The following is a 57671-nucleotide window of genomic DNA, read 5'->3' on the forward strand; positions in this document are numbered from 1 at the left end:
GGCAATATCACTCCCAGCGAGTTCGCAATGAAAATGGCTATGGAAAAACAGGCCGCATGAGGCCAGATTGAAAATCCAAGACTCTCTCGAAAACTGGAGGGAAATTGGGTCTCAGGTCAACTGCGCATTGACGCAGCCTAGCGTCTTCTACTCAACAGATACATCAAACACGGCGCGCCAAGCAGGGCAGACACCAGCCCTGCTGGAATCTGGTAGGGTGCTGCGATGGTACGACCGACGAAATCGGCGATGACCAACAGTCCGCCACCGATAAGGGCTGCCCCGATCATCTGCGGCAGTGCACGTTTAAAACCGGCTTCTCTCGCAAAATGCGGGGCCATAAGGCCGACGAAAGAGAGCGGGCCAACGGTCAGCGTTGCGGCGGCCGTCATCAGACCGGCAAGCCCAAACAACATCAATCTCGATTGCGCCAGCGGTATGCCCACCGCAGTTGAAGGTGCCGGGCCGAGCGGCAGGATATCCAGCCAACGGCGCGCGGCAAATGCGATTGCGATCAGCACCGCCGCGACGATGACTTCCACTTGGGCCGTAGTGCCATTGACCAGATAAGTCGAACCGCTCATCCAGCGCATGAGCAGGACGGCTCTCGGATCTCCGGTTGAACTGAGAACGCCGACGGCCGCGTCAACCATGGCGCTCAGTGCGATGCCGGCCAGCAGCACCCGTTCCGGGGCGAAGGTAGAGCGACGTGCAGTCAGAAGTATGACGCCGAGAACCGCAACAGCGCCAGCGACGGCGAAGACAAACTGCCCTGAAAGACCGGGGCTGACGGCAAAAAGCGCGATCGCTACGCCAAAGGTTGCGCCAGCGCTGATACCCAAGACCTCGGGGCTCGCCATCTCGTTGCCGGTCAGTTTTTGGAGAATGAGGCCAGCAACGCCAAGCATTGCCCCGGATGCAAAAGCCGCAAATACCTTCGGCGCCCGGATGGCGAGAATGTCGCCGAGGAATTCTCCGGAGACAACAACCCAGGCGCTGCCGGGACCGCGACCCACAAAGAGGCTGATGGCGAGAATCATCAGGATACCGACGACAGCAACGATGACGGGGACTTTCGAATTCCACCGGCGCAACCTTTGACGCGCCGCTGCCTGATCAACCCTGTGGCGGATCTTCAATCGCGGCAGAAGCGCCAGAAGCAGTGGCGAACCGAAGATGGCGGTGACAGCACCCGTTGGCAGGAAGTCGCCTAGACTGCCTGCAACGTTTTGCAGCACGGAGTCGGCGAGAAAGAGAAGTCCAGCACCAATCACCGGGGACCAGACGATTAGTTGCACCGGCCGGCGGGCCCCGCAAAGGCGCGCAAGCGTCGGTGCGACCAGCCCGATGAAGCCGATGACGCCAACCGCGCTGGTGACGAAGGCGGCCAGTGCGACCGCGCAGGCGACGACCACGATGCGAAGCCGAGCAAGCTTGACGCCGAGCGCTACCGAACTGCTCTCACCAAGATCCAGCAGTGAGAGTGGCCTGATCACCAGCGCCGAGATGACGGCAACGCATCCCAGCTTCCAGAGAAGCGAAAGGGGAATGACCCAGCTCTGCTGCGCCAGAGAGCCAGCACCCCAGATGAACAAGCTCGCCAGGTATCGCTGGTTCAGATAGGTCAGAATGGCAGCCAGACCGCCGCACCAGAGGCTCAATACAAGGCCCGAGAGAACCAAGGCGAATGGGGAAAAACCACGCCTGGCCCCGAGACCAATGACGATTGCAGCAGCAACGGTGCTCCCCAGCAAGGCGACCATGTCGCGCCCGACGCCAAGAAGGCCGGGCAAGAAAAGCGACACTATGACCAGTGCGAGATTGGCGCCCGCCGAAACACCGAGCGTCGTCGGATCGGCCAGCGGGTTTCGCAGAACCTGCTGGAACAGGGCACCCGACAGGGCAAGTGCTGCCCCGGCGATGAGCGCGGTGGCGAGCCGGGGTAATGTCGAATGGTAGAGCACCATACGCCCGATGTCGTAGCCCGGTGTGATCGCTTGCGAAAGCGCCGGCTCCACGAGAAACCAGGACGCGAGGCATCCGCCGCAAAGCAGCAGAAGAGAGAGCAGCGCGGGCCCGAGATTATCACGGCTAAGGACACTCATGCGTCTTGTTCCAGAAGGTCGGTCACCAGGCCTGCGAACCGCACGGCCTCGTTGACCATGCCAAACATCAGCGCCGGCGGGATAACGGACACATGGCCGGGCCGGGAGAATGGCAATGATTGCCATAACCGGCTTTCGACCAGTTTCGGCAGAACATCCGAAGGCACGGGCTCAAGCGCGATCAGCCGCGCGTCCGGGTCACTCACGGTGGAGAGATCCTCGATCCCAATCGTCTCAAAGCCCCAATAATTCGATTGCCGTGTCCAGGCGTTCCGCAGCCCAATGCGCTCGAGCGCGTTGTGAAACAGACCAGGGGCCGAGTAGATGCGCGCATGGCGGGCATCCATGAAGCTCACCAGGGCCAGTGAAGGAATGGACCGGCCGGCGAGCCGCGCGCGGCATCCGTCGAAAAATGCGTCTGACCGCTCAAGGAAAAGCTCCGCCTCGCGTTCGCGGCCAAGCTCTGCTGCCAGCTTGCGCGTGGCTGTGATCGATGACGGCAGGATGGGGCCTCCGTCGGGCGTGAAGATTTCAAGCCGCAAAACTTTCGCGATCGGTTCGAGCCTGGGCAGCAGTTCGTCCAGGTAAGGCGTCGTCAGAATGATGTCCGGCTTCAATTGGAGAAGGACCTCGAAATCGACCTCATATGAGCTGCCGATGTCGACAACCGAGTCCGGCATGCGCGGCTCGACCACCCATCGTCCCCAATCGGCAAGATCGGATATTCCAACCGGAGGCAGGCCGATCGACAGGAGTGTCGATGCCAGCCCGTAGTCGAGGCTGACGATCCGTTTCCCGTCAACACCCGCAAATAGCGGTGTCGGAATCGTTGTGGCTGTAGCTGCAGCTGCGACACAGTTCAGGAATGAGCGTCGTGAAATCCCCATCACGTGTTCCACCTCAGCAGGCATAGGCAAGCGGATGAGGGAGATGCGGAACGGAAATCACATCCATGTCGATCCCGTAAATTGCATTGAGTGTGTCCGGACGCAGGATTTCGCCCGGCTTGCCGCTGGCAACCACGCGCCCGCCTTTCAGGGCATGGATCCGATCGCAGAAGCGTGCGGCCATGTTGATGTCGTGGAGGACGATGACGACACTCCGGCCGCCTTCATGCGCCAGTCTCCGCACCAGAGACAGCACTTCGATCTGATGCGCGATATCCAATGCCGCGGTCGGTTCATCGAGCAGCAGACAGCGGGCATCCTGTGCAATCAGCATTGCAATCCAAGCGCGCTGGCGCTCGCCGCCGGATAGCGTTCCCACCACACGATCGGCAAATCTTTCGATATTTGTTGCCGATATCGCGGCGTCGACAATACCCCTGTCGGTATCAGAGAAGCGCCCGAGGGCGCCATGCCAGGGATAGCGGCCACATGCGACGAGTTCACGGATCGTCATCTCAGCACCCGTTCCCAGATCCTGGGGCAGATAGGCGACCGAACGTGCGAAGTCACGGCTGTGATAAAGATCCAGATCGCGACCGCCGTAATTGACCGATCCGACAGTCGGCATGAGCTGCCGCGCCAGGATTTTCAAAAGGCTGGATTTCCCCGAGCCATTGTGGCCTACAAGAGCCACCACTTCGCCGGCCGGAAAATCGAGGCTGACGTCCGAGAGAATGGCATTGCCTTCGATAGAAAGCCCGATGTTCTCGACCATGAATGTTTGCGTCAATTTGGGTGTCTCATTGGTGTGTTGCGCCGAGGTGATGCCGCCTTCTTTTCTTGCAGTGGCGGGGAGGGGGCGAAGCCGGGACCTGTCACCCCTTGCGCCTTACTGAGCATTTGCATGCGATTCTTCGATCTCCTGCGCAACGGCGAAGGCGATGCTCACGGCCCGATTGACCGCCGGCCCGAGCACGGACATGTGGGTCTGTCCGGTAAACAGCTCGAACTGGGTTCGAATTCCGTCATCGGAACCATCAAGGCGCTCTGCCATCTCTAACGCCAATGCAACCGTCCGTTCGGTCTTCTTCTTTTCGAGGCGAGCGGCGGCATCTTCATTGCTATGCTGGAAGGGGGCCAGATGATCGCCTTCGAACTCGCCGGCTGACAAATGCAGGAATGCCGTGTTGCCCGGGACACGTTGGCGAGCCGTCTCATTGTTCAGGATTTCACTGCCCTCCCAGTAGATGGTCGGGCTTGCAGCAATCCAGTTGGCAAACAGTCCAGGCCGCTCAAAAAGGGCGTACAGCGTGAAGAGACCACCGAACGAGTGCCCGAAAAGCGACCGCCGCCTGATGTCGAGCTTCACCATTTGGGCAAGCCGCGGCAAGAGTTGCATCTCTATGAATGCAAGCAGTTCTCCCGTCCCGCCAATGCGGACCGGAGGGCCACCTTCGAAATAGGGGGGATAGGACTTGATCGGCGGGGGGCCCAGGTCCCATGCCCGTCGTTGGGCATTGTAGGGCTCATCACCAGGATATCCGATAGCGGCGACGACACCCCAGTCGATCCCGGTTCCGCTCGGGTAGGGCGCTTGCGTCACAAGGCTGGACACGGCGAAGGGAAAGGTCGCGTTGCCATCTGTCGTCAGCAGCAGCGGCCAACCTTCGGCAGGTGGTTCTCCTTTTGGCACAAACAGGAGGATCCGGTAAGGCTCGCCGCCCGAAACTGGTGCCAGATCGAATTGGACAGTTCCGGGCAGAACGAAGGCGTTTTCAGTCATGGTCGCTCCACAGAAATGTTCAGGCGACGACGTCGTTCATTTCTTCATCCTCAGCTGCGCCTCTGTAAGCGCGGCGGGACGATTGCGAGGAGACGACCGCCCAGGCCGATGATTACCACTGGTACTTCAGCGAGCCGAGAACTGTGCGGTTCCTGCCGGTATAGCAATAACCGTCAGTGCAGACCTGTTCGAGCCGGTTGGCAAGGTTGCTGGCGCTGATGGACAGCGACAAGCCTTTGAGTTCCGGTGACGTGACGCCGAAATCATAGGATAGGGCCGCATCGAAATAGGCGGAGCCAGAGTTCTTGCTGGTATTTGCGTCGCTGGTGAAGGAATCGCTCATGGCGCGTATGCCGGCGCCGATGCTGAGACCGGCCAGGGCCGTATCATCCGGAAGCGCGTAGTTCACCCACAGGGACGCGACATGGCGCGGAACCGTGGACGGCGTGTTGCCGATAAGTGTTTGGTCGATGTTGCCGGTGATTTCGGCATGCGCGTAGGTGTAGGCGGCGATTAGGCTGATGCCGTTCTCGAACTCGGTGCGGCCTTCGAGTTCAAATCCGGTGTAAGTGTTTTCGCCCGAGTTGTGGGAGAACAAGTAGCTAGAATCGTACTGCGGTTTGCCGGTTTCGACCAGCCGATAGACGGCGCCGCTCAACGAGTAGCTTTCGCCCTCGGGCTGGTACTTCACGCCCGCTTCGATCTGGCGGCCTTCGGTTGGATCGAGAACTGAGCCGTCTGCTGAAAGCGCGGTCGAAGGCACGAAGGATGTGCCGTAGCTGAGATAGGGGGCAAGACCGTTGTCGAAGAGGTAGAGGAGACCGAGTTGACCGGAGAGGACGCCATCGTCTTTCTCGCTTGTCGAGCCACCGGGGCCCTTTACGACGGATTCCTGATGCGCCCAGTCATAGCGCAAACCGGCCACGGCACGCCAGTTTCCGAGTTCCATTTGGTCCTGGGCGTATATTCCGGTTTGGCTGAGGTCGCTGCTGGTGAAGTAGTTGAGCGCAGGGACCGGGATAGCAGAGGCGGCCGTACCGGGAGCTACGCTGTCGCTGCCCATGGCAAAGTCCGATGTGACATAGGTGTAGTCGAGGCCTGCGAGCAGCGTGTGTGAGATGCTGCCGGTATCGAACTGACCTTCAACCTGGTTGTCGATCTGGTAGGTGCGCATGTCGTCCGTCACCGCGGTCGTCGGCCAGTCGCCATTGGTGTCGAGGTTTACACGATCGAGATAATGCGCCTTCAGCTCGACATCCCCAGCTCTGGCGTTCTGGCGGAAGGTCAGGCCGTTTTCGAATTCATGCTCCAGCTGGTAGCCGAGCTGGTATTGGTCGACCTTCTGGCTGTTGAATTCCGGGTCGGTATAGAGGAAGACGTCATCCCGCTGCAGATAGCTCCAAGCGCTGGCGCCTGTCTCGCCCTTCTGTGCCAAACCGTAGACGGTGAACGTCGTACTGTCGCTCGGCTTCCAGGTGAACGACGGCTGCAGGAGATAGCGATCATCTGCGATATCGTAGCTTCCTTCACCCTCGCGGGTGAGGCCAACCACACGGTAGAACATCTCGTCATTGATGGGACCGCCAAAGTCGAAGGCGGCCTGCTTACGGCCGACGGTGCCATATTGCAGCTCGACCTCGTGATGGGCTTCCTCGAGCGGCAGCTTGGAAATACGGTTGACAATGCCGGCTGCACTCGCGGCGCCGTACATAACAGAGACCGGCCCCTTCAACACCTCGATGCGATCCAGTGTATAGACCTCGGTCGCGAAAGAGCCATAGGTCATGATCGGCTGGCGCAGTCCGTCTCGGAAGTCACCCGCAGTCGTGGTTTCTATTCCGCGGATGTAGATCTGGTCGAAACGCGGGTCGTAGCCAAAGGCACCGGTGGTAACGCCGGAACTGTAGCGGGTCGCCTGGATCATGTCGGTTGCTGCGCGTTGCTCCAGTTCCTCACGGGTAACGACAGAAATCGCACGGGGTGTCTCGACGAGTGGCGTGTCAGTCTTCAGGGCAGAAACCGAGCGTTCTGGGACGAGGGTGTCATTGTCCTCGCTGATTTTCTCGGCACCGGCTCCATTGACGATGATCGGCGCCAACTCTGTGACGCCACTGGTGGCATCCTGCGCAAATACCGTGGTCGGCATCAATGAAATAATTATCACACCAATAAGTGCGGTAGATCCGAGCAAATGGTAGCGCAAGCTCAACTCGCGATTTGAAAAAATCATTGCCCGGTCCTTTTTGGCAAGCAGAAAACTTTGGTGAAACATCCGCGAAATCACGGATCTGGAGCAGCGAGGGAGGGGCGCTGGGCGACAAGTCTCGCCGGGCCCATCTATAGAAACTGAATTTCTGGCGATCAATATAATATGAATTACATTATCAACTTTTTTTCGCGGATGCGCCCTTAAGGTTTGTCCGCATCGGCCGCTGAACCTGATGCCGGATCGGTGAGCGGAGATCCTTTGCAAGCGCGAGCAGCGTCATGTCGAATCGCAATTGCCGTTTTCGTTCGAACGCAAGCGGATCATGCTGGAGCAAACGGAGATTGCGCGGGGTCTGGTCGGTCGCTATGCCGAGACCTATGCCTATGCTGACGGTCGACTGGAGGTGCGTTGGGAAGGTTATTCTCTGCCCTACACGGTGTTCGACAAGGGGCAGCGCGTGACACATGCAGCCATCACCAAGAACAAGCGACTCGGCGACGTTTTGGCCTATGTGAAAGAGCGGCAGGCCCAGCGGGTGCCGCCGGTCGTGAAGACCAAAAGCGAGAAGAACGGCTACACGCCGCGAGGTCGCAAGTCTGGAAGGCATAGGGATTGCGTGAACGATCCGGCGGTGATTGCGCGGCGTCGGCAAGCGCTGGCGTGGCAGCAGGCTCGCAAGACATGCCTCAAAGCTAAAGCCGAAGAGGCGTGCCACACCCGCCCCGATCTGATCTTGCTAGCGGATCGGCCGCTCAGATCGGGGCTGGTCGGCGTGCCAGAAACGACGCATCGGACATTTTTCACTTTGCAAACCGGCGGATGATTCAACTTTGTCGCTACAGACAATCAACGCGCCTTAGTTGATAAAAATTTGCAGATACTAGAGGGTCGATGGGCAGGCCTCTGGTCCGTATCCCATCAAGGCGCTAGGCAACGGCAGCGCCGCGCCCCAATTCCCCCGCGGTGGGAATTTGTAGTTCTCCAAGTGAGTGATTGCGAAGGTTGACGCCTTGCACTTCTAAATTCAGACGCCGTGGCGAAGGGCAGCCATCGGTTGAACGAGAATTTTCCGAGCTTTTTGCCGATTGATGAATAGCAGTTCGCTGATGCGGACTGGGCGACGGTTGGTCATGGCAAGCTAACCATACAAGAAGCCCTCGCCCTGTGTTCCGGAGCTGCGAGTGAGCGGTGGGAGTCCCGCAGAGCGAGCATTTTACAGTCACAGGCGCAATCCGAGCGCGTTGTCGATCTGCGCCCGGGTTCTTTCGCGTGCGCAGAATCGAATTGCTGCGCTGCGGAATCAATTCAGACTTTACAAAAGAATGTGAAGCTGTGAAGTGTGCGGGATATAACTGTTGGGAATGTTGATGTTGACCAAGCCACGTTTTGCCACCCGTCTGAACTCCTTCGCTTCCGCTGCCCACATCGCGTGGCCGGGTATCAAGGGCAAGCCCACCGTCTTGCAAATGGCTGAACGTGCCTCGCGTGTTCAGGGCCTGACGGATCTTGATCTCAATTATCCCGATCATCTCGGTGAAGATCCGCGTGAACTTGCAAAGAAACTGGGCGATCTGGGCCTCTCGATCAATGGCTTTGCCATGCGCTACTACACCAACCCGGCTTTCAAGCTGGGGGCGTTCACCCACCCGGACGCTGCTGTCCGACGCGAAGCGATCGATCTCACCAAGAAGGGCATCGATGCTGCCCGGGAGGTAGGATCCAGCCTCATGACGCTTTGGCTCGGCCAAGACGGCTTTGACTACGCGTTCCAGGCGGATTACACCCGCATGTGGCAACACGAAATTGACGGAATTCGTGAAGTTTGCGATCACGACCGCGATTGCATGATCAGCATCGAGTATAAGCCGAATGAGCCACGCTCCTACAGCCTGATGCCGGATGCGGCAACAACGCTGCTGGCGATCCGGGATGTCGGAGCCGACAATCTTGGCGTCACGCTCGACTTTGCACATGTTCTCTATGCCGATGAGCAGCCGGCCTTTGCCGCAGCTTTGATTGCCCGCCACAGCAAGCTTCTCGGCGTCCATCTGAACGACGGTTACGCAAAGCGCGATGACGGTCTCATGGTCGGCGCCGTGCATACTGTGCAGACGATCGAACTGCTCCGGCAGATCCGACGCGACGGATATGACGGCGCCATCTATTTCGACACATTTCCAGACATGACCGGCTTGGATCCGGTCCACGAATGCGAGGTGAACATCACGACAGTCAAGCGGATGCTGGATGTCGTTGATCGCCTCGAGCAGGACAATCGCCTCTCCGGCGCGATTGACCGTCAGGATGCCGTTGCCGCCCAGGCCATTCTGCAGGAGCTGATGCTTGGGGCAGCCACTTAACGCAATGACCATGAAACTCGGGAGGAACCGATGAACAAACTTTTGACCCTCGCCCTGGCGGCGAGCCTCTGGGCCGGCGCAGCTTTTGCCCAGGACCTGGCGCCGCTCAATTCCGACTCTGAACCGGACCGCATGGACTGGTCCGAACTGGAAGCCAAGTTCGGCGCATTTCCGGCAATCCCGGCCGGCACCAAGGCCGGTGGCGTATCGAAAACGCTGACGAACGAATACTGGCGTTCGCTCGGCGAGGGCTACAAGGCCTTTGCGGACAAGGTTGGTGTTGAAAGCGCCTATCAGGCAGCCCAGAGTGAAGGTGACCAGCTTGGTCAGCTGACGATTGCCGAAGGCATGGTCACGCAGGGTTACAAGGTTCTTCTCCTGTCGCCGCAGACCGATGCCAATCTGCAGCCGATCATGGAGCAGGCCAAGGCTGCGGGCGTTCCGGTCGTCAACGTCAATGATGCCGTCATCCCGCAGGCCGAGCACTATGTCGGCAACGTCCAGCGCGACAATGGTGTCCGCGTTGCCAAATGGTTCATCGACAATCGTCCGGAAGGTGGCAAGGTTGCCATCGTCGAAGGGCAGGCCGGCGTCTATGCGGCCGTGCAGCGAACCGATGGTTTCAAGAAAACCATTGAGGAATCGGGCAAGTTCCAGGTCGTGGCAAGCGTGCCTGGCAACTGGGATCGCCAGATGTCCTATGATGCAGCCACCAATATTCTGCAGCAGCATCCGGATCTCGTCGGCTTCTATGCCAATAATGACGGTATGGCGCTCGGCATCGTCGAAGCGGTGAAGGCAGCCGGCCTGCTCGAGAAGGTCGCGGTATTCGGTACAGATGGTATCTCCGATGCCTATGCCTCGATCAAGGCAGGCGAACTTACCGGCACCGTCGACAGCTTCCCGGTGCTGACGGGTGAAGTTGGCATGGAAGTCGCCCTGCGTCTCGTCGCTGGCCAAGACCTGCCGCGCGTCGTTGCAACGCCACAGGCGTTGATCACCAAGGACAATCTTGCTGATTTCCAGGGCGACGGCGTCGATCTTCGTGCCGTCCTGATGAAGGCCGCCGGCAAGTAAGACCACCCAAGGCAGGCGGTCGGTCCTATACGGGCCGGCCGTCGATCCTCACGAAGGGCCACAAAGATAATGACCACTGCCAGACTGACTTTCGAAGGCATGACGAAGGTGTTTCCGGGCGTGCGTGCCCTGTCAGACGTCTCCTTCCAGATTGCGCCCGGCGAGATACACGCCCTGCTCGGTGAAAACGGTGCAGGCAAATCGACCCTGCTGCGTATTCTGTCCGGTGTCTTCAAGCCGACGAGCGGACAGCTTTTGATCGACGGCGTCGCCCAGGCCTTCAAGACACCCGACAGCGCTCGCATGGCCGGTGTCGCAATGATCCATCAGGAATTGCAGCAGGTGCCGCACCTGACCGTCGCCCAGAACATGTTTCTCGGCCATCCCATCACCTGGGCAGGCGGCTTCTTGGTCAATCGGCGCGAGCAGGAGAAGCGGGCGGCTGAAGCGCTGGCAATGATCGATCCTACGATCGATCCCGCAGCACCGATCTCCTCGCTCAAGGTGGCGCAGCGTCAGGTCGTCGAAATTGCCCGCGCGCTCCTCGACAAGGCGAAAATCATCGCCATGGACGAGCCGACCTCCAGCCTGACGCCAAGCGAATTCGAGAGCCTTGCCGAGGTCATCAAAAGGTTGGCTGCCAGCGGCGTGGCCATCATTTATGTTTCGCACAAGATGGATGAGGTCTTCGGGATCTGCGAGCGCGCCAGCGTGATGCGTGACGGCAGGCTGGTCGGTGTCGTCGACCTCAAGCAGACGCAGCCCGCCGATGTCATATCGATGATGGTCGGACGGGAGCTGCAGGCGGAAGAGCATATGTCGCATGCGACCCGCGATGTCCGTATCGAAGCGCGCAATCTCTCTTCCGCTAAGGTCCAAGGCATTTCCTTCGACTTGCATAAGGGGGAAGTGCTCGGCATTGCAGGCCTTGTCGGCTCCGGTCGCACGGAACTCCTGCGCCTGATTGCAGGCGCCGACAGAGCAACCGGCGGCACCATCAGGATCGACGGGGCGGCCATGACGCTTTCCAATCCGCGAGCCGCTATCGCGGCCGGCATTGGCCTCCTGCCGGAAGAACGAAAGCGCGAAGGCATCATTCCGGGCCGCTCCGTCACCAACAATGTCGCGCTGCCGTCGATGAAACGTTTCGCACCGGCCGGCATCATTCGCCATCGAGCCTTGAAGCGCACGGCGACTGAGCTGCTGACCCGCGTGAATCTGCGCCCGTTCCTGCTCGACCGGCCGATCCGTCTGTTCAGTGGAGGCAACCAACAGAAGGCGATCATTGCCCGCTGGCTGGCCGCGGGATCCAAGGTCCTGCTGTTCGACGAGCCGACACGCGGTATCGATGTAGGCGCCAAATCCGAAATCTACAATCTCATCGAGGAACTCGCCTCCGAAGGTCATTCCGTCGTGGTCGTGTCGTCCGAACTCCCTGAAGTCATGCGTGTATCCGACAGGGTTCTTGTCATGCGCGAGGGGACGGTCGTGGCCGAACTGGCGCGCGAAGAGCTTTCAGAGGAAGCGATTGTTTCTCATGCCGTCGGCAAGGGGCATCGTGCGCCCGCCCGGCAAAGCCAACAGGAATAAAAGTCATGTCCGATCCAACGCTCAATGCCGCTGCAACACAGTCGAAACTGCTGGGATCGCTGTCCCTCCGCGACGCAGGGACCCTGATCGGCCTGATCATCATCATCGCCATCTTCGGCCTGCTGGTGCCCGATTTCCTATCGCAGAGGAACCTCGTCAACATCCTGCAGCAATCGAGCATCAATGCGTGCCTGGCCCTCGGCATGACGCTGGTCATCATCTCCGGGGGCATAGATCTCTCGGTTGGACCGACGGCTGCCATTGCCGCCGTGATCACGGCAGCCCTTCTGGTCGCCGGAACGCCGATCCCGCTTGCCATTCTTGCTGGTCTGGGCATTGGCGTTGTATGCGGCTTGGTCAACGGGATTCTCGTTGCCTATGTCGGACTTCAGCCCTTCATCGTGACGCTTGGAACGCTTAGCACATACCGCGCCATTGCGTTGATCTACACCGGCGGCAACCCCGTCTTCGGCCTGCCCCCTGCATTCCGCTCCTTGTTCAATGGCTCCGTCGCGGGCATTCCCAATTCGGTCATTATGGTGGCGGTTGTCGCCATCTTTGCTTGGGTTCTTCTCAAGAAGACACCGCTCGGTGAATATCTGCTTGCTGTCGGCGGCAATGAAGAGGCCGCTTATGTCGCCGGCGTGCCGATCGCGATCACCAAGATCACGGCCTATGTGATCTCCGGTGCGCTGGCAGCCCTTGCCTCGATGATCCTGATCGGTCGTCTGGGCGCTGCCGAGCCAATTCTCGGCAATCTCTGGGAACTGGACGCCATCGCGGCAGCAGCCATCGGCGGCGCCTCGCTGATGGGCGGCAAGGGCAGTGTCATTGGTACGATCCTGGGGGCGATCATCCTTGGCAGCATGCGCAACGGTCTCACGTTGATGAACGTTCAGGCCTTCTATCAACTGCTGGCGACCGGCCTTATAATTCTCGTTGCGATGATGATCGATCGCGTAACGAGAGGTCGTGGATGAATTCCCTGAATGACTTGAAGGCGGTCGGCCCGCGCATTCGAATGATGATGCCTTTGCTCACCCCGCTGGAGGCGCGGGTCGTGGAAACGGTTTTCGCTTTGCGCAATTTCACCGACGAAACGGCACTGAAGGAGATCGCGGAGGAAGCCGGGGTGTCCGAGGCGATGGTGGTGAAGATTGCCAAGAAGCTCGGCTTCTCCGGCTATCGCGACTTCAGGTCCGCCGTATCGCAATACAGCCAGCTGCCGACCGCTGAAATGCATCAGGAATTGTCGATCGAGGATACGTCGCGGGAGATCATCCAAAAGGTGTTTCGGACGTCGATCAACGCGCTCGAAGAGACTCTGGCGATCATCGACATGGACGCCTTCGATCGAGCAGCCGACCTCGTCAATCAGTCCGGGCAGCGCGATTTCTACGGTGTCGGCGGATCGGCCCAGATCGCCCGCGACGTTGCCCACAAATTCCTTCGCATCGGTATTCGCGCGAATGTTCAGGACGATTCGCACATGATGCTGATGTCGGCAGCCCTACTGGGTCCGAGCGATGTGGCGATCGGCTTTTCCCATTCCGGCAACACAACGGCGGTAATCGAGGCGATCCAGCTGGCGCGCCGAAATGGCGCCCGGACGATAGCAATCACCAACTATAACTCATCCGCGCTGGCGCAGATGGCCGACATTGTTCTCTGTTCAACGGCGCAAGGTTCGCCGCTGATGGGGGAAAATGCCGCCGCCCGCATCGCCCAACTCAACATTCTCGACGCCCTATTCGTTGCCGTCGCCCAACGCAATTACGGGGTAGCGGAGAAGAACCTGCAAAAGACCATGGCTGCGGTCATGTCGAAGCGCAAAGACAAGATTGTGTAAGGAACCATGTCCCAGGTCATCGTTTTCGGAAGCCTTCACTACGACATCATCGTCCATGGCCCGGGGCGTCCGCGCAAGGGCGAGACCGTTACTGGCGAGCGTTGGCTGCCGAAATGCGGTGGAAAGGGCGGGAACCAGGCGATCTCCGCGGCCAAGACCGGCGTTCCCACGGCAATGATCGGTGCTGTGGCGAATGACGATTTCGGACGTGTTCTCGTGGCCAACCAGGCAAGCGCGCATGTTGATAGCAGGTTCATTCGCATCATCGACGGTGTCGGCAGCGGCATGAGTGTGGCGATCTTCGACCAGGACGGTGACTATGGTGCAGTCATCGTGTCCGGCAGCAACCTTGCCTTGGGGCAGGTGGATGTCGAAGCCGCGGCCGAGCTTTTTTCGAAGGGCGGTGTTCTCGTCCTCCAAAACGAGATTCCAGATGCTGCCAATGTCGCCGCTGCCCAAGCGATGAGATCTGCTGGAGGGCGCGTCATACTCAATGCGGCCCCGGCGCGCGACCTTTCTGTTGCGCTCATGGAGCTTGTCGACGTGATTGTCGTCAATCAGATAGAGGCAGAGCAACTTACCCAGGGTCCGGTCGTCGACACGCTTGATGGCGCACTGCATGCCGCGCGCCGTTTGGCGCAGACCTATCCGGTCGCAGTGGTGACAGCAGGTGGCGAAGGGGTCGCTTGCGTGACTGCCGAAGGGTCTGAACTGGCCGTCCCCGCGCTTAAGGTAAAGCTCGTCAGTACGCATGGTGCAGGTGACGAGTTTACTGGTGTGCTCGCTGCCGAACTTGCGAAGGGCAGGGGGATCACAGTTGCGATAGATGCCGCCAACAGGGCGGCCGCGACCCTCGTCAGCGCGTCGATCTGAGTCTGCGGTTTGAGACTTCGAGCCGAAAGTTATGGGACTGACTCGTTCCCTGATCGCACTCAAAGCCAGAGGCGGTGACGCGCCGCTAATGTGAGCGCGTGATGAAGCACTCAGAAACTCTGAATGGGGATCGTAGATTCCTATCCATTCAAGAGCATCAACTCATGCTGACTTTCTACCAGCGATAGAGATGGCCAGCTTTGGACCCCGCTTGTCAGCTGCAAACCGTTCCGTGCACGTTTGATCTCGCAAGCTTTAGGCGTGAGTATTCGTCCTTGAGTGCGCTAGGTCCGCAGTGCTGTCGCGTTCAGATAAACGGCATAAAGGCAACGCGTTGCCGTGATGTAGAGACGGTTGCACTCAGGCCCGCCGAAGCAGACATTGCTCAGCGTTTCAGGCATGAGGATCTTTCCGATCACGCGACCATTGTGATCCAAGCAATGCACGCCATCGCCTGCACTCGTCCAGATGTATCCAGCGGCATCCACGCGCAGACCATCATACATCCCATTACTACACTCGCTAAAGACACTGCTTGCTTGCAGACAGCCTCGATAGTCCAGTGCATATGCCATGAGACGAGCGGGCTCTACGCCGCTGTCGACGACGTACAATGTCTGTTCGTCCGGTGACAGGGCTAACCCATTAGGCTGAACCAGATCGGTCACCACGGCATCTAGGCGTCCGTCAGGGCTCAACCTGTAGACATTGCGGCTTCCGATTTCGCTTTCCGCCAGTGCCCCCTCATAAGGGGTCGAGATGCCGTAGCTTGGATCGGTGAACCAGATATTGCCTTGTCTGTCCGCGATCACGTCGTTTGGCGAGTTCAGCCGCTTGCCTTCGAAACGATCGACAAGGACTGTCAGGCTACCGTCATGTTCGCGGCGGGTCACACGTCGCGTTAGGTGTTCGCAAGCGATTACCCGCCCTTCGCGATCGAGGGTATGGCCGTTTGCAAAATTCGATGGTGCCTCGAAGGTTGCGACGGTGTCGTTGACCTCGTCATATCGCATCACTCGATTATTCGGGATGTCCGAGAACAACAAATGGCGCGCCGCCGGCACGTAGACTGGTCCCTCCAGCCAGCGTCCGCCTGTGTAGAGCAGGTCAACATGCACATTCGGCAGGATCAGCGATTTGAACGCCGGGTCAATGATCTCGAACCAATCTGTGTAACGCATAACACCCAACTCCCCGCAAGGTTAGATCTTGCTCATCCAGCCCAGCCCCTCACGGGTGCCTGCTGCCGGACGATATTCGCAGCCGACATAGCCCTGGTAGCCGATCGCATCGATCTCAGCGAAGATCCTGCGGTCGTCGAGTTCGCCAATCATGGGTTCATGACGATCGGGCACTGAGGCGATCTGGATATGGCCGATAAGCGGTCCCATCTGCCGAAGCGCCATAATCACGTCCCCATGCAGGATCTGTCGGTGATAGACGTCAAATTGGAGCTTCATATGTGCCGCATCCATTTCGGCGATGAAGTCGACCGCGCGGTTGAAGTCGTTGAGGAAATAGCCCGGCATGTCGCGACTGTTGATTGGCTCGATAACGAGACCGATGCCGGCCTCGCCTGTGGCGTCGGCGGCGCGCTTTAGGTTGTCGCGATAGGTGGCGATCGCAGCGGGATCGGTAGCCGACGCTAGGCCTGCCATCATGTGCAGCAGCGGAGTACCGATCACCTTTGCATAGGCGATTGCCGTGTCCAGTGCGGCTGCAAAATCCGCCTTGCGGCCCGGCAGAGCTGCCATGCCGCGCTCGCCTGCCGCCCAGTCGCCGGGCGGCATGTTGAACAGCGCCTGGGCAAGGCCTGCCGCCTGCAGTCGCTCGGCGACGACTTCATACGGGTGATCGTAGGGGAAGAGATATTCGACGGCCCTGAATCCGCATTCGGCTGCGGCTGCAAAACGGTCGAGGAAGGGAACCTCGTTGAACATCATCGACAGGTTGGCGGCAAATTTCGGCATCTCAGGCCTCGTCCTCCATGCCAGGCAGCTTCAGGCCGGAAATCTTTGCCAAAAGGCGCGCAACCGAGCTGTCGTCGTCGCGTCCCATGCCGGCGGCTTCAGTCATGATGAAGAGCTGCAGAGCAGCGCTTGCAATGGGTAGGGGAAATTTCGCCTGTCGCCCGATATCGGAGACGATACCGAGATCCTTGGTGAAGATCGCGACGGCACTATGCGGCGAGTAATCGCCTTCCAGCACATGCGGGATGCGGTTTTCGAACATCCAGCTGTTGCCGGCCGACTTGGTTATCACGTCGAAGACGCGTGAAATGTCAAGGTCCATGCTCTTGGCGAAGGTGATCGCCTCGCAGGCAGCGGCGATGTGGATGCCGGCCAGCAGCTGATTGACGATCTTGAAAGATGAGCCGATGCCAGGCTGGTCGCCGAGTTCGTAGACCGTGCCCGCCATGGCATCGAGCGCCGAACGCGCCGCAGCGAATGCGGCAGGCGACCCCGATGCCATGAAGGTCAGCTGGCCGGCTTCGGCCTTCTTCGAGCCGCCGCTGATCGGGCCATCAACGTAATGAAGCCCTGCCTCTTCGACACGGGCAGCGAAGCGCTTGGCTTCAGCCGGCGAGATCGTTGCGCAGGCAATGATGACGCCACCTGATTTCATGGCAGAGACGACACCGTTTTCGCCGAAGAGGACGGACTCCGTCTGTGCGGCGTTGACCACCACGATCACGGCGACATCGGCGCCGGCCACTGCGTCAGCCGGATTGTTGCCTGCGGTGCCGCCGGCAGCCTCTAGCGCATTCAGCGCATCGGAACTGATGTCAAAGCCACGCACGGCATGTCCGGCTCGGATCAGCGAGCGCGCCATGCCGAGGCCCATGGAGCCGAGGCCGACGACGGCTACGGACGGAAGGTAAGACATCAGCGAAAGCTCCTCTTGTAGCCACGGATCAAAAGCATGGCCAGAATGATGACACCGAAGACAATCTGCCTGAAAGCTTCCGGCATCTGCAGCACAGAAAGGATGGAGGACAGGAGGGTGATGAAGATGGCGCCGACGATCGTGCCGCCATAACCCCCCTGGCCTCCCATGATCGCCGTTCCCCCGATGACCACGGCGGTGATAACAGGCAGCATATATGGGTCGCCCATGCCCTGATAGGCCTGGTTGGCATAGCCGGCGAGCAGGATGGCGCCGAGGGCCGTAAAGACGCCAGCGACCACGAAGGTGAGGGTGGTAACGAGCCGCACGCGAATGCCGGAAAGGTAGACGGCCTTTTCCGAATTACCCATGGCGATCAGATATTTGCCGTAGACTGTCCGGTGCAGCAGGTAGAACATCGCCGCCATCACCACCAGCCAGAACAGGAAGGCGTTGGGGATGCCGAAACTGCGCTCGAGCGACAGCGTGACCGACAGTGGCGGGGCCAAACCGCGCGGCTTGAAGCCGCCGGTGAAGAAGACAACGGAGCCGATCAGCATCGAGTTCATCGCCAGCGTCCAGACCATGGACGGCAGGCGCAGGAAGGCAACCCCGATCCCGTTGATCAGGCCGATCAGGGCGCCGGTCAGAAGTCCGATCGGGATCGCGAGTGCGGCAAGAGTCGGATCCTGCGAGCCTGCGATCGTCGTGGTGACGATGGCGATGGCCGAAATCGCGGCTGGCACAGACAGGTCGATATGGCCGAGCAGGATGACCAGCGTGGCGCCTGCGGCAATGATGCCGAGGAAGGAGGCGATCTGCAGTTGCTGCAGCAGATAACCCGCTGTCAGAAATGTTGGCAGAATGGTTCCGCCGGCAGCCAGCAGCAGACCGCAGCCGATGGCAACGACCAGAACGGCGGGGTCGACGGGAAGGCTGGGCCTTGATGGCCCTGATATCGCGCGGTCGGTCATTGGGCGAACAACTTCAGTTTGTTGCGGACACGCAGCACGCCGACGGAGCCGAAGGCAATCGCGAGCGCCAGGATCAGCCCCTCGAAGAAGGGCTGGGCGAGGGGAGGAAGGCCGGAGAAGAACATCAGCGAGGCGACGGTCTTCAACAGCATGGCACCGACGGCGACGCCGACTGCCGTGCCGATGCCACCGGCAAGCGACACACCGCCAAGCACGATCGCTGCAATTGAGTTCAGCGTGTAGGTGGGGCCGATGCCGGCGTCACCGGTCATTGTCACCATGGAGACATAGAGCCCGGCCATGCCGGCCATCAGCCCGCCCAGCACATGAGCGGAGATGCGTATTGAGGTCGTGTTGATGCCGGTGAGCTGTGCCGAATGCTCGTTTGCTCCAAGTGCTTGCAGCGCCATGCCGAAACTCGTCCTGCGCAGCATAATGGTGATCACGAGCACAGTGACAATGATCAGCAGCAGTGAGGTCGGGATAGGACCGATCGCGTAGGTGAAGGCATCGGAGAGCTCGGAGTTGACTCCGCCGCCCGGCGTCGGTCGGAGATAAAGCGCAATGCCGGAATAGATCGCTCCGGTGGCGAGCGTCGCGACGATCGGCGGCACGTTGCCGAAGCAGACGAAGAGACCCGTGAACAGCCCGCAGGCCATGCCGACCAGCAGAACGGCAGCCACGCCGAACGCAAGCGATCCGCCATCGCCGGCGAGTACGAAAGAAGCGGTGACATTGGTCAGCGCCACGACCGCACCGACCGAGAGATCGATCCCGCGCACCAGAACGACGAAGAACTGGGCGAAGGCAGCAAACACCAGGAGCGCCGATTGGTTGGACCAGATCGTCAGCACATAGGTGGAGAGCCCCCGCGGATGGGTGGCGATGTAGAGCACGAAGAGTGCAACGAAGGCTATGGTCGGGATGATGACGCGCAGGTTGCGTCGGACGTAGAGCGCGGTCATTGCACGGTCTCCGGCGCCGGTGTGGATGTGCTGAGGCCCATGGCGGCTGAAATCAGGTTTTCAGGCGTCAATGTGTCTCCGCTGAGTTCCCGCGCGATGCGGCCACGATAGAAGACTGCGACCCGATCGCAGAGATGCACGAGCTCTTCGTAATCCGTCGACTGCATGACGATCGCGATTCCCTGTCCGGCAAGGTCGTTGAGCAGGCGATAGATCTGCGCCTTCGTCTTGACGTCGATGCCGCGGGTGGGATCGAGCAGCAGCAGGCAGCGTGGGCCGAGTGCCAGCCATTTGGCAAGCAGCACCTTCTGCTGGTTGCCGCCCGACAGGGACATGACGGGATCGGAGAGCTGGCCATAGGTCAGTTCGAGGCGTTCGAGAAGGCTGAGGCAGCGGGCGTCGAGCGCTTCGCTGTCGCCGTGAAGCCCGATACCGGCAAGCCGCATATTGTCTGATATCGACAGCGGCTGGATCATGCCCTCGGTCTTGCGATCTTCGGGAACCAGCGCGAGGCCGATCTCCGGTGACTTCGACCGATGCGGCGATCGACGCTCATAGGTCTTGCCGGAAAGCTCGATCGACCCGCTGACGCCCGAGAGTGTGCCGAAGATCGCTTCGAGAACGCGCTGCTGGCCCTGGCCTTCCAGGCCGCCAAGACCATAGATCTCGCCGGGGCGCACTGTGAAGCCAACATTGAAAAGTTCACCGGCGAAGCACAAGTCCTTGATGGAAAGAAGCGGCGCTACATTTGCGGGCAAGGCCGGGCGCGGTGGCGGGAAGAGCCGGTCCATGGTCTCGCCGATCATCAGCGACACGATGCTCTGGTTGTCGATCGTGCCTGACGGGAAGGTGCGGACATGCTGCCCCGCGCGAAAGACAGAAATCGTGTCGGCGAGCGCCTCGACCTCGTGGAAACGATGGGAAATGAACAGGATGCAGCAACCTTCGTCGCGCAGCTTGCGGATGACGGTGAAAACTTTCTCGACGGCTGAGGCGCCGAGTGCGGAGGTGGCCTCATCGAGGATGAGAAGACGCGGTTTCTGGTAAAGCGCCTTGGCGATTTCCACCCGTTGCCGATCGGCGAGCGACAGCTCTTCGACGGGGGTGTCGAGGGAAATGCTCTCGGCTCCGATCAAGTCGAGAGCCGCACGGGCTTCTTCATAGGCTTTGGCGAGCATGAAGCCGAATTGGGTCTGGGGGCGGGCAAGCGTGATGTTGTCGCCGACGGAGAGGGTGGGCAGGAGCGAGAGTTCCTGGAACATGCAGACGATACCGGCGGCCGAGGCCTGGCGCGTTCCGGAAAACCGGATGGGCCTGCCTTCAAGGCGGATCTCGCCGGTCGTCGGCTGGATGGCTCCGGAAAGCAGTTTCATCAGGGTCGACTTGCCGGCGCCGTTTTCGCCGAGTATGGCGTGCACGGAGCCCGGCCGGGCGGAAAAGTCGATCGTCTTCAGAGCCTGGATCGGCCCATAGGACTTCGAAATCCCCGAAAGCTCGATGAGCGGAGCTGTCGTCATTCTGGCATGTCCTGGTATGGGTCGGACGACGGCACCTTCAGAGGTCAGGCACCGCCGCCCAGCGGGGAGGATCAGGTATTGTCGGGGGTCTGGCCGAGCAGCTCTTCCGGGGTGAAGACCGGGAAGCAGTTCGGATAGCCTGTCGTCGTGTAGAAGGAGTCTGGCAGGTTCGGGAAGTAGTCAGTGCCTTCCTTCAGCTCTGCATTGCCCTTGTTCGGGATCGGCAGGAAGACCTTCTGTGGCAGGGCATTGCCCTCGAGCAGCGAAACAGCGGCTTCGAGTGCGACGGCCGACATGACAGGCGCCTGGGCTGCGGTCAGGCCCGGATACTTGCCTTCAGCGATCAGCTTGCGGGCGCCATTGCCGGCATCACCACCGATCGGAACGACCGGGTGACCGGCATTCTTCATGGCATTCAGTGCGCCGATCGTGCCTTCCTGGACCATCACGCCGTCGAAATTGCCATTGGTGGCGATCGCGTCGGCGGTAACCTTCTGAACTGTGCCGGCATCCCAGTTGCCCACCACCTGGACGACCTTGAGGCCCGGATGCTTGTCGAGCACGGAGCGCATGCCAAGATGGTTGTCGCGGTCGGTCGCGTTGCCCGGCAGGCCGGAAACTTCGAGTACGCTGCCCTCGACCTTGCCCTTGGCCTTTTCGATTTCACGCACGACGGCTTCCGCCTTCATTGCGCCGAGCTCGAACTGGTTTTCATTCACCTGCACGATGGCATCGGTGTCGAGCACGTTGTCGAAGGGCACGAGCACGGTGCCGGCCTGTTCGGCGCGCTTGATTACGGAGGAGAAGGCGGTCGGGTTGACGGCGATGAAGGTGATCGCATCGTAGCCGGCGGCGATGAAGTTATCGATCGCAGCGATCTGGGCAGCACTGTCATTGCCAACCGAGACGACGGTGAATTCGGATAGCTTCGCCTTGTTTTCTTCGCGGGCTGCCCAGGCCTTGGCGCCCTGGATCGCGGTCACGCGCCAGTCATTGCCGGCAAAGCCGTTGACGAAGGCAACCTTGTAGGGACCATCCCGCTTCTCGTACTTGATGACCTTGGCATTGTCGGGTGCTGCAGAGAAGCACTCCGGACGATGGGTGTCTTGGGCGCGAACGGCCGAAGTGAAACTGAAGGCGCAGAGCATCGCAGCAGACGCGACAAGCGCTGCCTTGTTAAAGGTTCTCACGGTGAACTCCTCCCGAAGTGTAATCTCCCAGAAAGCGCTAATCTCAGCGCTAACATAATTTTTTAAGCACATCCTCTAGCCAGGATCAAGCGAAATATGTTAGCGCTGAGATAAGGCTTTCGGCACGGTCCTAGGATGCGGGGTCGATGCTGTCGTATGGTAGTATTCGGGCGACATGAGTGGGGGGAAAGACTGATGCAGCCGGAGACGCCGACGCTCACTCACGTGGCTCGCCTGGCGAATGTTAGCGAGAACACCGTGTCGCGGGTCATCCGCAACAAGGGCTCGATTGCGGAGGAGACCCGCAAGCGGGTTCTCGATGCGATCGATACACTGGGCTACGTGCCCAATCGGGCCGCGGGCTCGCTTGCTTCTTCGGCCTCGTTGATTATCGGCGTGATCCTGCCGTCGCTGTCCAACATCGTTTTTCCCGAGGTTTTGCGCGGCATTCATGCCGGTCTCGCCGACACCCCTTATCAGCCGATGATCGGCGTCACCGATTATGATCTCGGCAAAGAGCAGCAGCTCGTATCCTCGTTGCTTGCCTGGCAGCCGACGGCCTTGATCACCACCGGCTTCGAGCACACCGATGCTGCACGCCGTATGCTGGAAAACAGCCGGATCCGGATCGCCGAACTGATGGATATCGACGATCGGCCGATCGATCTCGCCGTCGGCCTGTCGCATCGCCGGGCGGGTCGCGCCATAGCCGAGCATCTGGTGCGTCGTGGATATAGCCGGATCGGCTATGTCGGTCATGACTGGACGGCGGACCGTCGCGCACGGGCCCGGTATGACGGCCTTTGCGAAGCGCTCTCAGAGGCCGGTCTTTCCCTTGCCGTCGAAAAGCGCCATGACGGTCCGAGCTCGACGATTGCCGGCCGCGATACGCTGGCCGGCCTTCGTGCCGATGGCGCGCCGGCCGATGCGATCGTCTTTTCTAATGACGACATGGCAGTCGGCGGCTTCATGCATTGTCTGGGCGCCGGGATACGAGTGCCGGAGCGTCTCGCCCTCTTCGGCTTCAACGGGCTGGAGATCGGCCAAGCGCTTCCGAAGCCTCTATCCACCGTTCGTTCGAACCGCTTCAATATCGGCAAGACGGCCGTCGAAGCGCTGCTCGCGCAGGCCGAACGGCCGGGCGAGGCGCAGATCATCGACACCGGATTTGCCATCATCGATGGCGCAACGGCCTGACCAGGCGCCACTTCACCGGAGAATGCCATGCTTTTGGGCGCGATTGCCGACGACCTAACCGGAGCCACCGACCTTGCGCTGATGCTGTCGCGAGAGGGCATGCGGACCATCCAGACGATCGGTGTTCCCAAGACCGACCTTGATCTCTCGGACGTCGACGCAGTGGTGGTTGCGCTGAAGTCGCGCACCAATCCTGCAGCTGAAGCTGTCGCCATGTCGCTCGAGACGCTTTCCTTCCTGCAGACGGCGGGTTCGAAGCAGTTCTTGTTCAAATATTGCTCGACCTTCGATTCCAGTCCCGCCGGCAATATCGGTCCCGTCACTGAAGCCCTGATGCAGGCGCTCGGCACGGATCTGACCATCGTCTGCCCGGCATTTCCGGCCAATGGCCGCACCATCTACAAGGGCCACCTCTTCGTAGGTGACCAAATGCTGTCCGACAGCCCGATGCGCAACCATCCGCTGACCCCGATGACCGACAGCTCGCTCGTTCGTCTGATGACCGGCCAGTCGCAGCTGAAGGTGGGGCTTGTGACCCGCGAAACGGTCGGGCAGGGAGCTTCAGCCGTCGCGCAAGCCTTCGAAGCTGCGCGAGGCAAGGGCGAACAGGCGTTGGTCGTCGATGCGCTGACCGATGCCGATCTCCGGGTAATCGGCGAGGCCGCTGCCGGATTGACCCTGATCACCGGCGGATCTGGTATCGCGCTCGGCTTGCCGGAGAATTTCCGCCGCGCCGGGCGCTTGCGCCCTACTGGCGGCACACTCGCTTTTTCCGCGCCAGCGGGACGGGCGATGATCCTTGCCGGATCCTGTTCGGAAGCGACCCGCGGCCAGATCCGCACCGCGATCGAGGCGGGGGTCCCGACGCTCAAGCTCGACCCTATAGCGATTGCAGAAGGTCACTTCCGGGTCGATGAGGCCCTTTCCTGGGCGCTGGCCCAGTCGGCACGGGCACCACTGATCTATTCGAGTGCCGAACCGGAAGAGGTAAAGGCAGCCCAGGCTGCCCTCGGTCGCGACAGCGCCGGATCGCTGATCGAGCACTTCCTCGCCGAGACTGCGCTCGGCCTCAAGGCTGCTGGCGTCCGTCGAATGATCATCGCTGGTGGCGAGACCTCGGGTGCCGTCGTCGGTGCGCTGGCACCCGATGCCCTCTTCATCGGACCGGAGATCGATCCCGGTGTGCCCTGGACGCTGACGCTCGGACAGACGGAGCCGATGGCGCTGGCGCTGAAGTCCGGCAACTTCGGCGCGCCCGATTTTTTCCTCAAGGCCTGGGACATCCTGCCATGACAACAATTCTCTCCGAGGAAACCCGCCTGCGCGACCAAATTGCCGAGGTCGGCAAATCCCTTTTCGATCGTTGTTTCACCTTCGGCTCTACCGGTAACATCAGCGCGCGGCTCTCGAACGGCGAGATCCTGATGACGCCGACAAACGCTTCCATGGGGTCGCTCGATCCAGGCCGACTGTCGAAATTCACGGCCGAGGGCGTGCATATCGGCGGCGACAAACCGACCAAGGAAGCCTTTCTGCACCAATGCATGTATTGCGCGCGGGAAAGCTCAGGAGCCGTCGTGCACCTGCATTCCACCCATGCGGTCGCGGTCAGTCTGATCGATGGTCTCGATCCCAATGACGTTCTGCCTCCGCTGACTGCCTACTACGTGATGCGGGTAGGCCGCTTGCCCATGGCGCCCTACTTTCCGCCAGGGGATGCTGCTTTAGCGGAGGCGGTTAGAAATCGGGCTCGCGATAGCCACGCGGTTCTGCTTGCCAATCATGGCCCTGTCGTTGCCGGCAAGACGCTCCGAGAAGCGCAATATGCGACGGAAGAGCTGGAAGAGACTGCTAAGCTGTTCCTGATGCTCCGCAACGAGAAAGTAAGGCCGCTGACATTGGAGCAGGCTGAGGCGCTCCGCTCAGCCTGATGCGATTGCGTCGTTGTCCATCCAGTCCGATACGAGTTCCATGGTCCAATCTCACGCTGCATCCGGTTGGAGTAGTCATGCCCTTTTTGATCATCACGTCAGAGAAAGAATAGCATCGACTCTGCCAGATAAGGCATTCGGCATAGTTCGCCAAGCGGCGTAGACCGCGACTTGAACTAAGGCAACCCGCATAGCCAACTCAACCAGACCCTTCGAGCGCACAGCCAATGGCTTGGCTCAGGACCAATCTCAATGCACCGTGCCCTGGCGCTGCGCAGACTGAAGGTCTCAGCTTGCTCACCGTCCGCAACCATTGAAGTTCCATAGTTAGGCTACCCCGCAAAGAGCTGGTTTTAGTGCTCCCGCAGCGGGCTTTATGCAAGTCTCCGCGTAATCAGGCCCCCGCAACCAAATCAAACCATAAATACGCAAAACCGCCTCCATCCAATGGGGGCGGTTTTGCGTTTGCGCATGTCGAAAACATGAAACCAAAGAAGGGGCATTGCGCTGGCACACGAAGTGCTTGGGTTTCCGAAACTGGCGGGGAGGGGGCTCCGCCCACCTCCCACGACAAGGCCCCGTCGGGGGCCTATTTTTTTAAACGCGATCCTGATTTTGCGCCGTCTTATGAGACCGAAATCGAATGCTGTTCGTCAAACAGGGTCTTCACCGCTTCGATGGGGCTCTGCAGAACGACCACATCCGTCCAGTCGCCGCTCAGGCCCATGCTCAGTGACGTGTCCGCATCACCATTGGTGTATGTCGCAACCGTACCGCTTCCGAACTCGCTTGCTTGCTCGCCAAGAAGCGTATCGAGAAGTGCGCTCACATCGAGCGCATCGCCTTCGGACAGGCTGTGGTCGCTGATGACGTCAGCAATATCGATCGCACTGAACGCCGTCTCGTCGAAGACGAATGTATCAGCACCTGCAAGGATGGCCTCACCCATTCGGTCATACTGTATGTCCTCGCCATCCGAACCGATCGCGCTTAGACCCTCCGTCTCGGTCGAGCCGAAAATCGTGTCGAAACTGACTTCGATGAAGCTTCCGGTCGAGCCGTCGGTGAAGGTGAATTCGCCTTCGGAGAAGATGGTCTGGCCATCTTCGGCGCCGTTCGTCTGGTCAGCGGCAAGCGAAATTTCCGTCACACCGTAATCCGCGAGGGTTGCGAGTTCGCCTTCGTCGCTGATGCCGTTGCTGTTGGCGTCCACCCAGATCTTGAGGGCTGAGAAGGCGGCATCTTGAGCGTCGATCCGACCGTCGCCATTCACATCGAGCGAGGCGAGAGCCGCCACGCCGCTAGCAAAGGTCCCGCCATTGAAATCGGGCGTAAAGATCTCCGACCCGTTATCAATCGTCCCATTACCATTTACGTCATAGGCGAGAATTCCGTCTTCGCTGGTCCAGGCGATCTGATCCGCGCTGCCGTCGGCATTGATGTCAAAGGTGACGCCGTTGTTGATCGACGAGAGCGCAAAGCCGTTTTTATCGAGGTCAAGGATAACTGGGTCGACGCCCTGGATCACGGTGTTGGCGTCGTCATCCTTAAACGTGAAGGTTTGCCCCGCAGCCTTGATGATGATCGAGCTGGTCGCAGCATCACTATAGGTAAGCATGTAAGCTGGCTGCCAGTCAGCTCCATCTCCATAGATCGAGACCCAGACATAGACGTGCTCACCATCGTGCGTTACGTCTATGTAATCCTTGATTGTCTTTCCGCTTGCGATCGAGCTTATTGCCGAGTTTAGATCAATCCGATCACCGTCGGAATATGAGTAATCATCGATGTAGTCGTTGTTGTATACTTCACTCCAGAAATACGGATTGCTGACGCCGGTACCGCTAAATCTCTCGGCGCCCCACATGAATGTGTCGGCCCCGCTTCCGCCATTAAGGGTATCGGTATCCACACCCCCAAGGAGTACGTCATCGCCGCTACCTCCGCTCAGGTAGTCATAGCCACCGTTTCCGAGGATGATGTCATTTCCGCCCATGCCGTCGAGAATGCCCGTCCCTACTCCATCAATGATGATCTCAGAAGAGGACGATCCTAGTATTTGATCAAGACTCGTTTCACTGTAATCGTTATATCCAGAGCCCTCGTTTATCACTGTTACGGTTTCATTTTTAGATGATATTCCGTCAGTAGCGCTGTACGTAAACGATCCACCCAATATATTGTACGAACCGGATGGACTGCTTCCCACGTAATCTTCGAAGGAGGTCTGAGCGCCATACGGATAGTTATAGTGATAGGCCTGCCCGCTATTGCTCTCTGAGACGCCACTAATTGACAATCTGTTTCCGTCAGCATCCGTGTCGTTGTATAAAAGTGTCCAATCGGGGATGTGGACAGTCTTTTGGTTGGTTAGAACGATATCAGCTACGGTTGTGGGAGCGCTGTTCGGGTCGGTCGCCCCGTTGATGGTGACCGTCACGATCTGCTTGGTTCCGTCGATTGTCGAGACTTCGAACGTGTCCGTGAGCGTCTCGTTGCTGTTCAGCTTGTTGACCGTCGTATTGCCATTATCGAGCTCATAGCGCCACTTGCCATCGGCACCGACCGTGAACGTGCCATAACCCTTCGCCGACGACGTCTTCTCGGAAACCGCAATCCACTTGTCATTCTCATTGTCGATGTCGACCGCATCGAGATTACCGGTTGCCGTCGGCTGCCCCTCATCCTCGCTTGTCGCCTCGATGGCTCTACCGGACGTGTCGCCAGATATTTCTGCCGCATCATTGACCGATTTGACATAGACCTTGATCGGGAGTGTCGTCGCGTTGGTATCGCCATTCGAGACTTCCGTCGCAACCATGACCAGATCCAATTTCAGCTCGCCACTGAAATTGGCCGGGGGGAGGACTGAGAGGGAGTTGTGCTCCCAGCTTGTCACGTCGACTTGCGTCTTGCCCTCGGTCGCTGTGAATTCGTGGTTTTTGCCGTCGCTGATGGTCGTTCCCACGGGGATGCCGGAGATCAGCAGGCTCAGCGTCTCTGACCCATCCGCATCCATGAGTTTGCCTTCAAATCGGATCGCTGCAGCATTGTCCTCAGATGTGCCGGAAACGGTAATCAGCGAATAGGTAGCGATGTCCGCAACCGCCTCGACCTTGACCGGCAATTCGATCGTTGTTGATGCGGTGTCGCCACTCGTCTTTTCCTCGGACGTCACAGTGACGGTGAGGTTGAACGAACCCGAATAGTTATAGGCCGGCCGCAGCGCGAGCGTTGAAAGGTCCCAGCCGGTTATGTCGACGCTCGACTCGTCGTAGGCGGCGTGACCTTTTCCGTCCACCAGCATGGTTCCGTCAGGTATGTTGGAGATCGTGTAGTGCAGCGATTCCGAACCATCAGTATCTGTCAGGTGCCCCTCGATCGAGAGGGGGATCTTATCGTCCTCGGAGCCGACAGCCGGCAGGACGGTTGCGGTCGGGGTATCCGCAACACCAGTGACGGTCACCAGCCAATTGGACTTGATCAGATGGCTCGAACCGTCAAAGGCATCCCGATAACCCAGTTCAACGAAGAACACGAACTGCTTGTCCAGATTGGCGCGTGGCAGGACCTGCAGGCTGTCGAGGTCCCAGTCGCTGACGTCAACGGTGTCCTCAAGACTTTTTGAGGTGAAGCTGTTGCCTTTGTCGTCAAGAATTGTCGTGCCAACCGGAATGGTGTTCAGCGTCAGCACCAGTTTCTCCGACCCATCCCTGTCCTTGCTGAAGGAGCTGAAATCCAGCGCGATGGGCCGGTCTTCCGATCCCAAGGCGGGGTTGAGCGTGAATGTGAAACTGTCGGGTTCCGACGAAACAGTTACGGTGGCCGTGGCCGGCGTTGCGTCCTCAAGGCCGCCTGCATCGCTTGCCGCATAGGTAAACGTATCGACCCCCGCATAGTCGGCGGTCGGCTTGAAATAAACGGTCGCGCCGGTCACGATGTCACCGACTTTCAACGGTTCGCTGGAGCTCGCGGAAAGGTAAAGCTGGCCGTTGCCGGGCAGGGACTTGATGACATAACCGGCCTGATCGCCGTCAGTGTCTTTGCTGGAGAACGTTACCTCCACGAGCCCGTCTTCCTTACCGGATGCCGAGACATTCGCCGTTTCCGGTGCCTCGTTGACATTCTCCACATCGACTTCGAAGCTCTTGTCGATGAACTGACCCTGGCTGTCGGTTACCCGTATTTCGAGGTCGACGGAGGGTGTCGTTTCATAGTCGATGATTGCACCCACCGCGACGGAGATGACGCCCGTGGTCGGATCAATGACAAAGCGGCCATCCGCCGAGGTCAGAGAGGGGCTTCCATCCTTGACGAAGGCGTAGGTCAGCTGATCGATGTCGCCGTTGGGATCCACGCCTGAAACCCTGCCAACCGCGATGCCGTCAGCGCTGTTCTCCTTCACCGACAGGCTCGTCGAGGTCACGTCACTTGGAGCTTGCTCGATCAACTGCTCCGCAGCGACCGTCCCGTTGGAGAATTGAAAGTGCTCAACCCCCGTTGCCTTGATGACCGCGCCATTCGGCAGAGACAGGGAGAACTCGCCGGTCGCGACATCCTTCACCACCTTGACGTCCTGCCAGCGAAACTCGCCATTGGCATTGCCGATCACCAGACTGTCGTCACCCGCGCCGGCTTTGACCACCACCTGATGAGCGGAGGTGAGACCGGAGACATCGAAGTGTTCCGAGGCGTCGCCGCCGGAGAGGGTCACCGTGGAGGTCAGCAGGGACGTCTCAGTGAAGTCGCCGACGACGGAGTAGGTGTCCGCGCCACCATTGCCATTGATCGTGATATCCTCGATTTCGCTGACCTCGGCAACGATGCTGCCGTTGACAGTCATGAGGATTTCCGATGTTCCGGCATAGCTGGCACCATGGGCTGCGTTATAGGCATCCCTGGTCCAGATCACGTAGTTTTCTGCGGCCGCGCTGCCATCGATCCGTAGAAGGTCGCGTCCGGCAACGTCTTCGCTGCCGCCGCCGATCGTGTCGCGTCCATCACCGATGGCGTAGACGATGGTATCGTTGCCCGCGCCACCTTCAATGACGTCATCGCCGGCATTGCCGTAAAGCGTATCGTTGCCATCACCGCCAGTGATCTTGTCATCGCCGGTGCCGCCCCAAATCTGGTCACTTCCCGATCCGCCGAACAGCTTGTCATTACCGCCGAGGCCCGAGATCAGGTCGTCGTTCTCGCCGCCATCAATATCGTCTGCCTGGCCATCCGAGCCCTGAAGGATGTCGTTGCCCTTGCCGCCATCGATCTCGATGAACGCCGCATCCGATGTGGTGTAGGACTTCGGAAGGAGGATGACGTCGTCGCCGTCGGTGCCGACGAACTTCTCCACGCCGGAAAGTTCCAGGGAGGCGTTTGCGCGATCGAAGACAAAGCCCTGGCCTGCGAATGCCGATTCGAAACGGACCGTATCGATGCCGGAGCCGCCGATCAGGGCATCGCCCTCTCCTGAGCGTTCAGAGATCGATACAAGGCGCGTGCTGCCGTCGCCGGCCGTGAAGGTGCGAAGATCGTAGCCTGTGGTGTCGTCAATATCGGCGGAAACAATCAGCGTGTCCTCGCCATCGCCGCCTTCAAGTCTATCGGCGCCCTTACCGCCGATCAGGAGGTCGTTGCCATCTCCTCCCTTCAACTGATTGGCTTCATCGCCACCAACCAGGATGTCGTCCGCCTTGCTGCCTTCTGCGTTTACCAGGCCAGTAAGCTTGTCCCGTCCTACAATGTCTCCGCCGTTGTGATCCATCGCGGTGTCTGCTGAGATGGATTGGCCCTCACGGCTCGTCGCCGCAGCGCCGAGATTGACGAACACGCCGGTATCGAGCTTGGCATAGGAAACCGAAGTGCCATCGATTTGACCGGAAGCATCAATGCGGATCTTGACCGTGCCGTTGGCAAGATCACCGTCGGCATCCATCGCCTGAAGTTGCAGCGCCATATCGAGATACTGATTGCCAGATGTCGGGGCGCTGTGATCGAGCGGGCGATAAAGCTCGAACACATATTCGCCATTCGATGCATCGACCGACACGCTGAAGACGCTATCCGGATCCGTGGTCAAAGACGGGATCTGATCGCCGATATAACCGATCAGGATCGAACCGACGAGGGCGACGTGAACGATCTGGCCATTTGATGTCAGCGTGACGGTTGCGCCGTTCTGGTCGGTCGCTGAGACCCCGGTGCTGAGTGACAGTTCGCGAGCCAGTCCATTATCCAAGCCGAAATCGATGCCGGTTTTGGCCGTGACCGATGATGGCCCGTCTTCGCCGATCAAGGCTTCCACAACAGGGGAGAATGAAGGCTTGGAGTCCGTGATCGTGACCTGCAGCTGTTCCTTGAGGGCAAGTGTGTCGCCATCGCCATCGCGGATTATGACGGCGCTGGACAGATCCAGCGTCAGTGTGTCCGTCGGTATGCCTGCCAGATCACCTTCCACCCGCTCCGGGCTGACAAGAGCCGGGCCCAGGTCCGCGTTTCCGCTTGTTTCCGGCTCGGACAGCAGGTGATCGATCGCACCTAATTGTTTGAAGCTATACGCTCCCGTGGTTTCATCGACCGCAAAGGTGAAGATGACAGTGTCGCCGGCCTTTGCGTAGAGCGTGTTGTCGATCACCGAGAAGGACAGTGATTGGCCATTTGACGTCAGGGATGTGAGGGAAGCGGAAAGATTGGTGGTCTCCACGGTGTAGCCACCCACGCCATCGGCCCCGAAGCTGACGACGCGCGATAGCTCTCCCGATACCTGGCTGCCTTCTGCCATCGTCTGCAGCAGGACTGTTTCCGTGGCGACCGGGGCGTCATCCTTGATGTGCAGCCACATTTCACCATAGGCGGTGTCGCCATCCTTGTCGGTGACGGTGAAGCCGATGTTGATCGAGCCGCTGTCACGGCCTTCCTCATGGGCATAGGCTGCGGTCATTTCGAAGCTGTATGATCCATCGGCGTAAATCGTCAGGATCGCTGCGGTCTGATGGGACTCCACGCCCGTTGCAACGAAGGTCGTGCTGCCGTCGGAAGCGGGTTTTCCGTCGCCCCAGGTTACAGTTTCGATGCGAGCGGTGCCTTCCTCCAGCTGCCAGACAACCGAGAAGCTGCCTTTGTGGATCGACAGGCTGCCCATCCCATCGGCCCCAACTTGGAGGAGGTCTCCCGCCTCGCCGCTGACGATTCGTCCGGCTCCGTCTTCTGTGCAGAGCGCCGTCTGAGCGGCATCCTCCAGAGATTGTGATGGACCAGCTTCGATGCTGGCCGTCGGCGCATCGTCGTTTATGACGACCGAGAAGCGCCCGTCCGTGCTGTCACCATCGGAATCTGTTGCGCGGAAATCGAAGTCGAAACGAAGATCGTCCTCGACGTCAAACCCTTTGTGATCGATCGGCTTCAGCAGCGTGAAGTGATAGCTGCCCGTCGACCGGCCATTGTCGAGCGTAACCGTGAAGACCCAGTTCTGCTCAGAGGCTGGATCGTCTCCGGTGAAGCCGATCAGCGCGGACTGGCCATCGATCTCGGTGACGAAATAGAAGACTTGCTGTTCGGCAGACGTGAGCCGCACTTCGGAATTGACGTAGACCTGCCTGTATTCGAGCTGCTCGACCGGCTCTCCGCTCGTCTCGTCGATTACCGCCCGGGGGTCGTAGCCGATGAAGACGAGAGCGCCGGCCTTGCCGGAATTGTCATCCGCACCCCAGTCGATACCAAGCGAAGCCGAAACGCTTCTGCCGTCGCCATTGTTTGTTCCAGGATGACCACTGAGGTCTCCGGTGTCGTAGCTGTCGCCCGGATTGCCGATGACGGAGGTGAGGTCTTCCTCATCGAGGCTTGTCGACGGGAGTGGTTTGATGGTCGGACCGTCATCTCTCACGTCAATGCGAAAGGTTCCCGTCGCAGTGTCGCCGTCCCGGTCGGTCACGGTGTAGGTGAAGCCGAGACTCAGTATGTCTTCGAGTTTGATTTGCTCGCCATCGTAACCAGCATCCGGATGATCGAGCTTTCCAGCGAGTTCGAAGGTGAATTCGCCTGTCAGGCGATTATCGATCGTCACGGTGAAAACGGTGTGGCCTTCGCTGTCGACGGCGCGCAGCGCAACGTAATTCAGAACTGACGCATCATCGGGCGCCGGATAGGTTTCGATGGTAACCGGAAGGCCACCTGATGTCAGAGCCGAAACAGTGTCGCCACCAAGACCGCTTTCATCGAGATTGGTCACGCCCGAGAAGCCGATTGCGCTGATTGCGCCGAAATCAGACCCTGGATTGAAGCCCAGAACGCCCGAATAGCTCTGGTTCCCTTCATCGCGGTCTGCGATCACCGATTCATCGAACGGGATCGGGTCATTCATCGTGATGATAGACGGGCGACCGTCACTGCCGAAAGAGGGCAGGTTCTCCGGTGTCTGGTCGGCAAAGGCAGTGCCTTCGAGCAGAGACACCATGATGAAGTCTTCGGCATTGCCATTGATAGGGTTGTCATCGAAGGTAGCGCTTGCATCTGATGCACGGGTTGAGGCGGAATAGCCCTCCGGCCCGGCTGCGACGTTGATGTAGCTCGCTTCCAGGGCCGCAAACAGGGTTGCCTGCGGGAGTTCGATGTCTCCGATCATGAAGGTCGGAATGTTGGCTGCACCACCGGTAATTACCAGTTCGGAGCCATCTGACAGGACCACGATGAGATCAGCGCCTTGCGTGCGGAAATCCGCGTTGTCGAGGTCGATGTCCCGCGGCAGGATGATGGCGTTGTTTGCGTCGGGGGCGAGTTCTATCGCTGCTTTTGCGGGGCCAGCCTCCATGCTCCGCGTGATCGGCGCGGTGTTTGCCGTCTGCGCCTGTGCCAATTCCAGCACCTGTTCCGGCGCGAGGCGACCGGTGACGGCTGCTTCGTTGTTCTGGTTTTCCATCGTGGCGCGGAGGCTCAGCGGAGCGGGGCTTTGATTTGACATGGTAACTCGACTGTTAATGTTCGAGCCGAGTTAAAGCGCCGGGAAACTGTTCGGGCAACGAACAAATCGAAGAATTTGCATAACCTGTTATGCCGTTATCGGCCAAAGTTGAGCGGGGTTTCCGCGTTAACTTTGTGACCAAAAATTCTCTGCCTGGGAGCGGCGCAATTAGCTCTGGCTCAGCTTGCTCGTTGAGCGCAGGAAGCTGTGCGTTTAATGGGCTTCCCATGGCTCAAACTGCACGTGGATGCTAGGCTTGGCGGATGGATTCGCTCAGACTGCTCTCTGATCAAAAGGCCGGCCAGCGCAGCCAGCTGCCGGACTGGGCGGCGCCGCGTGGGCGAGGGCTCAGCGAACTGGATGCAGCTTTTGCAGCTGGCGTCGCGCTGAAAGCGCTTGATGATCTTGTCCGCTCCGAACCCGTATGGGCGGGGTGCTGGCGCTCACGGCAAGCGCTCAGATGCGCGGCCGCCACGATGCGCTGGATGGGGCGTGGCGAGGATGAAGCTGCCTTGCGCGACGCCTTGGCCTTGACTGTCGCTGGCGGTGACCCTGGTCCGGCGGGACAGGTTCTTGTTGCATTCAGGCGGCTTGGCAGCCGCAAAGCAGGCCTATCCCTGAAAATGCTCGAAGACTTGGCTGGGCCCTTCGGTCTCAGTGCAGGCGACGATTTTTCACCGATCCTGGACATGGCGGAGAGGGCGCAGCAATCAGGCTGCGCCGTTCCGGTTGCCTTGGCCGATCTGATCTCATCCCTCCATGCTATCCGGCCGGATGCTGTGCCGCTGGGCTGGGCGATTGCGGATGCGATGATTGCCACGCGTCTGAAGTGGCCGGTTGCGGTGCCACTCCTTATGGGGGAATGCCAAGGGGTTGCGTTTCGGGTGGCCGGCGGGCGGGGGCGTGTCAGCCCGGGCGAGCCTGGATTTCAGCGTGCCGTCTGCCTTGCTCTGGTCGATGCGGTGAATGCGGCGTTGCGCTCGGCGGCCGAGATCGGGCGGCGCGCGGATGCGCTTCTGACCGCGGCATCCAAGGTTCGCACCAAAGGCGCGGCGGCCGTGATTGCCAAACTTTTGGCAGAGGATGCGGTGGCAGCCTCGGCACCCGGGACCGGCCTGTCGCGTTGGGCCGCGACCCGGCTGTTCGAACGGCTGGAAGGTTTCGGGGCCGTGCGGGAATTGTCCGGCAGGTCTTCTTTTCGGATCTATGGGGTCTAATCGTGGCAGGATCGGAGACGGCGAGGCGATCCCGCACAGAGACCGGCAACCGGGCTGATGGACAGGTTTTCGATCGAGAGCTGGATGGCTTGCCGGCCGATTTGCGCTGGCGGGAGTGGATGTTGCGGGTCGAGGCTGTGATCTTCGCTTCTGCCGAACCGGTTGGCCGGGAGATGCTGGCGCAGGTTGTCGGGCGCTCCTGCAGTATCGACCTTCTGATCGACGACCTCCAGGAGGAGTTGCGCGACCGGCCGTATGAACTGGTTCCGGTGGCCGGAGGCTGGCAGCATCGGACCCGACCACGTTTCGGCGATGCCATACGTGCCTCATCGGTGACGACGCGCAATGGTGCGGCCGCGCTTTCTGACTTCGAGGCCATGGTGGTGATGGCGATCGGCTATTTCCAGCCTGTAACACGGGGTGAGCTTGGCAAGATCTTCGGCAAAGAGATCAGCCGCGATACGATCGCTGCCTTGCGCAGCACCGGCTTCATCGCATCCGGCCCGCGCAGCCCGACGCCGGGCGCTCCTTATACGCTCGTGACCACCCGGCATTTTCTCTCCGCCTTTGGCATGGAAACGCTGCGTGATCTCCCGGATATCGAGGCGCTTGAGGATGCGGGGTTGTTCAACCGCGATCTGGCAGAGGCGGGCACCGAGGCCTCCGACGATCCCGACCAAGATGATATTGGCGAGGCGGACGGGGATGGGGCCACGCCTGAGCTGGACTCGCTCTAGCGTTGGTCAGTTCGCCTATGGCCCTTTGCGGCACCACAGAGGGCGACATTCGCTGAGGTGGACGAAGCGTTCGCAAGTGAACGCGTGATACAGCTTTTCAAACTTGTTGGTCACCTTCGCTGCCGCAGTTCGAGCGCGTCTGATGCGGGGTGTTTCCAGAGGCAAAGCTGTGAGCAAGCAGGTGGTCGGCTGACGCCCTTGGGCGTTCCTGTGTGCAGCATGTTTGGTCATTCTGCCGATGAGTGTTCTGCGAAGACCTTGGAGTAACCTGTTAAATTTCAGATAGTTAGCGCCGAAGCATGCGCCTTCAGCATTTTCCCGTTCGCTGGGACTGAAGCCCGCTACCCTGTGTTTCGCCGACTTGTAATACAGATTTGACATAATATTCGATTTCTGCGACAACCTATCTGACATGTTGGCAATCCACGCCGTAGGTTGGTGAACAGGAATACCGATGATCATTACAGACGTTTCCGTGCGACGATTCCGCACGACCACGCGCCGCCATTCCGATAGTGCTGGCCACGCCCATCCGGGCCCGCCGCATCAGGTTGAGCAGGCGATCCTCACAATTCGCACTGAAGATGGCCATGAAGGCCACTCGTTTACGGCATCAGAGATTGTTCGACCGCATGTCATCGAGAAATTCGTCAAGAAGGTGCTGATTGGCCAGGATCACCGGGATCGGGAGCGCTTGTGGCAGGATCTGGCGCACTGGCAGCGTGGGTCTGCGGCGCAGCTCACCGATCGTACGCTGGCCGTTGTCGATTGCGCCTTGTGGGATCTGGCCGGGCGGACACTTGCGACACCTGTTCACAAGTTGATCGGTGCCTATCGCGACAAGGTGCTGGCTTATGGCTCGGTAATGTGCGGCGATGAGCTCGAGGGCGGTCTGGCGACGCCTGAAGATTATGGCCGGTTTGCCGAAACGCTCGTCAAGCGCGGCTATAAGGGCATCAAGCTGCATACCTGGATGCCGCCGGTCAGCTGGGCCCCGGATGTAAAGATGGACCTCAAGGCCTGTGCCGCCGTGCGAGAGGCTGTCGGCCCGGATATTCGCCTTATGATCGATGCCTTCCATTGGTATTCGCGCACGGATGCGCTGGAACTGGGGCGCGGCCTGGAGAAACTTGGCTTCGACTGGATCGAAGAGCCGATGGATGAACAGTCCATGTCCTCCTACAAGTGGCTGGCGGACAATCTCGACATTCCGGTCGTGGGCCCGGAAAGTGCAGCCGGCAAGCACTGGCATCGCGCCGAGTGGGTGAAGGCCGGGGCTTGCGATATACTGCGGACTGGGGTGAACGATGTGGGCGGCATCACGCCGGCGCTGAAAACCATGCGCATGGCTGAGTGCTTCGGTATGGATTGCGAAGTCCATGGCAACACGGCGATGAACCTGCATGTGGTGGCCGCCTCTAAGAACTGCCGCTGGTACGAGCGTGGTCTGCTGCATCCCTTCCTCGAATATGACGATGGCCATGACTATCTGAAATCACTGTCCGATCCGATGGATGCGGATGGCTACGTACATGTGCCGGACCGTCCGGGCCTTGGCGAAGACATCGATTTCGATTTCATCGAGAACAACAGGGTCGGGTGAGGGCAGATGAAGACGGTCCTCGCATTTGGCGACAGTCTGACCTGGGGCGCCGATCCCGCGACGGGTTTGCGGCATCCGCCGGAGTTTCGCTGGCCTGAGGTGCTGGAAACGCAGCTGAGTGGCGTAGCGAGGGTAATCGGCGACGGGCTTGGCGGGCGAACGACCTGCTACGACGATCATACCGGGCCTGCCTGCCGCAACGGCGCCAAGGCGCTTCTGGTTGCCCTTGGCAGTCACATGCCGATCGATCTCGTCATCATCATGCTGGGTACCAATGATCTGAAGCCCAGTCATGGCGGACAGGCCGAACCGGCCGTTTCCGGTATGCGCCGGCTGGCGCAGATCGTCGAGACCTTCCCCTATAAGCCGAGATCGGCTGCTCCGCGCCTGATGATCGTTGCGCCGCCGCCTTGTGTGGCTGGCCCGCAGGGGACGCCGGCCGCCGGCCGCCGGATTTCCGAGTCCGAACGTCTTTCGCCTCTATTTCGCCAGCTTGCCGCGGAACTCGGCGTGGAATTCTTCGACGCGGGCACGGTCGCCACCGCCTCGCCCATCGATGGGGTTCATCTGAGCGCAGAGGCAACCCTTGCCATTGGACAGGCGCTTGCCGCGCCTGTTCGCACGATACTCACCTGAACCGGTCCTGCTCGTGGAGGAGTAGCAACCTGTTCTCTATGTCACAGGCCACCATATGAAGTGGGGCCGAAAGGGAGGAAGCATGAAGAAGTTTTTTCTGTCCGTAGCGATTGCTGCGCTTCTGTCGGGTGTCTCACCACTGGTGAGCCTTGCCGAAACACCTGAAGATCAGCTGGTGGTTGCGACATCCATGAGCAACATCCTGACGCTCGACCCGGCTGCCATTACGGGTCGCGAGACGGTTCAGGTGCTGAACAATGTCTATGACACGCTGGTCATGCTCTCCCCTCAGGATCGCAGCCTCCAGCCACGACTGGCTGAAAGGTGGGAGATCTCCGAGGATCGTATGTCGATCCGCTTCCACTTGCGCAAGGACATGACATTCGCATCCGGCAATCCGGTGACCGCACAGGATGTTGTCTGGAGCTTCAAGCGGCTGCTGACGCGCAATCTTGCCCAATCGTCATTCCTGAAGACGCGCGGATTTACGCTGGAAGCGGCAGACAAGCATTTCGTCGCCGAAGACGAACATACCTTCGTTCTTACCCTGCCTCGTGCCGACGATCCGAACCTGCTGCTGATGATCCTGGCCCAGAACGGTCCGGGCTCGATCATCGACAGCAAGACAGCGCTCGAGAATGAGAAGGACGGCGACCAGGGGGCTGCCTGGCTGACCACGAACTCGGCCGGATCGGGCCCGTTCACACTGACGCAGTGGAAATCCAACGAATACATCATTCTTACACGCAATGACGCATACTGGGGCGAAGCGCCAGCGATGCGCCGCGTGCTGATGCGCCATTTGCCGGAATCACAGTCGCAGCGTCTCATGATCGAAAAGGGTGACATCGACGTTGCCTATTCGATGCAGGCCCCGGACCTCCAGGCGCTGGCGAGCGACAAGGCGATCTCAATCGAATCCGTCCCCGGCTCGGGCTTCTACTATCTTGCGGTATCGATGAAGGATGAGCGCTTCTCCAACAAAAAGGTCCGTGAGGCGCTTCGCTACCTCATCGATTACAAGGGTCTCGATGAGGCTGTCATGCCGTACTACGGTAAGCTGCACCAGCGTTCGCTGAGCACCGGCGTCGTGGGCTCCCTGCCGGATCAGGGCTATACGCTGGATATCGAAAAGGCGAAGGCGCTTCTGGCGGAAGCCGGTTTCCCGAACGGCTTCGAAACAACCCTGCGCGTGCTTTCCGAAGATCCCTTCTTGAAGGCCGCGACGGCTATCCAGAACACGCTTGGCCAGGCCGGCATCAAGGCCGAGCTGATCAGCGGTTCGGGTGACCAGATTTATGGCGCGATGCGCGAGCGCAAGTTCGAGCTTCTCGTCGGTCGCGGTGGCGGCGGACAGCAGCCGCATCCGGACAACAATTTGCGCTCCATGGCCTATAATCCTGACAATTCGGATGAGGCCAAGCTGACCAACTACCAGAGCTGGCGCACGAGCTTCCAGGATGAAAAACTGAACAAGATGATCGAGACGGCTCTGGTGGAGCGCGATCCGGCCAAGCAGGCCAAGCTCTATGAAGAGCTGCAGGCGCATATGGACGAAATCGTCATGCCGATCCAGCCCTTCTCGGAAGTCGTGGATACGGCTGCCTTCCGCAGCGATGTCGAAGGCATGATCGTCAGCCCCTGGCTGTCGCGTTTCGAAGGCATCACCAAAAACCGTTGATGCATGCGAGCTCCCTGAGCGCTGCATTCTCCCCAGCGCTCAGGGGCAGGTTGATTTCCTCCCAAGGGACCTTGAGGCGCGTGGCAACACGCGCCTCTTTTTGTTTCGGCTCCACACGCCTGCCTCATCTTCCAGACGAACAAAAAACCCGGCTTTTCGGCCGGGTTCTGGACGCTATTTCAGAAAGGCAAGATGGGGATCAGCGCACGCCTTCATACTCCAGCGAAGCGCCGATCAGTTCACGCGCATAGGCATGGGTTGCGCCATTGGTGGCGATCGCCTCATGCGGCAGGATCTCTGTCACTTCGCCACGCAGCATCACGGCAAAGCGGTCGCACATATGGTCGACCACTGCGAGATCATGGGTCACCATGATATAGGTGAAACCGCGTTCGTCGCGCAGGCGCTGAAGCAGATTGAGGATTTCCGCCTGTACCGAGACATCGAGTGCCGATGTCGGCTCGTCCAGCAGGAGCAGTGCGGGTTCCAGGATCAGCGCACGCGCAATTGCCACGCGCTGCCGCTGGCCGCCGGACAGCTGATGTGGAAAGCGGTCTAGGAAGGATACCGGCAGCCCGACATCTGTGATTGCGCGGCGCATCCGCGCCTCGCGATCGTCCAGCTTGTGGATGACCAGCGGCTCATTCAGTACGGTGCGCACAGACTGACGCGGATGCAGCGAGCCATAGGGGTCCTGGAACACCATCTGCAGGGTCTGGCACCGCTCGATCAGCGGAATGTCGCGCACCGAGCGGCCGTTGATCCCGACGTCTCCCTTCCAGAAATCCGTCAGCAGCGACATGCAGCGCAGGACGGTCGACTTTCCAGAGCCAGACTCGCCGACGAGCCCGAAGCACTCTCCCGGTTTCACGCTGAACGAGACGCTCGGCAGGACCTTGACGGCGGCAGGGCCGCTTCCGAAGACGATGGAGAGGTCACGAACCTCGACTGAAACGGACATCAGGCCTTCTCCTCCAGCCATTCGGGCTTGCGATCCAGCACGGCAAGCGGCTGGCGGCTGCCGCCGATGCGCGGCTGGGCGGCCAAAAGACCGCGTGTATACGGATGCACGGCCTGATCCAGTTCGGATGCCTTCAGAGTTTCGACCACTTTGCCGGCATACATGATCAGCACCCGGTCGCAGAAATTGCGCACCAGATTGAGGTCATGGCTGATCATGATCAGGCCGATGCCGCGGTCACGAACAAGGCCGTCGAGAATGTTGAGGACCTGCAGCCGGACGGTGACATCGAGGGCCGAGGTCGGTTCGTCGGCAATGACAAGATCGGGATCGGCGAGCAGCATCATGGCAATCATCACGCGCTGGCCCATGCCGCCGGAGATTTCATGCGGATATTGTTTGAAGACCCGTTCTGCGTCACGGATCTTCACGGCTTCCAGCATAGCGATGGCCTTGGCATGCGCCTCGCTCCGGCTGCACTTGAAGTGGCGCAGATAGGTTTCCGCCACCTGATCGCCGACGCGGCGAATGGGATTGAGCGAGAATTTCGGATCCTGCAGGATCATCGACATGCGTCGGCCACGCACTTTCAGCATCTCCTTTTCGGAGAGCGACAGAAGATCCAGTTCTTCGAAGCGTAGTGTGTCGGCCGTGATGCTTGCGCCCGGCAAGAGCCGCAATAGTGCCCGGCCCACAGTCGACTTGCCGGAGCCGGATTCGCCCACAATGCCCAGGCGCTCGCAACCGAGGGTAAAGGACACGCCCCGCACCGCCTCGACAGGGGAGCCGCCATAGCGAATGCGCAGGTTCTGGACGTCGAGTATGGTCTTTTCCATCGCCTTACCTCCGGTTCATCTGCTTGGGATCGAGCGCATCGCGTAGCCCATCGCCCAGAAGGTTGAAGGCAAGGCTGACGGACAGGATGGAAATGCCGGGGAAGGTCACCAGCCACCAACTGTCCAGCATGTAGCGCCGACCGGTTGCGATCATCGCGCCCCATTCCGGCATGGGCGGCTGCGCGCCGAGACCCAGAAAGCCGAGACCTGCAGCCGTCAGAATCACGGTTGCCATGTTCAGCGTCAGGCGGATCAGCACGGATGGCAGGCACATCGGCATGATCGATTTGATGATGATGCGGGTGGTGGAAGCGCCCTGCAGGCGGGCCGCCGCAATGTAATCGGCATTGCGAAATGTCATGGCTTCGGCGCGGGCGAGCCGCGCAATCGGCGGCCAGGAGGTGAGTGCAATCGCAATGATCGCATTGTTGAGGCTCGGACCCAGTGCTGCGACAAAGGCAAGGGAGAGAATGAGGCTCGGGAAGGACAGGAAAATGTCGGTGATGCGCATCATCACCGTATCGACCTTGCCGCCGAGATAGCCGGCGGAGGTGCCGATGATAAGGCCAATCGGTCCGACCACGATCGACACGAGGAAGATGATGGTGAGCGTGATGCGCGCGCCATAGACCAGCCGGCTGAAGATATCGCGGCCGAGTTCATCCGTACCGAACAGGTGCTCCCCGCCGGGCGCCTTCAGGACGTTTCCAAGCGCCTGGACATACGGATCATGCGTCGCAATAAGCGGCGCGAAGATTGCGGTCAGCACCAGCACCGACAGGACGGCGAGGCCGAAGGCCGAGGTGGGGCTGCGCAGCAGGAAGGTGACGATGTTCTTCAGCGCGATCAGCCCAGCCGGCAGGCGGTGTGTTTGCGTTGTGGCATTCATCAGCGTGTCCTGGGATCAAAGATGCGGTAAAGGACATCGGACAGGAGGTTGAGTCCGATGAAGATGACGCCGACGATCAGCACGCAGGTCATCACCGCGTTCATATCGCCGATGATCAGGTTGCTGGTCAGGTATTGGCCAAATCCCGGCCAGGCGAAAACGGTCTCGATCAGCACTGCACCTTCCAGCAAAGAGCCATAGGCGAGCGCGATGATCGTCACCAGCTGCACCCGGATGTTTCCAAAGGCATGCCGCCAGATCGTCTGGTTCTGCGACAGGCCTTTGACCCGCGCCGTGGTCACATATTCCTGACCCAGCTGATCGAGCATGAAGCTGCGGGTCATGCGGGTAATGTAGGCCGAGGAAGAATAGCCGAGCAAAGCTGCGGGCAGGATCAGATGGTTGACGGCCGACCAGAAGACCTCCATCTCGCCGGCCAACAGGCTGTCGATCAGCAGGAAGCCGGTGTGTTCCTCGACCAATCCGATGTAGAACTGGTCCATCCGGCCACTGCCGCCGACGAGGCCGAGATAGGCATAGAAAACGATCAGTGCGATCATGCCCGTCCAGAAGATCGGCATGGAATGGCCGAAGAGGCTGAACACCCGGACGAGATGATCTGGCCAGCGATCCTTGTTGACGGCTGCGATCACGCCCATCGTCACGCCAAGTGTTGCGCCGATGATGATGGCGAAGGTGGCAAGTTCGATCGTGGCCGGCATAACATGCAGGATATCCTCGATCACCGGCTGGCCCGTGCGGATGGATGTGCCGAAATCACCGGTGAAGACGTCGCCGAGAAAGTAGACGAACTGCTCGTAGACCGGGCGATCCAGTCCGAGAGAGCGGTAGACCTGCTCATAGGTTTCGGGCGTCGCATCTTCGCCAACGATGGCGCGGACCGGATCAGCCGGCATCAGCCGGCCGATGAAAAAGGTCAGCATCAAGAGGCCGAGAAGCGTGACAGCGATACTGCCCAGCTGGCCGGCGGCCCCGGCTAGATGCAGGCGTCTGATTGACATGGATCCTCCGAACATCGATCGCCGCGAATGCGGTGACAGGCTCCCATCCTGTCTGACAACTATAGGAAACCTGTCACAGGTATGTTTGGGTGTCAACCCTTCCTTGGCAAGGCGCCTGCCCCCGCACAGGTTCCTTCCTCCGGTTTTCGGATTATCCCGCGGTCAGTGACGTGTCTTCAGGGGTCACGGGGAAGTCGGCGCGGCGTGGGGTGAAGTTGTCGATCAATTCGCCGGCCTCAAGGCATCGGCATCCATGTTCTACGCCGCCTGGAATGACGAGACTGTCTCCTGGGTTGAGTTCATAGATCACCCCGTCGCGGGAAAATTGGAAGCGTCCACTGGCAACAAAAGTCGACTGGACGTGCGGATGGCTGTGGAGTTTGCCCACGGCGCCGGTTTCGAACTGGAATGATACGACCATCAGCTCGGGGCTGTCTGCCAGAACGCGGCGGGTGACGCCGGGATCGGGATTGGCGGCGGCAAATCTGGGTAGCGACATCGGATTCTCCTGTATGAATAACTCCGTCATCATACAAGCTTGAAAATCTATCTGACAAGATGGGCCTTGCTCAAGTTTGCTGAGCCGGTTCCGATCGTTGGTATCGCAGAAGCGCCTTGTACCGTTCAAGGCTGCCACGCAGATGCGCCTTCATGTGGATGCGTGCCGCGTCCGCATCCCCTTCGATAATGGCATCAACGATCAGGCCGTGTTCTTCCTGAAGGTGAAGATTGTAATCCTTGGGGCGCGATCCTGGTGCCTCTCCCTGCAGGTCCCCGCGCGGAATGATGCCGGTCCGGATTAACTGCAAGAACTCGGGGAAGCGTCGGTTTTGCGTCGCTTCCGCGATCGCCAGATGGAGATTGAAGTCGGCATCCCGCGTTGGTGCGCCGTCCTGCAGACACTGGCCAACTGTTCTATGTGCTTCCAGAATCTCCTCGATCTGTGCGGCGGATCGCCGAAGAGCTGCAAGAGCCGCGGATTCCACTTCGAATACCGTCCGCAATTCGAGTAACTCGATGACCGACGAGATCCGTTGTGTAGCAAGGTCGTTGAACGGTCGCTCCGGTTCGCGGCGGGCGTCCAGGGCAAACACGCCCGCGCCCTTCTTCGCTTCAACCAGGCCGTCCGCCCGCAGGATGGCGATGGCCTCGCGCACGACTGTGCGACTGACCGAATATTCGCGCGTGAGCGTGCTTTCGCTTGGCAGTCGGTCGCCCGGGCGAAAGACGCCCGACACGAGATCCTGCCGCAAGGCGGAACTGATCATCGAGGCCAGTGACTGGCCCTGCTGGACTTCTGCTTGGCCCCCGGCCGCCATGGATTCCCCTCGACACTGAAAAGTTGTCTGGCAAGTCTATCGACTTCGCGGCAACCTGCCAAGTACGATGACGAAGCAGTCTGCACGCCAATCACGCGTGCCGTCAGAGTTGGTGACGTCGCAGGTCGCGAACTGACTTTTCAGAAGGTTCTCGTCAAGACGTGATGGCGCCTGCCCAGAGACGTGCATAATCCTGAAGTCCGGGCAATGTGCTCTCGACCTGTCTCAGCGGGGTGTCCAAACGGATGCCGGCCAGCAAGGCTGCCCCAAGTGCCGTTCCGGTATCGGCGAGAGATGCATGGACGGGCCTTTCCGTCAGCGTGTGCAGCGCTGCGAGAAAGACTTCGTTTGCGGCAAACGGACCTTCGACCACGATCGGCCCGCGTGAGCCGATGATCTCTAGACAGGTGACAGTCATCATTGCCTGGTACAGGCTGGCAGCTGCTCGGCGCTCCTCGACACTTGCTGGCTCGGCAGTCCATCGGGCCTTGGCATGTGGAAATGGACCTGTGCCGGAGACCAGGCTCGGAAGGAGCATTAGGTTCCGGTCAATGACGTCGCCTGCTGCTGCAAATTCGGCCGCGCGGTCCCCTTTTGACGTGTCTTCGGTCGCGATTTCCCATTCCCGACCTCCCATGTAACGGCCGGAGGGAACGGCAGTGCCATAGGCATCGACGTTAACGAGGGTGTCTCGTTCCTTGTCTAGGTTCTCTGGTTTGCCGCCGACTGCAAAGCAGACCACCCAGGTTCCGGTCGACACGACCGTGCAGGGCGCACCGAAGCCGACGAGATGCGGCAGGAGAGACGCGTTGGAATCGTGAATGCCGCAATAGACGGGGATCGTTTTGTCGAGCCCGAGCTCGATTGCCACAGCCGGTTCGATATTGCCCAGAGCATCGAAGGCGGAGCGCAGGGGAGCGAGCTTTTGTCTGATGTCGAGCGTGTCGACAAGGCGTGAGTATGTTTCTTCGAAGGGCAGCCAGAGATCCGTGTGGCAACCAAGGGAGGTTCGTTCGTTTGCGGCAATCCCCGTCAGTCGATAGGCCCAGTATTGCGGATAGGTCAGTATCGCGGTGGTGCGAGCGAAATCCTCCGGGAATGCAGTGCGTTGATAGTGCAGCTGGGCGCCGAGGTTGAGACCCCCGGTGAGGCGCGGAGAGAAAGTCTTGTTGAAGTCGGGCCGGATTGCGTCATAGGCGCGGTTCACTTCGTCCGGGTAGAGGTGCTCGTAATCAAGCACCGGCATGGCCAGCTCGCCGCTTGCGTCCAAGAGGGCAGCACTTGCGCCATGTGTGGTGATCGACAGTGCGTCATAGCCGGGCTCGCTCGCGAAATCGCGCAAGGTGTCGAGCATGAAGGACCAGAGGTGATCGGTATCGTAATGCGGATAGGGCGCTGCCTTGACAACAGTGTTTGCGGTCTTGCGCAGCGCGATCTCGGCGCCGGTGCGGGCATCGACCACGACCACTTTTGCATTGGTTTTGCCGATATCGATGACCGCGACGCGTTCGTAAATTGGTGTTGTCATGGCATATGGAAGAGCTTGACCAGGTCTATGGCGACCGGGGAGTTGTCCGGATTGGTCTGCATGACATCAGCCATATGGGTCCACCAGCGCTTCATCACCGGATGATCCGGTAGTGCTGCCATATCGTGGTCTTTCCTACGGGTCAGGACGCCGATCAGGCTATTTGTTTCCGGGTCGAGGTGGATCGTGTAGTCGCTGATGCCGGCTGCATGCAGCAGCTCGACCAGTTCCGGCCAGATCTCGTCATGGCGCTTGCGGTACTCGGCCTCCATGCCAGGGTTCAGGGTCATTTTGAAAACGTGACGCTCAACATCGGTCATGCTGCGCTCCTCGCATGGCGGAGTCTGCGGGCGACGATCGGAAGGGCGATGGTGACGATCAGGAGCAGGCCGATAAAGATCGACATGACGATCCCCGGCACGTTCAGGAGACCGAGGCCAAAGGTGACAAGGCCCATGACGAAGGCGGCGATGACCACGCCGGCAATCGTACCCGAGCCGCCAAGGATGGAAACGCCGCCGAGGACGACCATGGTCACCACTTCGAGTTCAAAGCCTTGCGCAATCGAAGGACGGGTCGATCCAAGCCGCGAGGTCAGGCAAACAGCGGCGATGCCGGACATCAGGCCGGTCAGCAGGAAGAGAATGAACTTTACCCGTTCGACCGGAATGCCCGAGAAGCGTGCCGCCAGCGGATTGATACCGATGACGAACACATGCCGGCCGAAATTCGTACGATGCAGGAGGATGGCGAAGACGGCCGCCATGACCAGGAAAAGGACGAATTCGAAGGAGAAGACCCAGAAGACGTAACCCTGGCCGAAATAGGCGAAGTCAGCGGGATATTTGCCGAAAGCCTGGTCGCCGAGGACGATGTAGGAGATGCCGCGGAAAAGGCTCATCGTGCCAATGGTGACCACAATCGATGGTAATTTCAGACCAGCGACGAGAATGCCGTTGAACGCTCCGCAGGCGAGACCCGTTGCAACCCCGATTGCAACCAGCCCCGGTGCACCGACGCCCAGCTGCGCTGCATAGCCCATGGCTGTCGAGGCAAGCGCAATGATCGCGGCGACCGAGAGGTCTATTTCACCGGCGATGATCAGCAAGGCCATGGCAAAGGCGATCAGCGCTTTTTCGGTGAAGTTGAAGGTCGCATCCGACAGGTTCCAGGCGTCGAGGAAGTAGGGCGACGCGAAGGAATTGGCGATGAAGATGAGAACGGCGACGCCAAAGAGCAGGACTTCCCAGCTGCCGAGTACCCGGCGGAAGGGTGTTTCCAGCCGATCGGGAATGATGCGCTTTTCGCGCTGTGCCTGGTTTGCAGAGCTCATGCCGTCACCTCTTTCGATGCGGAGCGATCCCGCAGGATGATGCGTCCCTTCTTGCGTTCTGCGCGCGCATTGAAGACCACGGCGAGCACGATGACGATGCCGGAGATCGCCATCTGGGCGAAGGGAGAGATACCGATGACCGGCAAAGCGTTCTTGATCACGCCAAGGAAGAGCGCGCCGAGCACGGTGCCGATGACTGTACCGATGCCGCCGGCGATCGAGATGCCGCCGATGACGCAGGCGGCCACGCTGTCGAGTTCGAAGCCGGCAGCAATATCGACATAGGCGACGGCGTAGCGCGAGACCCAGAGATAACCCGAGAGGCCAGCAAGCGCGCCGGAGAGGACAAAGGAGAGGAAGCGTGCGCGACCGACATCGATGCCGGCATAGATCGCGGCCACAGGATTGCCGCCGGCAGCATAGGTCGAGCGCCCGAAGGATGTGCGCGCCAGGATAAAACCGACCAGCAGCACCACTCCAACCGCGACCCAGGACAGGAGCGGAAGTCCCAGAATGGGCAGGCGAGGCACGCCGAGGAAATCGGGCTGCATCTGGTGTGCGTTAACCCAGGCGCCACCGGAGAGCACGAAGCTCATGCCGCGATAAATGGTCAGTGTACCGAGTGTCACGACGATCGGCGGTATCCGCAGCGCCCAGACGAGAAAACCGTTGATGGCGCCAAGAGCCGCGCCAATGCCGATGGCAATCAGCACAAGGAGAGCCAAGGGAAGGCCGGGGTAAGCGCTGTCAAGCATTGCGACGGCCATGCCGGTGAAGGCGAGGTTGGCGGCGACAGAGAGGTCGATCGATTTAGTAAGGATCACCACCATCTGGCCAAGCGCCAGAATGATCAGGATCGACGTATCGTTAAAGATGCCAGCGAGATTGGCCGGCGAGGCGAAATTGGGTGCACGGGTGGTGAAGGCGAGGATCATTCCGACGATGATCAGGCCCAACAATATTTCCCGATTTTTGAGCAGATTCTGCATGATCGTTCCTTAGGCGTTGCCGGTCGCGGCACGTACGAGCGTCTCGGCGGTCAGTCCGTCACGATCAAATATGCCGGCCTGGAGCCCTTCGCGCATCACCATTACCCTGTCGGACATGCCGAGAATTTCGGGTAGTTCGGACGATATCATGATAATGGACAGACCTTCCGAGGCGAGTTCCGAAATGAAGCCGTGGACGGCGGCCTTGGAGCCGATATCGATGCCCTTGGTGGGCTCGTCTAGGATGATGACTTTTGGCGAGGTGGCGAGCCACTTGCCGATTACGACCTTCTGCTGGTTGCCACCCGACAGCGTGCCGACGGGAACGGAAAGGGCGGCCGCTCGCAGGTCGAGACGTTCGGCGTAGCGGCGGGCCAACTTCAACTCGTTGGCGGCCTTCAGGAAACCGGAAACCGAGGTGCGGACAAGCGAGGGTAGGGACATGTTCTGGTAAATCGGCATGTCCAGCGCCAGACCATGCCGGCCGCGCTCTTCAGGCACGTAGACAATACCGGCGTTGATTGCATCGGATGTGTTGTCGATCCGGATCTCGCGCTCTTCCAGATGAATGGAGCCGGAGCGCGGACGCGTGATGCCGAACAGCGATTGGCAGAGTTCTGAGCGGCCGGCGCCTATCAGGCCGTACACGCCGAGGATTTCACCCTTGCGCAGATCGAAGGAGATGTCGCGGAACTCGGTGTCGTGGCAATAGTTGCGAATGCTGAGCACTGTCGGGCCAATCACGGCTGCCGTTTTTGGGAAGACGTCATGCACGTCGCGGCCGACCATTTGCCGGACGATCTCGTCCTGCGGGGTCTCTTTCAGGATGCCGGCACCGACCATGCGGCCGTCGCGGAAAACGGCGTAATTGTCGGCGATCTCGTAGAGTTCATCGAATTTGTGGCTGATGAAGAGGATCGCCTTGCCTTGCCGTTTCAAACCTTCGACGATCCGGAACAGGTCATCGATCTCCTTGCGCGAAAGGGCGGCAGTGGGCTCGTCCATGATCACGATGCGCGCATCAACCGAAAGGGCACGCGCAATTGCGACCAGATGGCGCTGAGCGATGGAGAAGTCCTTGAGTTTGGTCGATGGATCGATGTCGCTCTCGAGCGCCTGCATCAGGCTGCGGGAGCGCTCGTTGATCTGGCGCCAGTCGATCAGCCCAAAGCGGGTGCGCGGGGCGTGGCCGAGGAAGATGTTTTCACCGACGGTCAGTTCGTCGAAGAGGACGGTTTCCTGGTGGATCGCCGTCACGCCGGCATTGATCGCGTCCTGGGCATTGGTGAAAGCGGTCGGCTTGCCGTCAATCAGGATCTCGCCTTCGTTAGGACGATAGATGCCGGTCAGGATCTTCACGAGTGTCGACTTGCCGGCGCCGTTTTCGCCGATCAGGGCGGTTACCTTGCCGGGATAGAGCGCGATATTGACGCCGTCGAGCGCTTTCACGCCGGGAAAGATCTGCGAGATCCCGCGCATCTCGAGGATTGGCGTGTCGGTCCGCACGGCGTCAGCCTGCAATGTTTGCATTTGAATGGTCATCATCCGGCTTTGCTTCGAAACCCCACCCCACCCTCCCCGTGAAGAGGGGAGGGCTTAACCTGGTCGGAGCGCCGATACTCAATATGAGGACAGACGGCAGCGACCAGGTTTCTCCCCGTGGGGGAGATGGCCGGGAGGCCAGAGGGGGCTTGGTTTAATCAATCAATCAACGTGTCTCGATCAGAAGATCTTCGAGAACTGCTCGATGTTCGATGCATCGTAGACAAAGGGATCTGCCATCGCGGCTTCGCCATTGTCGCCGACCTTGATCTTGCCCATGCGGCCGGCAGGGATTTCCGAGCCCGGAGCGCCGTCGCTATCGCCCTTGACCAGGTGATAGGCGATCTGGGTTGCCGAGTAACCGAGGTCGATCGGATTCCAGATGGCGAACTCCTTGGTGGCACCCGACTGGATGGCGCCGGCCATTTCGGAGGGCAGGCCAAGACCCGTTACGTAAACCTGACCGATCTTGCCGGCATCCTTGACAGCCTGCGAGGCAGCCAGCACGCCGACCGTGGTCGGAGCGACGATGACCTTGACGTTCGGCTGTGAGGTCAGCAGGCCCTGGGCTTCGCGGTAGCTCTTGTCGGCAAGGTCGTCACCATAGACGGTCGTTGCGAGGTTGAGGCCGGAGAAATCCTTCAGCTGCTTCTTCATTTCCTCGATCCAGATGTTCTGGTTGGTCGAGGTGGTGGTGGCCGACAGGATGGCAAAATCGCCCTTGCCGCCTTCAAGGTGGTTGGCGGCGAGCTGCAGGCACATCTTGCCGATCAGTTCGTTGGATGAGGGGTTCAGATGCATGATGCGGCCTTCGGGAGCAACGCCCGAATCCCACGAGATGACCTTGATGCCGCGCTGGGCGGCCTTCTTCAGGGCCGGTACAACGGCGTCGGGATCGTTGGCCGAGATGGCAATGGCATCGACGCCCTGCGCGATCAGCGAGTTGATGACTTCGATCTGGCCTTCAGCCGTCGTCGTTGTCGGACCGGTATAGATGATTTCGACGCCGCCAAGTTCCTTGGCAGCTTCTTCAGCGCCCTTGTTGGCGGCTTCGAAGAAGCCGTTGCCGAGCGACTTGACGACCAATGCGATCTTCATGTCGGCGGCCTGTGCGGCAGAACCCATCGTTGCGAGCGCAATTGCAGCGCCGGCCAGCAGAATTTTCGTCAGTTTCATGTCTTCCTCCCAGTGTTGAACTTCAAAACTCCTCCCGCTTCGACCGCGTCCAACTAGGCGACCGAAGTGGTGTTCTCCTTCTCTGACGATGCCATCGGCTTGACGGTCATCAGCTTCACGCCGGCATCGGTGACCATGGCGGCCGCCTCGTCGGAAATTCTGTCATCGGTGATAATGGTCGAGACCTTGTCGAGTGCGCAGAGAATGAGGCTCGAGCGCTTGTCGAACTTGCTCGAGTCCACCATCACGATGAGTTCTTCCGCCTGGCGCACCAGTTTCTGCTCGCTCTGGATCACCAGGGCATCAGACTCCATCACGCCGAGTGCATTGATGCCCTGGGCGCCGATGAAAATACGGCGGGCGTAGAAGTTGCGGATCGCATCATTCTCAAAGGGCGACAGGATCAGGCTCTGGTCGCGGTAGATCGCGCCGCCTGGAACCGAGACCGTGCACTTCGAGTGCTTGACCAGATGTTCGGCAATGGCGAAGGAATTCGTCATGACCTGAAGCCTGCGGGCGGACATGAAATGGACCATCTGAAAGGTGGTCGTGCCGCCATTGATGATGATCGAGTCACCTTCTGCGCAGAGATCGACCGCTGCGCGCGCAATTGCGCGTTTCTTATCGATGTTGACCGATTCCGAAACGCGAAAGGGCCGGGCGGCCAGATTTCCGAGCTGTGGCGGGTGAACAGCCTCAGCTCCGCCGCGCACCCGGCGCAGTTTCCCCTGAACATGAAGCGACGCGATATCCCGCCTGATCGTGGCTTCGGAAGCCTCGGTCAGTTCGGCAATGTCCTGCACCGTGACCACAGGTTTTTCCTGGATCGCGCTCAGAATAATGCGATGGCGTTCGCGTTCGTGCATGGGGTCCTCCTGATCGTGATTTATTCGTAAACATTTTACGCTGTCAATCAGAAACGATCAAAAATAATAATATTGCACCGCACAATGAAAAGAAATGATCGAAACTGATTGACAACGATGAGATCCATGCGCGATACCAGCGGGCAAGAAGGAGATGGGTTCGTCTGTTCGACCCATGAAGCAATACCAGGGAGGATGTCATGTCGGGCCAAACCAGCCTTCTCGAAAGCCGTTGGGACGATGCCTATGCCGCGGGGCTCGATGAGCCCGGCAAGTTGCTCTATCGCTCGAATCTGCTCGGTGCCGACAAGCGGATCACCAACTATGGCGGCGGCAACACCTCTGCGAAGGTCATGGAAACCGACCCGCTGACAGGCGAAAAGGTCAATGTTCTCTGGGTCAAGGGGTCTGGCGGCGACGTCGGTACGATTAAGCTCGATGGCTTTTCAACCCTCTATCAGGACAAGCTTGAAGCGCTGAAGGGCATCTACAAGGGTGTTGCCGACGAAGATCGCATGGTTGGCTTCCTGCCTCATTGCACTTTCAACCTGAACCCGCGTGCTGCCTCGATCGATACCCCGCTGCATGGTTTCGTGCCGTTCACCCATGTCGATCATATGCATCCAGATGCGATCATCGCGATTGCCGCCTCCAAGAATTCCAAGGAGCTGACGCAGACGATCTTTGGTGCTGATATCGGATGGCTACCCTGGCGTCGCCCGGGCTTCCAGCTCGGTCTCGATCTCGAAGCCTTCGTGAAGGCCAACCCAAATGCAAAGGGCGTTGTGCTGGAAAGCCACGGCCTGTTCACCTGGGCAAACGACGCCAAGGATTGCTATCTGCTGACGCTCGAGATCATCAACAAGGCTATCGAGTGGTTTGCCAAGGAAACCGAAGGCAAGACTATCTTCGGCGGCGCTGTTGCGCAAAGCCTGCCGGTTGCCGAGCGTCGCGCCATTGCAGCAAGGCTGATGCCGGAAATCCGCGGCCGGATCGGCAAGGCGGAGCGCAAGCTTGGGCATTTCGACGATCAGGACGCTGTGCTCGAATTTGTCAATTCGAAGAACCTGCAGCCGCTCGGTGCGCTTGGAACATCCTGCCCGGACCATTTCCTGCGCACCAAGATCCGCCCGCTGATCGTCGACTTCGATCCGTCGAAGCCGGATGTTGATGCGGTTCTCGCTGGTCTCGACAAGGCGCTGGAAGACTACCGCGCCGACTACACGCGTTATTATGAGACCTGCAAGCACGACAATTCGCCAAAGATCCGCGATCCCAATCCGGTGATCTTCCTGGTGCCGGGCGTCGGCATGCTGTCCTTTGCCAAGGATAAGGCGACGGCGCGGATTGCCGGAGAGTTCTACGTCAATGCGATCAACGTCATGCGTGGCGCCTCGACGGTATCCGAATACCAAGGATTGCCTGAGCAGGAAGCGTTCGACATCGAATACTGGCTGCTCGAGGAAGCGAAGCTCCAGCGCATGCCGAAGCCGAAGAGCCTGGCCGGCAAGGTTGCCTTCGTCACTGGCGGTGCCGGTGGCATTGGCCGCGCCACGGCCGAGCGCTTGGTGGCTGAAGGTGCCTGCGTTGTGCTGGCAGATATCGATGCTCAGGCGCTGGCTGAGACCACGGCCGATTTTTCCAAGCGCCATGGCGGGGATGCGGTCCGTTCGGTTCAGCTGGACGTGACCAAGGAGGATGCTGTTCTGCAATCCTTCCTTGAAGCGTCGGTCGAATTCGGCGGCGTCGACATTCTGGTCTCCAATGCCGGTATCGCATCCTCGGCCCCGGTTGAAGATACAACGCTTGCCATGTGGAACAAGAATATCGACATTCTTGCCACCGGCTACTTCCTCGTTTCGCGTGAAGCCTTCCGCCTGTTCCGGCGCCAGGGGCTCGGCGGCAATGTCGTCTTCGTTGCCTCGAAGAACGGACTTGCCTCGTCGCCGAACGCCTCGGCCTATTGCACGGCCAAAGCTGCCGAAATCCATCTTGCTCGGTGCCTGGCACTGGAAGGCGCGGATGCGGGCATTCGTGTCAATACGGTCAACCCCGACGCCGTCTTGCGCGGCTCGAAGATCTGGAACGGCGAATGGCGCGAACAGCGCGCGGCATCCTCCAAGATCGAGGTGGACGATCTTGAGGAACATTACCGCAAGCGTTCAATGCTGAAGCTGAACGTCTTCCCGGAAGACATCGCGGAGGCGATCTATTTCCTCGCTTCCGATCTTTCGGCAAAGTCGACTGGCAACATCATCAACGTCGATGCCGGCAACGCGCAGAGCTTTACACGGTAATCTCCCGAGGCGATCGCGGCGCGAATGCCGCGACGGCCGTCTCTTGGGAATGCCGGCTTTTGCAGCGGATGAATGCGGGATGGAGCGATGAAGGTCGGCGGGGCGGAGGATGCCTTTGATCTGCAGATCTCCATCGTGACTGAGAACAGGCGCGCTTGAACATCGGTTCGCGCGAAGTGGAGGACAAAATGAGCGAGACACGCATTGCCGCCGATATCGTTGCGGCTGAGAACGAGACGCGCGAGGCAGCGCATCGCAGCGACTATCAGGCGCTCGGTGAAAAACTCGCCCGCAGCCATATCGACATTGAGGCCATCACGGGGAAGGTCGCGGAATTCTTCGTCGCCGTTCCGTCCTGGGGCGTCGGCACCGGCGGCACGCGTTTTGCGCGTTTCCCGGGCAAGGGTGAACCGCGTCATATCTTCGACAAGCTCGACGATTGCTCTGTCATTAACGAATTGACCCGAGCAACGCCAACCGTTTCGCTCCATATTCCGTGGGACAAAACGGATCCGAAAGAGCTGAAAGCCAAGGGCGATGCGCTGGGCCTCGGTTTCGACGCGATGAATTCGAACACCTTCTCGGATACGCCGGACCAGGCGAACTCCTACAAATACGGCTCGCTCAGCCATGTCGACGCGGCCACCCGCGCGCAGGCGGTCGAACACAATATCGAATGCATCGAGATCGGCGCTGCGATCGGCTCGAAGGCTCTGACGGTCTGGCTCGGTGACGGCTCCAACTTCCCCGGCCAGAGCAATTTCACCCGCCAGTTCGAACGGTATCTTGCGTCCATGGCGGATATCTACAAGGCGCTGCCGGATGACTGGCGCCTGTTCTCCGAGCACAAGATGTATGAACCGGCCTTCTACTCGACGGTTGTGCAGGACTGGGGCACGAACTTCCTGATCGCCCAGACCCTGGGTCCGAAGGCGTCCTGCCTCGTCGACCTTGGCCATCATGCGCCGAACACCAATATCGAGATGATCGTTGCACGGCTGATCCAGTTCGGCAAGCTCGGTGGCTTCCACTTCAACGACAGCAAGTATGGTGACGACGACCTGGATGCCGGTTCCGTGGAGCCCTACCGCCTGTTCCTGGTCTTCAACGAGTTGGTTGATGCCGAATATCGCGGCGTCCAGGGCTTCCACCCGGCGCACATGATCGACCAGAGCCATAATGTCACGGATCCAATCGAAAGCCTCATTTCGAGCGCCAACGAGATTCGCCGTGCCTATGCGCAGGCGCTCCTCGTCGATCGTGCAGCACTTGAAGGCTATCAGAATGACAATGATGCGCTCATGGCATCGGAAACGCTGAAGCGTGCCTATCGGACCGATGTGGAGGCCATTCTGGCCGAGGCCCGGAAGCGGGCAGGCGGGGCGATCGATCCGGTTGCGACCTATCGCGCCAGTGGCTACCGCGCCCGGGTTGCCGGCGAGCGCCCGGCCGTCAAGGGCGGTTCCGGCGGGATTGTCTGATCGGCTTTGAGAGGGCGGCGGCCTGATGGTCGGCTGCCCTCTTTATCAAATCGACCAGTAGCCCCAGCGCTTAGACGCCGCTTGATAAAACGGGTGTCATGTCCGGCGATCGCCTGATCTGCGACACGAGCCAAGTCTCGAATTGATCGGCGGTGGGATGCGTGCGCTTTGCCTCCGGTCGCACGACATAATAGGCATTCTCTGTCGATATCGGCTTGTCGAGGACGGCGACAAGCGCGCCAGTCTTCATTTCCTCCTCGATCAGATAGGTGGGGAGGAGGGCAATGCCGAGGCCGCTGATTGCGGCAGCCGTCAGCATGGAGAACTGGTCGAAACGCAGTCCCACATAGGCATTTTCCAGAGGCGTCTCGTGTTGTTCTGCCCATTCCAGCCAGAGTTTCGGCCGGGTCGTCAGATGCAGTAGCGGCGCGTTGGCAAGCGGCTTGCCCTGTTCTGTACGAAGTCTCTCGGCAAGGGCGGGGCTTGCGACCGGCAAAACCACTTCATTGCACAAAAACGTAGCGACGCCACCTGCCCAGGTCGGCTGGCCAAAATGGATGGCAAGGTCGAAGCCGTCTTCCGAAAAGCTGAATGGTTTCGAGCGCGATTCAATCGAGATGGCGACGTCGGGGTGGTCCTGAAGAAAGCCCGCCAGTCGCGGCACCAGCCAGCGCGTTCCGAAGGTCGGCAGGGTTGCGATCCTGAGTGATGCCTTCATCTGATTGGCGGCGATGGCGGTGATCATCAGCCGTTCCGATCGCGCGAGCAGATCCTTTACCTCCGGCAGGAAGCGGCGCCCGGCATCCGACAGGATAACCCGTTGCCGGATGCGCTCGAAGAGCTTAATGCCAATCTGCTGCTCGATTTCGGCGATCTGGCGGCTGACTGCACTTTGTGTGAGATTGAGCTCTTCAGCCGCGCGCGAAAAGTTTTCGTGCCTCGCTGCGCACTCGAAGGTCTGCAGATTGACAATGTCCGGGACCAGGCTTCGACGTGTCGTCATTCCAAACTCGCATCAACCTAGCAAGATATCTCACAACATGAGGCGCTAAATTCCCTCTATGGTGCGAAGTCAGAATGATATGCCACGAATTGAAGGGGTTGGCCACCATGACGGCAAAGGTTTCCGCAAACGATATCCGTGCTTCGTTTTCCGGCGCGATGTCTGCCATGTATCGCGATGAGGTGCCGGCCTATGGCACGTTGATGGAT

General features: G+C 59.7%; 44 protein-coding genes and 1 pseudogene (1 of these 45 running past the window's edge). 18 read left to right on the plus strand and 27 right to left on the minus strand.

What is annotated here, in order from left to right; translation table 11 throughout:
• Positions 1–137: 137 nt before the first annotated feature.
• From fhuB to ACSV9I_RS18380, 5 genes are all read right to left on the minus strand, one after another.
• Positions 138–2105 (minus strand): Fe(3+)-hydroxamate ABC transporter permease FhuB, encoded by a 1968-nt coding sequence (fhuB, locus tag ACSV9I_RS18360; RefSeq protein WP_438330243.1) that lies wholly within the window; start codon positions 2103–2105, stop codon positions 138–140.
• Positions 2102–2992, minus strand: a complete 891-nt coding sequence (locus tag ACSV9I_RS18365) for an iron-siderophore ABC transporter substrate-binding protein (RefSeq protein WP_438330244.1) — start codon at positions 2990–2992, stop codon at positions 2102–2104. Before ACSV9I_RS18365 ends, fhuB begins: the two co-directional genes overlap by 4 nt.
• Positions 2993–3005: 13 nt before the next feature.
• A complete protein-coding gene (locus ACSV9I_RS18370) occupies positions 3006–3767 on the minus strand; it encodes an ABC transporter ATP-binding protein (RefSeq protein WP_438330414.1) in 762 nt (253 codons plus the stop codon).
• A gap of 114 nt (positions 3768–3881) precedes the next feature.
• A complete protein-coding gene (locus ACSV9I_RS18375; protein ID WP_438330245.1) occupies positions 3882–4775 on the minus strand; it encodes an alpha/beta hydrolase in 894 nt (297 codons plus the stop codon).
• A 112-nt stretch (positions 4776–4887) separates the two neighbouring features.
• Positions 4888–6921 carry a TonB-dependent siderophore receptor gene (locus tag ACSV9I_RS18380; RefSeq protein ID WP_438330246.1) on the minus strand — a complete coding sequence of 678 codons (2034 nt, stop codon included), beginning with the start codon at positions 6919–6921 and terminating at the stop codon, positions 4888–4890.
• Between the two features lie 277 nt (positions 6922–7198).
• Between ACSV9I_RS18380 and ACSV9I_RS18385 the strand changes: the two are divergent.
• The 7 genes and pseudogenes from ACSV9I_RS18385 to ACSV9I_RS18415 form a co-directional block, all read left to right on the plus strand.
• A pseudogene (locus tag ACSV9I_RS18385) lies at positions 7199–7657 on the plus strand (ISNCY family transposase); the annotation flags it as partial.
• A 694-nt stretch (positions 7658–8351) separates the two neighbouring features.
• Positions 8352–9344: a sugar phosphate isomerase/epimerase family protein gene (locus ACSV9I_RS18390; protein ID WP_438330247.1), complete on the plus strand. Its 993-nt coding sequence runs from the start codon at positions 8352–8354 to the stop codon at positions 9342–9344.
• Positions 9345–9374: 30 nt separating this feature from the next.
• Positions 9375–10421: a sugar ABC transporter substrate-binding protein gene (locus ACSV9I_RS18395; RefSeq protein WP_438330248.1), complete on the plus strand. Its 1047-nt coding sequence runs from the start codon at positions 9375–9377 to the stop codon at positions 10419–10421.
• A 69-nt stretch (positions 10422–10490) separates the two neighbouring features.
• Positions 10491–12011 carry a sugar ABC transporter ATP-binding protein gene (locus ACSV9I_RS18400; protein WP_438330249.1) on the plus strand — a complete coding sequence of 507 codons (1521 nt, stop codon included), beginning with the start codon at positions 10491–10493 and terminating at the stop codon, positions 12009–12011.
• Positions 12012–12016: 5 nt separating this feature from the next.
• A complete protein-coding gene (locus tag ACSV9I_RS18405; protein ID WP_438330250.1) occupies positions 12017–12991 on the plus strand; it encodes an ABC transporter permease in 975 nt (324 codons plus the stop codon).
• Entirely contained in the window at positions 12988–13860 is an 873-nt protein-coding gene (locus ACSV9I_RS18410; RefSeq protein ID WP_438330251.1) for a MurR/RpiR family transcriptional regulator, read from the plus strand. The genes ACSV9I_RS18405 and ACSV9I_RS18410 overlap by 4 nt, the downstream gene beginning before the upstream one ends.
• A gap of 6 nt (positions 13861–13866) precedes the next feature.
• The gene (locus ACSV9I_RS18415; RefSeq protein WP_438330252.1) at positions 13867–14733 is read left to right on the plus strand and encodes a ribokinase; all 867 of its coding nucleotides are present in this window, start codon (positions 13867–13869) and stop codon (positions 14731–14733) included.
• A 284-nt stretch (positions 14734–15017) separates the two neighbouring features.
• On the opposite strand, the gene ACSV9I_RS18420 is transcribed toward ACSV9I_RS18415, so the two are convergent.
• The 7 genes from ACSV9I_RS18420 to ACSV9I_RS18450 form a co-directional block, all read right to left on the minus strand.
• Positions 15018–15914: an SMP-30/gluconolactonase/LRE family protein gene (locus ACSV9I_RS18420; RefSeq protein ID WP_438330253.1), complete on the minus strand. Its 897-nt coding sequence runs from the start codon at positions 15912–15914 to the stop codon at positions 15018–15020.
• Between the two features lie 21 nt (positions 15915–15935).
• Positions 15936–16703, minus strand: a complete 768-nt coding sequence (gene otnI, locus ACSV9I_RS18425; RefSeq protein WP_438330254.1) for a 2-oxo-tetronate isomerase — start codon at positions 16701–16703, stop codon at positions 15936–15938.
• 1 nt (position 16704) lies between these two features.
• Complete coding sequence (ltnD, locus tag ACSV9I_RS18430) at positions 16705–17619, minus strand: L-threonate dehydrogenase (RefSeq protein ID WP_438330255.1); 915 nt, start codon at positions 17617–17619, stop codon at positions 16705–16707.
• The gene (locus ACSV9I_RS18435; protein WP_438330256.1) at positions 17619–18593 is read right to left on the minus strand and encodes an ABC transporter permease; all 975 of its coding nucleotides are present in this window, start codon (positions 18591–18593) and stop codon (positions 17619–17621) included. Before ACSV9I_RS18435 ends, ltnD begins: the two co-directional genes overlap by 1 nt.
• Positions 18590–19558: an ABC transporter permease gene (locus ACSV9I_RS18440; RefSeq protein WP_438330257.1), complete on the minus strand. Its 969-nt coding sequence runs from the start codon at positions 19556–19558 to the stop codon at positions 18590–18592. The genes ACSV9I_RS18435 and ACSV9I_RS18440 overlap by 4 nt, the downstream gene beginning before the upstream one ends.
• On the minus strand, positions 19555–21075 hold the full coding sequence (locus ACSV9I_RS18445) for a sugar ABC transporter ATP-binding protein (protein WP_438330259.1): 1521 nt from the start codon (positions 21073–21075) through the stop codon (positions 19555–19557). Before ACSV9I_RS18445 ends, ACSV9I_RS18440 begins: the two co-directional genes overlap by 4 nt.
• A gap of 71 nt (positions 21076–21146) precedes the next feature.
• Positions 21147–22265, minus strand: coding sequence for a sugar ABC transporter substrate-binding protein (locus ACSV9I_RS18450; RefSeq protein ID WP_438330261.1), 1119 nt, complete (start codon positions 22263–22265; stop codon positions 21147–21149).
• Positions 22266–22460: 195 nt separating this feature from the next.
• Here ACSV9I_RS18450 and ACSV9I_RS18455 point away from each other — a divergent pair, with 195 nt between their 5' ends.
• Genes ACSV9I_RS18455 through otnC form a run of 3 tightly spaced genes read left to right on the plus strand, consistent with a single transcriptional unit; the run spans position 22461 to position 25393 of the window.
• On the plus strand, positions 22461–23462 hold the full coding sequence (locus ACSV9I_RS18455; protein ID WP_438330262.1) for a LacI family DNA-binding transcriptional regulator: 1002 nt from the start codon (positions 22461–22463) through the stop codon (positions 23460–23462).
• 27 nt (positions 23463–23489) lie between these two features.
• Positions 23490–24755, plus strand: coding sequence for a 3-oxo-tetronate kinase (gene otnK / locus ACSV9I_RS18460; protein ID WP_438330263.1), 1266 nt, complete (start codon positions 23490–23492; stop codon positions 24753–24755).
• A complete protein-coding gene (otnC, locus tag ACSV9I_RS18465; protein ID WP_438330264.1) occupies positions 24752–25393 on the plus strand; it encodes a 3-oxo-tetronate 4-phosphate decarboxylase in 642 nt (213 codons plus the stop codon). Before otnK ends, otnC begins: the two co-directional genes overlap by 4 nt.
• Before the next feature lie 625 nt (positions 25394–26018).
• Here otnC and ACSV9I_RS18470 read toward each other — a convergent pair.
• On the minus strand, positions 26019–34346 hold the full coding sequence (locus ACSV9I_RS18470; protein ID WP_438330266.1) for a DUF5801 repeats-in-toxin domain-containing protein: 8328 nt from the start codon (positions 34344–34346) through the stop codon (positions 26019–26021).
• Between the two features lie 263 nt (positions 34347–34609).
• On the opposite strand from ACSV9I_RS18470, the gene ACSV9I_RS18475 reads away from it, so the two are divergent.
• From ACSV9I_RS18475 to ACSV9I_RS18495, 5 genes are all read left to right on the plus strand, one after another.
• Positions 34610–35563: a DUF1403 family protein gene (locus ACSV9I_RS18475; RefSeq protein WP_438330267.1), complete on the plus strand. Its 954-nt coding sequence runs from the start codon at positions 34610–34612 to the stop codon at positions 35561–35563.
• Positions 35564–35565: 2 nt separating this feature from the next.
• Positions 35566–36300, plus strand: a complete 735-nt coding sequence (gene scpB / locus ACSV9I_RS18480; RefSeq protein ID WP_438330268.1) for an SMC-Scp complex subunit ScpB — start codon at positions 35566–35568, stop codon at positions 36298–36300.
• Between the two features lie 454 nt (positions 36301–36754).
• A complete protein-coding gene (locus ACSV9I_RS18485) occupies positions 36755–37903 on the plus strand; it encodes a mandelate racemase family protein (protein WP_438330270.1) in 1149 nt (382 codons plus the stop codon).
• Positions 37904–37909: 6 nt separating this feature from the next.
• The gene (locus ACSV9I_RS18490; protein WP_438330271.1) at positions 37910–38539 is read left to right on the plus strand and encodes an SGNH/GDSL hydrolase family protein; all 630 of its coding nucleotides are present in this window, start codon (positions 37910–37912) and stop codon (positions 38537–38539) included.
• Between the two features lie 82 nt (positions 38540–38621).
• Complete coding sequence (locus ACSV9I_RS18495; protein WP_438330272.1) at positions 38622–40220, plus strand: ABC transporter substrate-binding protein; 1599 nt, start codon at positions 38622–38624, stop codon at positions 40218–40220.
• A 199-nt stretch (positions 40221–40419) separates the two neighbouring features.
• Here the strand turns inward: ACSV9I_RS18495 and ACSV9I_RS18500 are convergent, their stop codons facing one another.
• The 13 genes from ACSV9I_RS18500 to ACSV9I_RS18560 form a co-directional block, all read right to left on the minus strand.
• On the minus strand, positions 40420–41181 hold the full coding sequence (locus tag ACSV9I_RS18500) for an ABC transporter ATP-binding protein (protein WP_438330273.1): 762 nt from the start codon (positions 41179–41181) through the stop codon (positions 40420–40422).
• Positions 41181–42017, minus strand: coding sequence for an ABC transporter ATP-binding protein (locus tag ACSV9I_RS18505; protein ID WP_438330275.1), 837 nt, complete (start codon positions 42015–42017; stop codon positions 41181–41183). Before ACSV9I_RS18505 ends, ACSV9I_RS18500 begins: the two co-directional genes overlap by 1 nt.
• 4 nt (positions 42018–42021) lie before the next feature.
• Positions 42022–42906, minus strand: a complete 885-nt coding sequence (locus ACSV9I_RS18510) for an ABC transporter permease (protein WP_438330276.1) — start codon at positions 42904–42906, stop codon at positions 42022–42024.
• Positions 42906–43928, minus strand: a complete 1023-nt coding sequence (locus tag ACSV9I_RS18515) for an ABC transporter permease (RefSeq protein ID WP_438330277.1) — start codon at positions 43926–43928, stop codon at positions 42906–42908. Before ACSV9I_RS18515 ends, ACSV9I_RS18510 begins: the two co-directional genes overlap by 1 nt.
• 151 nt (positions 43929–44079) lie before the next feature.
• Positions 44080–44427, minus strand: coding sequence for a cupin domain-containing protein (locus ACSV9I_RS18520; RefSeq protein WP_438330279.1), 348 nt, complete (start codon positions 44425–44427; stop codon positions 44080–44082).
• Positions 44428–44497: 70 nt separating this feature from the next.
• A complete protein-coding gene (locus ACSV9I_RS18525; protein WP_438330280.1) occupies positions 44498–45247 on the minus strand; it encodes a FadR/GntR family transcriptional regulator in 750 nt (249 codons plus the stop codon).
• Between the two features lie 154 nt (positions 45248–45401).
• A complete protein-coding gene (locus ACSV9I_RS18530; RefSeq protein WP_438330281.1) occupies positions 45402–46775 on the minus strand; it encodes an FGGY-family carbohydrate kinase in 1374 nt (457 codons plus the stop codon).
• Complete coding sequence (gene rhaM, locus ACSV9I_RS18535; RefSeq protein ID WP_438330283.1) at positions 46772–47095, minus strand: L-rhamnose mutarotase; 324 nt, start codon at positions 47093–47095, stop codon at positions 46772–46774. The genes ACSV9I_RS18530 and rhaM overlap by 4 nt, the downstream gene beginning before the upstream one ends.
• Positions 47092–48108 (minus strand): ABC transporter permease, encoded by a 1017-nt coding sequence (locus tag ACSV9I_RS18540; protein WP_438330284.1) that lies wholly within the window; start codon positions 48106–48108, stop codon positions 47092–47094. The genes rhaM and ACSV9I_RS18540 overlap by 4 nt, the downstream gene beginning before the upstream one ends.
• Entirely contained in the window at positions 48105–49097 is a 993-nt protein-coding gene (locus ACSV9I_RS18545) for an ABC transporter permease (protein WP_438330285.1), read from the minus strand. Before ACSV9I_RS18545 ends, ACSV9I_RS18540 begins: the two co-directional genes overlap by 4 nt.
• 9 nt (positions 49098–49106) lie before the next feature.
• Complete coding sequence (locus tag ACSV9I_RS18550) at positions 49107–50642, minus strand: sugar ABC transporter ATP-binding protein (protein WP_438330286.1); 1536 nt, start codon at positions 50640–50642, stop codon at positions 49107–49109.
• A 177-nt stretch (positions 50643–50819) separates the two neighbouring features.
• Complete coding sequence (gene rhaS / locus ACSV9I_RS18555) at positions 50820–51815, minus strand: rhamnose ABC transporter substrate-binding protein (RefSeq protein WP_438330287.1); 996 nt, start codon at positions 51813–51815, stop codon at positions 50820–50822.
• Positions 51816–51868: 53 nt separating this feature from the next.
• Positions 51869–52681: a DeoR/GlpR family DNA-binding transcription regulator gene (locus ACSV9I_RS18560; RefSeq protein WP_054158886.1), complete on the minus strand. Its 813-nt coding sequence runs from the start codon at positions 52679–52681 to the stop codon at positions 51869–51871.
• A gap of 200 nt (positions 52682–52881) precedes the next feature.
• On the opposite strand from ACSV9I_RS18560, the gene ACSV9I_RS18565 reads away from it, so the two are divergent.
• Positions 52882–54978: a bifunctional rhamnulose-1-phosphate aldolase/short-chain dehydrogenase gene (locus ACSV9I_RS18565; protein WP_438330289.1), complete on the plus strand. Its 2097-nt coding sequence runs from the start codon at positions 52882–52884 to the stop codon at positions 54976–54978.
• A gap of 188 nt (positions 54979–55166) precedes the next feature.
• Positions 55167–56459: an L-rhamnose catabolism isomerase gene (rhaI, locus tag ACSV9I_RS18570; RefSeq protein ID WP_438330290.1), complete on the plus strand. Its 1293-nt coding sequence runs from the start codon at positions 55167–55169 to the stop codon at positions 56457–56459.
• Between the two features lie 70 nt (positions 56460–56529).
• Here rhaI and ACSV9I_RS18575 read toward each other — a convergent pair whose 3' ends face one another.
• Complete coding sequence (locus tag ACSV9I_RS18575; RefSeq protein ID WP_438330292.1) at positions 56530–57462, minus strand: LysR substrate-binding domain-containing protein; 933 nt, start codon at positions 57460–57462, stop codon at positions 56530–56532.
• A 107-nt stretch (positions 57463–57569) separates the two neighbouring features.
• On the opposite strand from ACSV9I_RS18575, the gene hglS reads away from it, so the two are divergent.
• Positions 57570–57671 carry the 5' end (the start) of a 2-oxoadipate dioxygenase/decarboxylase HglS gene (gene hglS / locus ACSV9I_RS18580; RefSeq protein WP_438330294.1) on the plus strand. Its footprint extends 1290 nt past the window's final position, so the window shows 102 of its 1392 coding nt (coding positions 1–102); it begins with the start codon at positions 57570–57572; the stop codon falls past the right edge of the window.

Origin of the sequence: Rhizobium sp. G187 (genome assembly GCF_051549525.1) — a bacterium.
Taxonomy (GTDB): Bacteria; Pseudomonadota; Alphaproteobacteria; order Rhizobiales; family Rhizobiaceae; genus Allorhizobium.

What these genes read in the sequence shown, in the direction of transcription:
- fhuB (WP_438330243.1), bottom strand. Translation starts at nt 2,105, where the DNA reads ATGAGTGTCCTTAGCCGTGATAATCTCGGGCCCGCGCTGCTCTCTCTT.
- ACSV9I_RS18365 (WP_438330244.1), bottom strand. Translation starts at nt 2,992, where the DNA reads ATGGGGATTTCACGACGCTCATTCCTGAACTGTGTCGCAGCTGCAGCT.
- ACSV9I_RS18370 (WP_438330414.1), bottom strand. Translation starts at nt 3,767, where the DNA reads ATGGTCGAGAACATCGGGCTTTCTATCGAAGGCAATGCCATTCTCTCG.
- ACSV9I_RS18375 (WP_438330245.1), bottom strand. Translation starts at nt 4,775, where the DNA reads ATGACTGAAAACGCCTTCGTTCTGCCCGGAACTGTCCAATTCGATCTG.
- ACSV9I_RS18380 (WP_438330246.1), bottom strand. Translation starts at nt 6,921, where the DNA reads ATGCCGACCACGGTATTTGCGCAGGATGCCACCAGTGGCGTCACAGAG.
- ACSV9I_RS18390 (WP_438330247.1), top strand. Translation starts at nt 8,352, where the DNA reads ATGTTGACCAAGCCACGTTTTGCCACCCGTCTGAACTCCTTCGCTTCC.
- ACSV9I_RS18395 (WP_438330248.1), top strand. Translation starts at nt 9,375, where the DNA reads ATGAACAAACTTTTGACCCTCGCCCTGGCGGCGAGCCTCTGGGCCGGC.
- ACSV9I_RS18400 (WP_438330249.1), top strand. Translation starts at nt 10,491, where the DNA reads ATGACCACTGCCAGACTGACTTTCGAAGGCATGACGAAGGTGTTTCCG.
- ACSV9I_RS18405 (WP_438330250.1), top strand. Translation starts at nt 12,017, where the DNA reads ATGTCCGATCCAACGCTCAATGCCGCTGCAACACAGTCGAAACTGCTG.
- ACSV9I_RS18410 (WP_438330251.1), top strand. Translation starts at nt 12,988, where the DNA reads ATGAATTCCCTGAATGACTTGAAGGCGGTCGGCCCGCGCATTCGAATG.
- ACSV9I_RS18415 (WP_438330252.1), top strand. Translation starts at nt 13,867, where the DNA reads ATGTCCCAGGTCATCGTTTTCGGAAGCCTTCACTACGACATCATCGTC.
- ACSV9I_RS18420 (WP_438330253.1), bottom strand. Translation starts at nt 15,914, where the DNA reads ATGCGTTACACAGATTGGTTCGAGATCATTGACCCGGCGTTCAAATCG.
- otnI (WP_438330254.1), bottom strand. Translation starts at nt 16,703, where the DNA reads ATGCCGAAATTTGCCGCCAACCTGTCGATGATGTTCAACGAGGTTCCC.
- ltnD (WP_438330255.1), bottom strand. Translation starts at nt 17,619, where the DNA reads ATGTCTTACCTTCCGTCCGTAGCCGTCGTCGGCCTCGGCTCCATGGGC.
- ACSV9I_RS18435 (WP_438330256.1), bottom strand. Translation starts at nt 18,593, where the DNA reads ATGACCGACCGCGCGATATCAGGGCCATCAAGGCCCAGCCTTCCCGTC.
- ACSV9I_RS18440 (WP_438330257.1), bottom strand. Translation starts at nt 19,558, where the DNA reads ATGACCGCGCTCTACGTCCGACGCAACCTGCGCGTCATCATCCCGACC.
- ACSV9I_RS18445 (WP_438330259.1), bottom strand. Translation starts at nt 21,075, where the DNA reads ATGACGACAGCTCCGCTCATCGAGCTTTCGGGGATTTCGAAGTCCTAT.
- ACSV9I_RS18455 (WP_438330262.1), top strand. Translation starts at nt 22,461, where the DNA reads ATGCAGCCGGAGACGCCGACGCTCACTCACGTGGCTCGCCTGGCGAAT.
- otnK (WP_438330263.1), top strand. Translation starts at nt 23,490, where the DNA reads ATGCTTTTGGGCGCGATTGCCGACGACCTAACCGGAGCCACCGACCTT.
- otnC (WP_438330264.1), top strand. Translation starts at nt 24,752, where the DNA reads ATGACAACAATTCTCTCCGAGGAAACCCGCCTGCGCGACCAAATTGCC.
- ACSV9I_RS18470 (WP_438330266.1), bottom strand. Translation starts at nt 34,346, where the DNA reads ATGTCAAATCAAAGCCCCGCTCCGCTGAGCCTCCGCGCCACGATGGAA.
- ACSV9I_RS18475 (WP_438330267.1), top strand. Translation starts at nt 34,610, where the DNA reads ATGGATTCGCTCAGACTGCTCTCTGATCAAAAGGCCGGCCAGCGCAGC.
- ACSV9I_RS18485 (WP_438330270.1), top strand. Translation starts at nt 36,755, where the DNA reads ATGATCATTACAGACGTTTCCGTGCGACGATTCCGCACGACCACGCGC.
- ACSV9I_RS18490 (WP_438330271.1), top strand. Translation starts at nt 37,910, where the DNA reads ATGAAGACGGTCCTCGCATTTGGCGACAGTCTGACCTGGGGCGCCGAT.
- ACSV9I_RS18495 (WP_438330272.1), top strand. Translation starts at nt 38,622, where the DNA reads ATGAAGAAGTTTTTTCTGTCCGTAGCGATTGCTGCGCTTCTGTCGGGT.
- ACSV9I_RS18500 (WP_438330273.1), bottom strand. Translation starts at nt 41,181, where the DNA reads ATGTCCGTTTCAGTCGAGGTTCGTGACCTCTCCATCGTCTTCGGAAGC.
- ACSV9I_RS18505 (WP_438330275.1), bottom strand. Translation starts at nt 42,017, where the DNA reads ATGGAAAAGACCATACTCGACGTCCAGAACCTGCGCATTCGCTATGGC.
- ACSV9I_RS18510 (WP_438330276.1), bottom strand. Translation starts at nt 42,906, where the DNA reads ATGAATGCCACAACGCAAACACACCGCCTGCCGGCTGGGCTGATCGCG.
- ACSV9I_RS18515 (WP_438330277.1), bottom strand. Translation starts at nt 43,928, where the DNA reads ATGTCAATCAGACGCCTGCATCTAGCCGGGGCCGCCGGCCAGCTGGGC.
- ACSV9I_RS18520 (WP_438330279.1), bottom strand. Translation starts at nt 44,427, where the DNA reads ATGTCGCTACCCAGATTTGCCGCCGCCAATCCCGATCCCGGCGTCACC.
- ACSV9I_RS18525 (WP_438330280.1), bottom strand. Translation starts at nt 45,247, where the DNA reads ATGGCGGCCGGGGGCCAAGCAGAAGTCCAGCAGGGCCAGTCACTGGCC.
- ACSV9I_RS18530 (WP_438330281.1), bottom strand. Translation starts at nt 46,775, where the DNA reads ATGACAACACCAATTTACGAACGCGTCGCGGTCATCGATATCGGCAAA.
- rhaM (WP_438330283.1), bottom strand. Translation starts at nt 47,095, where the DNA reads ATGACCGATGTTGAGCGTCACGTTTTCAAAATGACCCTGAACCCTGGC.
- ACSV9I_RS18540 (WP_438330284.1), bottom strand. Translation starts at nt 48,108, where the DNA reads ATGAGCTCTGCAAACCAGGCACAGCGCGAAAAGCGCATCATTCCCGAT.
- ACSV9I_RS18545 (WP_438330285.1), bottom strand. Translation starts at nt 49,097, where the DNA reads ATGCAGAATCTGCTCAAAAATCGGGAAATATTGTTGGGCCTGATCATC.
- ACSV9I_RS18550 (WP_438330286.1), bottom strand. Translation starts at nt 50,642, where the DNA reads ATGATGACCATTCAAATGCAAACATTGCAGGCTGACGCCGTGCGGACC.
- rhaS (WP_438330287.1), bottom strand. Translation starts at nt 51,815, where the DNA reads ATGAAACTGACGAAAATTCTGCTGGCCGGCGCTGCAATTGCGCTCGCA.
- ACSV9I_RS18560 (WP_054158886.1), bottom strand. Translation starts at nt 52,681, where the DNA reads ATGCACGAACGCGAACGCCATCGCATTATTCTGAGCGCGATCCAGGAA.
- ACSV9I_RS18565 (WP_438330289.1), top strand. Translation starts at nt 52,882, where the DNA reads ATGTCGGGCCAAACCAGCCTTCTCGAAAGCCGTTGGGACGATGCCTAT.
- rhaI (WP_438330290.1), top strand. Translation starts at nt 55,167, where the DNA reads ATGAGCGAGACACGCATTGCCGCCGATATCGTTGCGGCTGAGAACGAG.
- ACSV9I_RS18575 (WP_438330292.1), bottom strand. Translation starts at nt 57,462, where the DNA reads ATGACGACACGTCGAAGCCTGGTCCCGGACATTGTCAATCTGCAGACC.